The sequence below is a fragment of the Microcoleus sp. MOSTC5 genome (assembly GCF_036701825.1).
In the GTDB taxonomy this organism is placed as follows: domain Bacteria; phylum Cyanobacteriota; class Cyanobacteriia; order Cyanobacteriales; family Microcoleaceae; genus Microcoleus; species Microcoleus asticus.
Genome location: NZ_JAUBRK010000036.1, coordinates 1 through 57671, shown reverse-complemented (window position 1 = coordinate 57671; position 57671 = coordinate 1). Strand labels below are relative to the sequence as shown.

45 protein-coding genes are annotated in these 57671 nt (G+C 45.9%); 24 read left to right on the top strand and 21 right to left on the bottom strand.

All coding sequences use genetic code 11. The features are described 5' to 3' along the window. Positions 1-435: 435 nt before the first annotated feature. The 4 genes from QUA54_RS20225 to QUA54_RS20210 form a co-directional block, all read right to left on the bottom strand. Entirely contained in the window at positions 436-900 is a 465-nt protein-coding gene (locus QUA54_RS20225; protein ID WP_172187066.1) for a hypothetical protein, read from the bottom strand. Between the two features lie 148 nt (positions 901-1048). Then, positions 1049-2320, bottom strand: a complete 1272-nt coding sequence (locus tag QUA54_RS20220; RefSeq protein ID WP_333416030.1) for a transposase — start codon at positions 2318-2320, stop codon at positions 1049-1051. Positions 2321-2488: 168 nt separating this feature from the next. Then, positions 2489-3049 (bottom strand): sugar O-acetyltransferase, encoded by a 561-nt coding sequence (locus tag QUA54_RS20215; RefSeq protein ID WP_172187067.1) that lies wholly within the window; start codon positions 3047-3049, stop codon positions 2489-2491. Positions 3050-3187: 138 nt separating this feature from the next. Then, the gene (locus QUA54_RS20210) at positions 3188-3862 is read right to left on the bottom strand and encodes an MBL fold metallo-hydrolase (RefSeq protein ID WP_333416029.1); all 675 of its coding nucleotides are present in this window, start codon (positions 3860-3862) and stop codon (positions 3188-3190) included. A gap of 33 nt (positions 3863-3895) precedes the next feature. Between QUA54_RS20210 and QUA54_RS20205 the strand changes: the two genes are divergently transcribed. The 5 genes from QUA54_RS20205 to QUA54_RS20185 all read left to right on the top strand — a co-directional run bounded on the left by QUA54_RS20205 (position 3896) and on the right by QUA54_RS20185 (position 11095). After that, positions 3896-5368, top strand: coding sequence for a site-2 protease family protein (locus QUA54_RS20205; protein ID WP_333416028.1), 1473 nt, complete (start codon positions 3896-3898; stop codon positions 5366-5368). 212 nt (positions 5369-5580) lie between these two features. Further along, positions 5581-6177, top strand: a complete 597-nt coding sequence (locus tag QUA54_RS20200; RefSeq protein ID WP_333416027.1) for a hypothetical protein — start codon at positions 5581-5583, stop codon at positions 6175-6177. 129 nt (positions 6178-6306) lie between these two features. Continuing rightward, positions 6307-7377, top strand: a complete 1071-nt coding sequence (locus QUA54_RS20195; RefSeq protein ID WP_333416026.1) for a DUF6745 domain-containing protein — start codon at positions 6307-6309, stop codon at positions 7375-7377. A 163-nt stretch (positions 7378-7540) separates the two neighbouring features. Beyond that, positions 7541-8722, top strand: a complete 1182-nt coding sequence (gene sat / locus QUA54_RS20190) for a sulfate adenylyltransferase (RefSeq protein ID WP_333189954.1) — start codon at positions 7541-7543, stop codon at positions 8720-8722. Positions 8723-8929: 207 nt separating this feature from the next. After that, the gene (locus tag QUA54_RS20185) at positions 8930-11095 is read left to right on the top strand and encodes a caspase family protein (RefSeq protein WP_333416025.1); all 2166 of its coding nucleotides are present in this window, start codon (positions 8930-8932) and stop codon (positions 11093-11095) included. A 249-nt stretch (positions 11096-11344) separates the two neighbouring features. On the opposite strand, the gene QUA54_RS20180 is transcribed toward QUA54_RS20185, so the two are convergent. Continuing rightward, positions 11345-12625 (bottom strand): valine--pyruvate transaminase, encoded by a 1281-nt coding sequence (locus tag QUA54_RS20180; RefSeq protein ID WP_333416024.1) that lies wholly within the window; start codon positions 12623-12625, stop codon positions 11345-11347. A gap of 579 nt (positions 12626-13204) precedes the next feature. Here QUA54_RS20180 and QUA54_RS20175 point away from each other — a divergent pair. The 3 genes from QUA54_RS20175 (at position 13205) to QUA54_RS20165 (ending at position 16098) form a co-directional block, all read left to right on the top strand. Next, the gene (locus QUA54_RS20175) at positions 13205-13747 is read left to right on the top strand and encodes a peroxidase-related enzyme (RefSeq protein ID WP_333416023.1); all 543 of its coding nucleotides are present in this window, start codon (positions 13205-13207) and stop codon (positions 13745-13747) included. A 21-nt stretch (positions 13748-13768) separates the two neighbouring features. Further along, positions 13769-14974 (top strand): adenylate/guanylate cyclase domain-containing protein, encoded by a 1206-nt coding sequence (locus QUA54_RS20170; protein WP_333416022.1) that lies wholly within the window; start codon positions 13769-13771, stop codon positions 14972-14974. A 284-nt stretch (positions 14975-15258) separates the two neighbouring features. Next, positions 15259-16098 carry a Tab2/Atab2 family RNA-binding protein gene (locus QUA54_RS20165; RefSeq protein WP_333197889.1) on the top strand — a complete coding sequence of 280 codons (840 nt, stop codon included), beginning with the start codon at positions 15259-15261 and terminating at the stop codon, positions 16096-16098. Between the two features lie 144 nt (positions 16099-16242). Here the strand turns inward: QUA54_RS20165 and QUA54_RS20160 are convergent, their stop codons facing one another. After that, the gene (locus QUA54_RS20160; protein ID WP_172187078.1) at positions 16243-16443 is read right to left on the bottom strand and encodes a hypothetical protein; all 201 of its coding nucleotides are present in this window, start codon (positions 16441-16443) and stop codon (positions 16243-16245) included. Positions 16444-16652: 209 nt separating this feature from the next. Between QUA54_RS20160 and QUA54_RS20155 the strand changes: the two genes are divergently transcribed. After that, the gene (locus tag QUA54_RS20155) at positions 16653-17525 is read left to right on the top strand and encodes an S-methyl-5'-thioadenosine phosphorylase (protein WP_333416021.1); all 873 of its coding nucleotides are present in this window, start codon (positions 16653-16655) and stop codon (positions 17523-17525) included. Between the two features lie 439 nt (positions 17526-17964). Further along, the gene (locus QUA54_RS20150) at positions 17965-19047 is read left to right on the top strand and encodes an HNH endonuclease (RefSeq protein ID WP_333416020.1); all 1083 of its coding nucleotides are present in this window, start codon (positions 17965-17967) and stop codon (positions 19045-19047) included. Between the two features lie 89 nt (positions 19048-19136). Here the strand turns inward: QUA54_RS20150 and QUA54_RS20145 are convergent, their stop codons facing one another. Beyond that, positions 19137-20360, bottom strand: coding sequence for a tetratricopeptide repeat protein (locus QUA54_RS20145; RefSeq protein WP_333416019.1), 1224 nt, complete (start codon positions 20358-20360; stop codon positions 19137-19139). A 76-nt stretch (positions 20361-20436) separates the two neighbouring features. Between QUA54_RS20145 and QUA54_RS20140 the strand changes: the two genes are divergently transcribed. Then, entirely contained in the window at positions 20437-20928 is a 492-nt protein-coding gene (locus QUA54_RS20140) for a WbuC family cupin fold metalloprotein (protein ID WP_333416018.1), read from the top strand. Positions 20929-21197: 269 nt separating this feature from the next. Here the strand turns inward: QUA54_RS20140 and QUA54_RS20135 are convergent, their stop codons facing one another. The 4 genes from QUA54_RS20135 to QUA54_RS20120 all read right to left on the bottom strand — a co-directional run bounded on the left by QUA54_RS20135 (position 21198) and on the right by QUA54_RS20120 (position 28729). Beyond that, the gene (locus tag QUA54_RS20135; protein WP_333199069.1) at positions 21198-21701 is read right to left on the bottom strand and encodes a hypothetical protein; all 504 of its coding nucleotides are present in this window, start codon (positions 21699-21701) and stop codon (positions 21198-21200) included. Positions 21702-21995: 294 nt separating this feature from the next. Next, entirely contained in the window at positions 21996-23804 is a 1809-nt protein-coding gene (locus QUA54_RS20130; RefSeq protein ID WP_333416017.1) for a PAS domain-containing sensor histidine kinase, read from the bottom strand. Between the two features lie 27 nt (positions 23805-23831). After that, entirely contained in the window at positions 23832-26876 is a 3045-nt protein-coding gene (locus QUA54_RS20125) for an MASE1 domain-containing protein (RefSeq protein ID WP_333416016.1), read from the bottom strand. Between the two features lie 221 nt (positions 26877-27097). Beyond that, positions 27098-28729 carry a serine/threonine-protein kinase gene (locus QUA54_RS20120; RefSeq protein WP_333416015.1) on the bottom strand — a complete coding sequence of 544 codons (1632 nt, stop codon included), beginning with the start codon at positions 28727-28729 and terminating at the stop codon, positions 27098-27100. Between the two features lie 673 nt (positions 28730-29402). On the opposite strand from QUA54_RS20120, the gene pheT reads away from it, so the two are divergent. Next, complete coding sequence (pheT, locus tag QUA54_RS20115) at positions 29403-31847, top strand: phenylalanine--tRNA ligase subunit beta (RefSeq protein WP_333416014.1); 2445 nt, start codon at positions 29403-29405, stop codon at positions 31845-31847. Between the two features lie 72 nt (positions 31848-31919). Here the strand turns inward: pheT and QUA54_RS20110 are convergent, their stop codons facing one another. Beyond that, a complete protein-coding gene (locus QUA54_RS20110; RefSeq protein WP_333416013.1) occupies positions 31920-32486 on the bottom strand; it encodes a Uma2 family endonuclease in 567 nt (188 codons plus the stop codon). 160 nt (positions 32487-32646) lie between these two features. Here QUA54_RS20110 and QUA54_RS20105 point away from each other — a divergent pair, with 160 nt between their 5' ends. From QUA54_RS20105 to QUA54_RS20095, 3 genes are read left to right on the top strand one after another with little or no spacing between them, the layout of a single operon-like run. Continuing rightward, complete coding sequence (locus tag QUA54_RS20105; protein WP_172187087.1) at positions 32647-32916, top strand: YciI family protein; 270 nt, start codon at positions 32647-32649, stop codon at positions 32914-32916. Between the two features lie 13 nt (positions 32917-32929). After that, positions 32930-35968, top strand: a complete 3039-nt coding sequence (locus tag QUA54_RS20100) for a hypothetical protein (RefSeq protein WP_333416012.1) — start codon at positions 32930-32932, stop codon at positions 35966-35968. Beyond that, a complete protein-coding gene (locus QUA54_RS20095; protein ID WP_333416011.1) occupies positions 35965-39633 on the top strand; it encodes a helicase-related protein in 3669 nt (1222 codons plus the stop codon). The genes QUA54_RS20100 and QUA54_RS20095 overlap by 4 nt, the downstream gene beginning before the upstream one ends. Before the next feature lie 273 nt (positions 39634-39906). Here the strand turns inward: QUA54_RS20095 and QUA54_RS20090 are convergent, their stop codons facing one another. Then, positions 39907-41139: a metal ABC transporter substrate-binding protein gene (locus QUA54_RS20090; protein ID WP_445301570.1), complete on the bottom strand. Its 1233-nt coding sequence runs from the start codon at positions 41137-41139 to the stop codon at positions 39907-39909. Positions 41140-41241: 102 nt separating this feature from the next. Here QUA54_RS20090 and QUA54_RS20085 point away from each other — a divergent pair, with 102 nt between their 5' ends. The 3 genes from QUA54_RS20085 to QUA54_RS20075 all read left to right on the top strand — a co-directional run bounded on the left by QUA54_RS20085 (position 41242) and on the right by QUA54_RS20075 (position 44329). Next, positions 41242-42051 carry a metal ABC transporter ATP-binding protein gene (locus tag QUA54_RS20085; RefSeq protein ID WP_333416010.1) on the top strand — a complete coding sequence of 270 codons (810 nt, stop codon included), beginning with the start codon at positions 41242-41244 and terminating at the stop codon, positions 42049-42051. A gap of 632 nt (positions 42052-42683) precedes the next feature. Beyond that, a complete protein-coding gene (locus tag QUA54_RS20080) occupies positions 42684-43580 on the top strand; it encodes a metal ABC transporter permease (protein WP_333416009.1) in 897 nt (298 codons plus the stop codon). Between the two features lie 290 nt (positions 43581-43870). Continuing rightward, on the top strand, positions 43871-44329 hold the full coding sequence (locus tag QUA54_RS20075; protein ID WP_333416008.1) for a peroxiredoxin: 459 nt from the start codon (positions 43871-43873) through the stop codon (positions 44327-44329). A 123-nt stretch (positions 44330-44452) separates the two neighbouring features. Here QUA54_RS20075 and QUA54_RS20070 read toward each other — a convergent pair whose 3' ends face one another. Then, on the bottom strand, positions 44453-45091 hold the full coding sequence (locus tag QUA54_RS20070) for a Uma2 family endonuclease (protein ID WP_333416007.1): 639 nt from the start codon (positions 45089-45091) through the stop codon (positions 44453-44455). Positions 45092-45266: 175 nt separating this feature from the next. After that, entirely contained in the window at positions 45267-45920 is a 654-nt protein-coding gene (gene hpf / locus QUA54_RS20065) for a ribosome hibernation-promoting factor, HPF/YfiA family (RefSeq protein ID WP_333204417.1), read from the bottom strand. 151 nt (positions 45921-46071) lie between these two features. On the opposite strand from hpf, the gene lipB reads away from it, so the two are divergent. Together lipB and QUA54_RS20055 are read left to right on the top strand one after the other, a co-directional pair. Continuing rightward, on the top strand, positions 46072-46752 hold the full coding sequence (gene lipB, locus QUA54_RS20060) for a lipoyl(octanoyl) transferase LipB (RefSeq protein ID WP_333416006.1): 681 nt from the start codon (positions 46072-46074) through the stop codon (positions 46750-46752). A gap of 419 nt (positions 46753-47171) precedes the next feature. Beyond that, positions 47172-47519, top strand: coding sequence for a hypothetical protein (locus QUA54_RS20055; protein ID WP_333416005.1), 348 nt, complete (start codon positions 47172-47174; stop codon positions 47517-47519). A 150-nt stretch (positions 47520-47669) separates the two neighbouring features. Here QUA54_RS20055 and QUA54_RS20050 read toward each other — a convergent pair whose 3' ends face one another. After that, positions 47670-48227: a single-stranded DNA-binding protein gene (locus QUA54_RS20050; protein WP_333204420.1), complete on the bottom strand. Its 558-nt coding sequence runs from the start codon at positions 48225-48227 to the stop codon at positions 47670-47672. A gap of 206 nt (positions 48228-48433) precedes the next feature. Continuing rightward, positions 48434-50977 (bottom strand): mannose-1-phosphate guanyltransferase, encoded by a 2544-nt coding sequence (locus tag QUA54_RS20045; protein ID WP_333189439.1) that lies wholly within the window; start codon positions 50975-50977, stop codon positions 48434-48436. Between the two features lie 574 nt (positions 50978-51551). Here QUA54_RS20045 and QUA54_RS20040 point away from each other — a divergent pair. Next, positions 51552-51749, top strand: a complete 198-nt coding sequence (locus QUA54_RS20040; protein WP_333189440.1) for a hypothetical protein — start codon at positions 51552-51554, stop codon at positions 51747-51749. Between the two features lie 7 nt (positions 51750-51756). Further along, complete coding sequence (locus QUA54_RS20035) at positions 51757-52494, top strand: class I SAM-dependent methyltransferase (protein ID WP_333416004.1); 738 nt, start codon at positions 51757-51759, stop codon at positions 52492-52494. Between the two features lie 226 nt (positions 52495-52720). Here the strand turns inward: QUA54_RS20035 and QUA54_RS20030 are convergent, their stop codons facing one another. Next, entirely contained in the window at positions 52721-54433 is a 1713-nt protein-coding gene (locus QUA54_RS20030) for a hypothetical protein (RefSeq protein ID WP_333416003.1), read from the bottom strand. Between the two features lie 635 nt (positions 54434-55068). Next, positions 55069-55548, bottom strand: a complete 480-nt coding sequence (locus QUA54_RS20025; RefSeq protein ID WP_172185172.1) for an NUDIX domain-containing protein — start codon at positions 55546-55548, stop codon at positions 55069-55071. 152 nt (positions 55549-55700) lie between these two features. Here QUA54_RS20025 and QUA54_RS20020 point away from each other — a divergent pair, with 152 nt between their 5' ends. Together QUA54_RS20020 and QUA54_RS20015 are read left to right on the top strand one after the other, a co-directional pair. Further along, on the top strand, positions 55701-56402 hold the full coding sequence (locus QUA54_RS20020) for an alpha/beta fold hydrolase (protein WP_333416002.1): 702 nt from the start codon (positions 55701-55703) through the stop codon (positions 56400-56402). 225 nt (positions 56403-56627) lie between these two features. Then, complete coding sequence (locus QUA54_RS20015; RefSeq protein ID WP_333416001.1) at positions 56628-56813, top strand: hypothetical protein; 186 nt, start codon at positions 56628-56630, stop codon at positions 56811-56813. A 92-nt stretch (positions 56814-56905) separates the two neighbouring features. On the opposite strand, the gene QUA54_RS20010 is transcribed toward QUA54_RS20015, so the two are convergent. Both QUA54_RS20010 and QUA54_RS20005 read right to left on the bottom strand, forming a co-directional pair. Continuing rightward, complete coding sequence (locus QUA54_RS20010; RefSeq protein ID WP_228049688.1) at positions 56906-57253, bottom strand: hypothetical protein; 348 nt, start codon at positions 57251-57253, stop codon at positions 56906-56908. A 54-nt stretch (positions 57254-57307) separates the two neighbouring features. Further along, positions 57308-57598, bottom strand: coding sequence for a hypothetical protein (locus QUA54_RS20005; RefSeq protein WP_333416000.1), 291 nt, complete (start codon positions 57596-57598; stop codon positions 57308-57310). Between the last annotated feature and the right edge of the window lie 73 nt (positions 57599-57671).

The window sequence follows — 57671 nt, the reverse complement described above, 5'->3', positions numbered from 1 at the left end:
CAGCCTGCCAATAGTCTGAAACTACTAGCATTGAATAATTGCGGGAATTTTGGAATTTTTTCCCGCCGGCGGGTTCACACTGTTAAACTACCATAAAAAATTTTACTATATTTTTTATTATTTAGAATATTTAATCGACAATTTAAGAGTTTTCTTAACACTCCTTAATAATTTATGTTAATTAGGTGATGTGCGCAGGCATGATTCTACGTTGAGATGTTCGGCGTTTGTGTTATGAGGTAAGGTACACACACAGCGGTACACGCTACTTTCAGATGTTTGGGGTTGATCTTAATATTAAAATATTAAAAGCTTTTCCCTCATTAATGAATGAAAAGCTTTTTAAATTTTTAATTCACATCTCAAAACTCAAAACTATTTTCCCTGCATCCGCTGACTGAGGCGCTGCTAAATAGCCTCAGTTGCGCGATTTGTTTAAAGAACCTTGTGAGTGTGTTCGTGCTGTTTCACATTGTCTTCAGTGCGAATAACGCGCTCGGAGTTGAGGACTCTTTTGCGTTCTAAGGAATAAGTAAAGTCGTTGCGAACGGTTCCCAAGGGAATGTGAAGTTGAGCTTGGGGGCGGATTTTGTAAGTGCGGGCAGCGGAGATCGCCCGAAAGCCAAATTCTTCGCTAAACTGAGCTGATGTCGGGAATTCTGGCAACATTTTGGGTGATTCGCCATCGAGCACTGCTCCCAAAGTCGTCCCGCAAGCCATTAAATAGGATGTGGGAATTCCCTTGACAATTGCTTCCAAAGCTGCTGAGGGAATAGCTTCGATTACTTGCACTTCAAAAACTTCGCCTTCTTCTTTGATGAAGCAGGTAGCTACACCGACTGCTATGTAGTCGTCGGTGCAGAGATCCGGAGCGTTGGGATAAACTGTTGCAGTCGTCATAAGAAAAGCTTGGTAGTGTGGAAACCGGGAACGAGAAATTAAGGGATTTGAAATTTGAGATTTTACATTTTTTCCACGGTTTTTTTCGGGGATTTTACGTGGAAAATCTCAAACTGGCTGTTCTAATAGCTGGTAAAAGTATAGTCGTTTATGACATGGCATGGGAGGCATTAAGTCCCTCCCCTTTCACTTTTACTTTGAGCGGATTGACCCGCCTAGGCTGAACTACGCAGCTCTCTATCCCATTGCTAAACGCATTTGGGATTGCTTTTCTGAGGATATTGTAAGACCCGTTGACATCGGAGTTGATTAATTGACCGATTGATGTTCTGTACAAACCTCTCTTGATTCGCTTACCGCTAAATGCGACATCATCAGTGCCAGTATGCCCGTACACAGGAATCGGATCTAGATTCAGGAAGTTCGACTTAGATGTGTAAGATTCTTCTTGCACGATCACCTTAATCCCAACCAGTCTAGCTTTGTATTCCAACATCTCAATTAATCTAGCGTGAGGAATACTAACGAAGTTTTGGTTGGTTTGCTTTCCTAAATCAATCTCGGTTTTCCATTGTGCATTCTTGCCAATTACTAGCGTCCCAATTTGTTTGGCGACCAAGATACCGATTATTAGCCGACTGGCGTGATGCAAGTAATTATCGACTTTTTGGTGGCGACAGCGAGTTAAGCGCTGAATGCGGGGCGAACTCTTGCGACTTCCTTTTAACTGAGATTGTAAGTGTGAAGAGCGTTTGTTGTAGAACTGGTTAATCGATTTTAATGGTCGCCCGTTAATCAACAGAGGAATGAAACCCGGCTGATTTGAAGTTAACGCCACTAAATTATTCAGTCCTAAATCAATACTAGCTGCCAAAATATCGTTACTGACGGTGGACTCCGGCTCATTATAAATCACCTCAATCACATACGAATCACATTTTGGAACCAGCCTAACTTGGCAAAATTGAGCGGGATTTACTTTGGTCTTTATTAAGATTTCCGTACCCGAAAGCTTGATAATTCCTTTCTTGAATTGCTTGCTGCTAATCGCCTGAATCGTATAGATAAGAATATTACGACCCTTGGCTTTATCCTTATATTTCGGTAGCTTCGGACGACCAGTGAATTTAGAGGAATCAATTTTGTAAGCTTTGACGGCTTCAAAAAACGATTTCCAATTCTTGTCCAATACCATCAAGATTTGTTGACTAACCTTGGCGGGCATGGCCTTATATGCTTGATGAGATTTCATCAAACGGTTCATCTCGTTGTAGTTGATGTAACCCCATCCATAAGTAAAACTCTGACGAATGACGTAGTTGGCGGCATTATAGAGATTCTTGGATTTAAAGGCTAATTCATCAATCTGTGCGAAACGATGTTCCGTAGATTTAATGATGTGCCTCTCTGCTAGTTGCATTTAAGGTTTCTATCCTTTAAGTCATGTGTTTTTTACTCGAATAATTATGATAATATGATACTACTATTGTTGATTGATGCTTACAAACTTAATGAAGTTTCACAATACCTAAAATTTTTGGGTTAAGCTCCGAAGAGCCGATCGCACGATTGTGTCGATCGTACCACATCAAGGTAGATGCCGGATGATTCGGCAAGGATTCCCCGCCGCCACGACGTTTGCGGGAATATCTTTGACAACCACACTGCCTGCACCGATCGTGCTATTGTCGCCAATAGTGACTCCTGGGCAAATAATACTGCCGCCGCCAATCCAAACATTATTGCCAATATTAATTTCAGCGGCGAGTTCTAGGCCAGCAACTCTAATTTCCGGGTCTGTGGGGTGAAGAGCGGTGTAAATTTGGACGTTGGGCCCGCACAGTAAATTCTCGCCGATGCTAACTCGATTGCAGTCGAGAATCACGCAGCCAAAATTCATATACAATCCGTTTCCAGCATAAATATGGCTGCCGTAGTCGCAGTAAAAAGGTGGCTCGATTTCAACTTTCGGCCCGACTGCACCGAACAATTCCGCGATAATTTCTAACCGTTTGTCTGGTTCGTCTTCGCGGGTAGAATTGTAGGTTCTGGCGAGGCGGCGGGCTCGCAGGCGCTCTGAAATCAATTGCTCGTCCGCAGCTAAATACAATTCGCCGGCGAGCATTTTTTGTTTTTCGGTTTTTTCCATAAGAATCGGCGGTTGTAACCGCCACTATACAAAGTTTCGCCCGTCTCTAAGAGACTGAAGAATAATCTAGGGTGCGTAGCGCGCACCTTATCGCTATAATTAGCGCGTCAAACCATTTTTTGATTTTGCAGCCTAGATTTAGGGGCCGGGTTTCGACTGCAAACAAACGGCTAAATCCAGGTTGGTTAATTGCTCAAAAGCTCGATCGATCGATCCTTTGGAGCGCAAAAAACCAGTATTGGCAGCGGGGCAAATATATTGCAGAGTGGAGGGCGAAAATCGATCGATAATTGACTTAACGCTGTTAATTTGCCGGGGCCAGTGAAAAGTTTTTGCCGTCAATAGCGGTACTGGGGCAGCTTCTCGGTTGGGGAGCAAGTGTCTGCCCGAAAACAGCACTCCGCCGCTGCCACTATCATAAAGGCAAGACGAACCTGGAGAATGGCCTGGAGTCCAAAATGCTTTTATTCGATCGCTCACACCAAATTCTCGCTCAAAAACCGTCACCTTCAATCCCGGCAGCAAATAAGCTTCCTGCTCTTGAATCAGGATATCGCACCCCGTGGCTTCCTGAATCTCCCGCGCCTTGCCGATAGCGCCGCGGTGGGTGAGAAACAGCAGTCGCACACCGCCGCGCGCGAGCAAAAAGGTTTGGTTAATCTCATCCCAAGCGGGACAATCCACCAGGATGTTCGATTCGTTTTCTACAATGAAATAAGCTGTTGCACCCAGGGTATCCCGGTTAGGCGGGAAAGCAAAGATATTGTCCAGCACGGGTCTGGGCTGTTTGGAGACTGAACTCTGTTGTTTCAAGGAAGTATTTCAGAAGGGAATGGGATAAATATTATGTTGTTTTTACTATGGTTGTTCGTATTGGGACTGATCTCGTACTACTTGTTGCAGAACGGCATCAGCCGCATCACCCGAACTCCGGTATGGCTGCTGTGGCTGGTAATGATGGCGCCGCCGTTGATTTGGAGCGGTTGGGTTTTAGTTAACGGTACGAGCAAAACAGTACCGCCGGAGTTAGTAATTATACCTTTTCTGGTTTGCCCTTTTTTGTATTGGTTTTTGGTACAGTTGGGGCGCAAGAAAATTACCGACGAAACTGCTGAGCAGGTAGCAGACTCTGCGAATGAACCTGCAAAGCCAAAACCGCCCGTGCGCCCGATCAACCAAGAAGAAGAAGCGAGTTTGCGCGATTGTTTTCCTTGGTCAATTTACTTTTTGCGAGATTTGGAATTTCGGCCGCAGGCTGTAATTTGTCGCGGGCAGTTGCGCACGAACCCGGAGGCGGCTTATCAGGCAATTCGGGAGAATGTGGAGAGGCTTTTTGGCGATCGCTTTTTAGTAGTATTTCAAAACAGCTTGAGCGGTCAACCTTTTTTTGCCATAGTTCCCAATCCCAGCCACCAATCAGGGGAAACTCCTGTCAAAACCGAATCTGTAACCAGGCCTTTTTTTGCATTAGCTTTGCTGCTGATCACGGTGTTTATGACTACGCTTGTCGGGGCGCGACTTGCCGGAGTTACTGAACAAGCTTTGCAGTCCAACCCGTCACTATTGCTCCAGGGTTTGCCTTACTCGCTGGCTCTGATTACAATTTTGGGAATTCACGAATCCGGCCACTATTTAGCTGCCCAATTTTACAAAATTCGCACGACTCTGCCTTATTTTATTCCGATTCCTTTTTTCTTGGGAACTTTTGGCGCGTTCATTCAAATACGGAGTCCAATTCCCAACCGCCGAGCTTTATTTGATGTTAGCATTGCCGGGCCCCTTGCGGGTTTAGTTGCGACAGTGCCATTATTAATTTGGGGTTTGGATCATTCGACAATTGTACCGCTCTCTGACAAGTCGGGAATGTTAAATTTTGAGTCTTTCAAACCCAATTTTTCGCTGCTGATGACTCTCTTGAGCAAGTTAACCTTGGGCGGTGCTTTGAATGCGGAAACTGCGATCGATTTGCATCCGGTAGCGGTGGCGGGTTATTTGGGTTTGATAGTGACGGCGTTTAATTTGATGCCCGTGGGACAACTTGATGGCGGGCACATCGTACACGCGATGTTCGGCCAGCGAGCGAGTATGGCGATCGGGCAAGTTGCTAGACTTTGTATGCTGCTGCTTTCTTTTTTAGAACAGGGTTTGCTGCTGTGGGCGATTATTTTATTCTTGACGCCACTAAACGACGAACCGGCCTTGAATGATGTCAGCGAATTGGATAATCGGCGGGATTTTTTGGGGTTGCTGGCGATCGGGCTTTTGTTAATGATTTTGTTACCGGCGCCCAGGGTACTCCTGGAGTGGTTAAATGTTTAGAAGAAACTTCGGCAACGGATTCGCAAGGCGGATTTAACGACTTTAACGGATTTAATTAACGGATTGATGTTGAAGTCCGAGGGAAGAGAGAAGAAGGAACAAAAGAAAGGTTGAAAATTTATGCAAGGGTTGCTATACAAGCGAGTTTAGCGTTTCTCTACTCGCTTTCGATCTCGAAGTAATCTTTATTTTCACCGACTTATCTGAGAACGATGTCTTACAAATCCTTTACTTTCCAACAGTTAAAAGATCGGTTTGGATTGGAGCCCTCACTGGGTTCTATTCTGAGTGCTAAGGTTATTCCTTTAGAACCCTCCGAATGGCTTTGGAGAACCCTAGAAATTAGTTCTAACACTGCTGTGACAACTGCAAAAGAACGTTCGGAACGGATTATTTCTCCTATTTTGTTAGAATCTAGAGAAAGGAACAACCGACAATTTTCTATCTTTTCCGGCTGGTCATTTGATGTAGATGTCGATCGGGGATTGAATGGAGAATGCGATTTTATACTGTCTTCCGTGCCCTTTGATTTTGAAATTAAAGTCCCCATTTTTGCCTTGAGAGAAACGAAAGGCGGAGAAATAGAATCTTGTCTCCCGCAGTGTGCCGCACAAATGGTGGCCGCTCAGCTATTTAACGAAGGCGAACACAATGCACTACCTGCCGTATTTGGCTGCGTAACTACTGGCGTTGTCTGGCGGTTTCTTAAATTAGAAGGAAATAATTTAATTATTGATGCTGATGTTTATTGTCTCGATAATGTTCCTATGATTTTAGGTGTATTGCAAAGAATTGTTAGCTCATACTAATAATTTAACTCTTATAATAAAAGAGGTTAGTATTGAGAATTTATATTTTTACTACCAACTTAACTGTATTTTATTACCGAATTCGATAGCAAAAAAATTGACCGCGAATCAAATAATATAGCTGTACCAATGATCGCAATTACTCCCGAACAAACAGCGCTAATCCCGATTTATCGCGAGAAGTGGCGGCAAATTGGAGTTTCGATAAAACCAGTCGATCGCCCGCAAGCGACAGCGGCCATCAACACCGCCTACAACATCATCGGCTTTCCTGAACCGGAAATTATTTTCTGTGACAGCCCTTACACAGCTTTGCAAGCAGTTGAACCGCTAAAAATACGCGATTCGGGTCGGGGAACTGGCAGCGAAATCAGAAACAAAATTCATAATGAATTGTACGATATATTAAGAAGTCAACTCAGCAGGGAACTGGAAAATAAAATTTACAGCACACTCTATAATCCGCTGTACGCTCAACTAATGAATCAACTGCACGCTCATGTTAAAGACGAAGTTTACGTCAAATTAGCAAGGAAGTTGGGCGAGAGATTTCAGAGATTTTTTATCGATCAGACTTATCATAATAGCAGCATAGTTTCCGAACTCTCAGCCTGTCACGGAAGTTGGGTGGATTTTTGTATTGGCGTGTTAAATTTGGAGTACGATCGCTCTTTATATTCAGCCTTTCAATCCTTAGTGGAAAAGTGCGGCTGGATTTACCCGTTTGAGAAAAAGTGCTTTGTGTGCGATCGCCCGCGACAACTTCATTTTGACAGCGAATATTTGCTCCACGCAGAAGGTCAACCAGCGGTTGAATTTGCTGATAAGTTCAGCGTATACTGTTATCGCGGCGTGCGACTGCCGGAAACAATCGGTCAAGTTCCGCCTCAGTCTTGGCAAGCTTCATGGCTGTTAACAGAACAGAATGCCGAAGTGCGGCGAGTTTTGATTCAGGCGATCGGCTATCCGAGAATTTGTCAAGAATTGCAAGCAACTGAATTGGATACTTGGCAAGAATATACTTTGTTGAAAATTGAGAATAATATTGACTTAGAGCCAATTTATTTGTTAAAGATGACTTGTCCGAGTACGGGACACGTTCACGTTTTGCGAGTACCCCCGGAAGCGCGATCGGCTAAAGAAGCGATTAGCTGGGTAAATTGGGGAATAGATCCCGAAGAATTTCAAGTGCAAACTTGACCGGAAAGTTTAGAGTGTTGAGTGCGCTAGTTGACTGTTAAAGAATTACAGCGCCACAAAAACAGCGTTCTGCACAAGTCCAGAACAATTAAAAAATGTAGATTTACAGCCCGCACTTGGTACTATGTACTCTGGCAGCTAAAACCCACAACTTCAAATCGACATGAGCCAGCATTCAGACCGCATTGCCCCTCACGGCGGCATCCTGGTCAACCGCATTGCCACACTAGACCAAAGACAAGAATTTTTCGACAAAGCAGAAGTATTGCCGCGAGTTCAGCTTTCGGATCGATCGATCTCCGACCTGCAAATGATCGCCATCGGCGCCCTGAGTCCCCTCAAAGGGTTCATGAACGAAGCTGATTATCGATCGGTCGTCAAACAAATGCGCCTCTCCAACGGCCTCCCTTGGTCGGTTCCCATCACCCTCTCGGTAACAGAAGCAGTCGCCGATACCCTGAAAGCAGGAACTTTAGTGCGCCTCGACTCGCCGGCGGGCGAATTTGTCGGGCTCTTGGAACTCGCAGAAAAATACCGCTACAGCAAAGAAGAAGAAGCCCTCAACGTCTACCGCACCGACGACCTCAAACACCCGGGCGTCCAAGTAGTAGACAAATCCGGGCCAGTTAACCTCGCAGGCGACGTTTGGCTGCTGGAACGCGAACTAGATGTCCGGTTTCCCCAATACCAAATTGACCCGGCGAAATCGAGACTGCTGTTCAAAGAAAAAGGATGGAAAACCATAGTCGGTTTCCAAACCCGAAACCCCATCCACCGGGCGCACGAATACATCCAAAAATGCGCCTTAGAAACAGTAGACGGCTTATTTCTGCACCCGCTAGTGGGGACGACAAAAGATGACGATATCCCCGCTGACGTGCGGATGCGCTGCTACGAAATTCTGCTAGAAAAATACTATCCAAAAGACCGCGTAATTTTGGCAATTAATCCGGCGGCGATGCGCTACGCCGGGCCGCGAGAAGCAATTTTTCACGCTTTAATCCGCAAAAACTACGGCTGCACTCACTTTATCGTGGGGCGCGATCACGCTGGAGTTGGCGATTATTACGGCACTTACGATGCCCAATACATTTTTGACGAATTTGAGCCGGGAGAATTGGGAATTGTGCCGATGAAATTCGAGCACGCTTTCTATTGCACGCTGACGGAACAAATGGCTACAACTAAAACAAGTCCCAGCACTCCCGAACAGCGGGTGCATTTGTCGGGAACCAAAGTGCGGGAAATGCTGCGCGCTGGAAAATTGCCGCCGCCGCAGTTTTCCCGGCCGGAAGTCGCCGCCGAATTAGCCAAGGCAATGAATATTTTCAATTACGAGATTTAAACGTTGAACCTTGGTGCGGGCGGTATTTTGAATAGTTTTTAATTTTGAGTTTTGAGTTTTAAAGTGGAAATTTTAAACTTAAAGCTCAAAAGTGAAAACTTAAAAACTCTCTTAATACTAAACATTTACAATCTAATTAATTTCCGTCAAATTATTGAGGGGAATTTAACTTAAAATTCAAAAATTAAAATTAAAAGCTATTTAAAAATGGGACTGAAGCGGCGGGAATTTTTGCAGCAAGCTGGCCGAGTGCTAGCCGCCATCGGAATCAGCGAGGCTTTGTGGCTGCGGTTGGGCGATCGCTACCTCCAAGCCTTAGCCCAGCCGACAGCGAGGAAATTGGCTTTGTTGGTTGGCGTTGACAAATATCCAGACTCGCCCCTGCACGGCTGCGTCACGGATGTGGAATTGCAGCGGGAACTGCTGATCTATCGGTTTGGGTTTGCGCCGTCGGACATTCTGACTTTGACTGACGCTCAAGCTACCAGGGAAAATATCGAGACGGCTTTTGTGACTCACTTGAGCGGACAAGCAAAACCCGGTGACGTGGTAGTTTTTCACTTTAGCGGCTGCGGTAGCCGAGTCAGTTTGGCCGAGTCTCCCGGAATAATGCAAAACAGTTTGGTGCCGGCGGATGATGTTTTGCCGCTGTTAGCAAACCGGGCGGTGAACGATATTTTAGAGGAAACGCTGTTGCTGTTGATGCGATCGCTCGCGACAGAAAATGCGATCGCCATCCTCGATACCAGCTACACCTATCCGGGTTCCCGCAAAAACGGCAACTTTCGCATTCGCTCCCGTCCCCGCCCCACCGTCGGCGAGCCAAGCCTCGCAGAATTAACGTTCGCCGAAGGCCTCAAATCCAGCCCAAATCTCCGTCCGGCGGCCGCCGTACTTGCCGCGGGCGGGAATTCCCAACTCGCCGCCGAACAAGAGTGGAACGGATTTACCGCAGGTTTGTTTACCTACGCCCTCACTCAAACTTTGTGGTGGGCAACTCCGGCTACCAGCTTCAGCGTCAGTTTCAGCCGCGCTGCGGGTACAGTCGAGCAAATGACGGGGTTATCGCAGCAACCGCAAATTCTGAATCACGATTTAACAGCGCCGCTGGCGGTGAATTTTTCAAGTTTAATGTTGAATTCCCCTGCTGCTGACGGCGCTGTGATGGCGGTGGAAGAAGGCGGCAAAACTGTGCAGTTGTGGCTGGGCGGGTTGTCGCCGGGGGTTTTGGAGTGCTGCGCGGGTTCTGTGTTTGCTGTGGATTCCTCAGCGGGCGCGAGGCTTTTGCTGCGGGGACGCACCGGCCTCTCTGCTAAAGCCCAAGTTTTAGACGGGTTCGATCGAACAGACGGGCAATTAACAGCCGGCGAACTGGTGAGGGAAGAAATTCGGGTATTGCCGCGAAATATCGGTTTGACAGTAGCTTTGGACTCGGGTTTGGAACGCATCGAGCGCGTGGACGCCACCAGTGCTTTCTCGACTTTGCCGCAACTTGCGGCGGTAGGCAGCGAGCAACCGGCTGACTGTCGGTTCGGCAGAGTCCCGGAAACGAGTTTAGCCGAAACAGTCTCGCCTCACGAGCCTGGTTTGATACAAAGCCGTTACGGTTTGTTTTCTTTGGCTCAAATTTTGATTCCCGATACTCAGGGCGATGGGGGAGAAGCCGTCAAGGTGGCGGTGCAGCGCTTGACTCCGCAGTTAAAAGCACTGCAGGCGGGGAAGTTGCTGCGGCTGACAGTCAATGAGGGATCTTCGCGCCTGAAGGTGCGGGCGGTTCTGGCAACTCTCGCACCGCAAGCGCGGACTGTGGCGCAGCGAGAGCCGGTGCGGGCCGGCGGTGATTATCTGCTGGAACCGCTGAGCGGGGAAAGTGAGAAATCGGCCAGAAATTATATACCAAGTGTGGAAAAAGGCAGCCAGCTTCAGTACGGTTTGTATAACGACAGCGATCGCCCGGTTTACTTTGCGGTGTTTTGCTCGGACAGCGCGGGACGGCTGTCCGTACTCGGCGCTGAGGGGGAAATGTCGCGGGCGATCGCTCCTGGGGAGAATTTGACTGTGCCGGCGGCTGGGGCGATCGGGTGGGCGGTGTCTGGGCCGATCGGACTTGCGGAAATTATGATTATATTTAGTGAGAATCCCTTCGCTCAAACTCTGGCTGCAATAGAAGCCGAAATGCAGCAAACGAGGGATGCCCAGTCAATTCGAGTATTGTTGAATCCTTTAAATGTGGCGCGGGCGGTGCTCGAAGATTTGCACGCGGCTAGCATTCCGGGGGTACAGAAAGTGGGGATATCGACGGATGATTTGGCTTTGGATGTGAATGTTTGGGCAACTCTGAGTTTTGTTTATCGGGTAATTGGGAATGGGTAATTGGGCATTGGGGAATGGGGCATTGGTAATTGGGAATTGGGCATTGGTAATGACAACAGTCAACCGTCAACAGTTAACAGTCAACTGATATCAATTCCGGCTGCGCCGGAATGATATAGAGGACACGGCAGTGCCGTTTCCCTACCGTGATTTATTGTAGGGACACGGCACTGCAGTGTCCTGATTTCGGGTTATATTAATTCCGGTGCAACCGGACTTGATATAACAACTAACAACCAACCAATAACACTAACTACTTAATGCTGGCTGATAAACCTTTTCCACCATTTGCGCCAAGCGTTTCATTGCAGTTTCAATCTCATCATTTGTCGCCGTCAAACTGATACGCAAACACTCGTGCTTGTGCTGCCAATCTTCCCGCAAACCGGGGAAGAAAGAACTTCCAGGCACGACAATTACGCCGACTTTCTTCAACTCTTGATACAGTTCCCAATCAGTCATTGGCAAATCTTTCAGCCACAACCACGCGAAAATTGCTCCTTCGCCCCGGTGCAAAAACCACGGCAAATCCTTCGGCATTGCTTGTTCTAGAGTGCTTTCTACGATCGCAAATTTGCTTTGATAGTACGGCCGAATTACGTTGATGGAGATGTCGGCAAGAGCGCCGGAAGCAATAGCCCGAGTTGCGATCGCCTGTCCGTATCTCGGCGAATGAATGCACATATTGGTCTGAAAACATTCTAATAGTTGAATGATTTTTTCATCACCGATCGCAATTCCGATTCTTTCACCCGGCAATCCGGCTTTCGACAAGCTCATGCAGTGCACGATATTGCCGCCAAAAATCGGCGTCATTTCAGTAAAATTCAAAGACGGGAAGGGAGGGCCGTAGGCGGAATCAACCAACACCGGCACGTCGAAAGCGGCCGCTAAATCGGCAATTTTCTTAACTTCGTCGTCGGTGAGAACGTTGCCCGTGGGGTTGCAGGGACGCGAAAAAATGACGCAACCGGTGGTTTGGTCGATCGACAGTTGGCTGAAATCCGGGCGGTATTTGAACCTGTGGGCGGCTGCATCAATATCGAGGGTGGGTTTGCAGGCGACTACCGCTTCGGGAATCAAGCTAACGCCGCCGTAACCCGTGTAGTCTGGGCTCAGCGGTAAAACAATTTTTTTAAGCTCTTTGCTGGTAGTGTACCCGCCGAAAGCGTTGGCTGCGTAGAAGTATATCGATTGACTACCGGGAGTAATTAGGATATTGCGATCCGTCAAATTCAGTCCGTAACGCTGGTTAAAATCCGCTAATACCGCATTGATAAACGGCTGATAACCTTGACTGGAACCGTACCGACAAACCACCTCGCCGTATTCCGGGCTCGCCAAAAGTTCCGCAGTGCAGTCGCGCCACAACTGCTCGACTTCCGGCAAAATCACTGGATTTCCGGCGCTCAAATTGATAAACTCCTGCCCGCTGCCGGCTCTGAGAGTTTCAATAATATCTTTCATAATTGCCCGAACTCCCGTGAGGTGGGACATCTGAGCGCCAAATTGAGTAAGGGCAGGGTTCATAGCAAATACAGCGACAAATATAGAAGTTTACAGTTTACCCATGATAACTCCAGTCGCAGGCGTTAGCCTAGCTTGTCTGGGGCATGGGTTGTCGATCGAGCGTCTGACAAATTCAATAAACTCGATCGCACAGCATTTGTTTTTTCCCCTGTGCGCGTCCCCGAGCCTAAGATTCGGAGCATTGGTGGATTCCTATCGATCGAACAGTGTTTTTTGCCTGAAAATTGGCGAACAGGCAGTATTATCAAATTCAAGAGTTTTGGTGGGATTTCGCGCCGCGCCAGATGAATTTCCAATACTTGACAGCAACCATTGGGGAATCTAAGATTAGCACTAGAAGCCGATCGCAACATAATTTTATTGGTTCCGGTTACTGCTATAATTGCAGGTTCAATCCAGCCTCAAAACTCAGATTTGTTGCTAGCTCATGTTCGTGATTCGCGGTTTTTAGACAGCAGTGCATTTCATCATAAATCCAGCTAAAGCCCAGATAGCTCGTAACCTCGCCCTTTGAGTGGCGTTACACAACAAATACATAAATTCCAACGCAAATTAACAGCAAGAAAATTCAACATAACAATGACACACTTTCCACTTACAGAATACGAGCAACTTACAGATCCTAAAGCCCAAGCAGTGTACGAAGAAATATTGACAGACTTGGGGTTTGGTATCGTCCCCAACCTGTTTAAGTCAATGGCAATCAACCCTGACTTATTAGAAGCAAATTGGAAAAAATTCCGGGGAACCATCCTGCAAGGAGATTTACCCCGCACCCTTAAAGAAATGGTCGGCGTCGCTATTTCTCAATCAAATAATAGCGAGTACGCTCTCCAAGTTCACCTGCACGGATTGTCAGCGTTGGGGATGAGCGAAGAAATCCTGCGAACCCTAGTTTCTGACTTTGCCAACTGCCCTTTGCCAAAACGCGATAAAGCCGTAATTACCTTTGGCTTGCTGGCTGCTACAAAACCTTTGGAAGTGACAGAAACTGATTACCAAAACCTGCGGGATTTAGGGCTAGATGATTCTGAAATATTTGAGATTATTGCAACAGCCGACCTGTTTAGCTTTGTCAACCGATATACCGATTCGATTGCCCTCGAAATAGATGCTTTGTAATCTATATTTTATACCCCTATTATGGGCGAGCGGCTAGAAGATCTAGATCGAGAAGAACTTCTGTTGACAGCCCGCCGTTTATTAGCAGAAGCTCAAGCGCTTTCTATACGCATTTCGGCTGTCAATGAAGTTGCCACAGCGATTAACCGCACCCTAGATCTCAACCAGATTTTGCGGGTAGTAGGCAAGCAAGCCAAATGGCTGCTCGACTTTGAACACTGTAGCGTTTGCCTGCACAGCACAAACGCTTGCACGACCTTATTTGGCCCGCATATCCCTGTAGATATTGCAGCCCTCCCAGAGGGCAGCCCTATTAACAAGGCTCTCAAAACACGTCAACCTCAATTAATTCAAGAAGCGGGTGCTACTGCTATTTTGTCCCCCTACGCTTCGCAAATTATAATTCCCTTGGAAAGCGAAGGTAAGGTTTTAGGGACAATTAATTTTGCCACAACCAAGCCGCGATCTTACACTCTAGAAGACTTGCGGATTGGCTATCTTTTGGCTTTGCAACTATCCTCAGCCATCCGCAATGCTGAGCGCTTTAAAGAGATAAATAGCCTGTATGCCGATCTCGATACCGAAAAGCACAAATCTGACCAGCTACTGTTGAACGTGCTGCCGGTTGAAATTGCCGAGGAACTCAAAAATAACGGCAAAGTGGAACCACTTTATTATGATTGCGTATCTGTTTTATTTACTGACTTTCAAGACTTTACTAACTTATCTGAACACATGACGCCGCGAGAGTTAGTTGACGAACTAGACTACTGTTTTTCTTATTTCGATCGCGTGATGGATAAATACTCTATGGAAAAACTGAAGACTATTGGCGACAGCTATATGTGTGCGGCGGGAATTCCTACGCCTCGCCCCACACACGCCTTTGACGCTGTACTTGCGGCCATAGAAATTCGACAGTTCATGGATTTGCGAAAAATGCAGAAAGTTCAACAAAATATTACTTATTGGGATATCCGCATTGGCATTCATTCAGGTCCAATACTTGCTGGGGTAATTGGCAATAAAAAGTTTGCCTATGATGTCTGGGGAGATACAGTTAATACTGCATCTCGGATGGAATCTTCCGGCGTAGCTGGAAATATCAATATCTCTAAAGACACGTTTGAATTAGTTAGAGATTTTTTTGAATGCGAATATCGAGGAAAAATTCATGCTAAAAATAAGGGCAACTTGGATATGTATTTGGTTCGCCATCTTAAATGATTTTGGGAATGGCTAATTACTAAGGGAGGATGGCTAACCGAGCTTTGATACCATGTTAAATTTTAGATTTTAGATTAGAAAATTGGGCATGACCGCTCACTATCACGGTTGGGATCGCGGACTTACAGTTGCATTCTCTTTAACTGGTGTTAGTAGAAATAAAACTCAACTATGAACGTAAAATATATTGCTCGCAGTTTTTTCTCAGGAGAGCGGTATTTTATCGCAGTGCCCCCAGGCTATATTAAAATGATCGAGTTGTAGATTTTAATTTTTAATTAATTATGCGTATTTGGCAAGCCGATTTCTACCGCCGTCCTGTCCAAGACGAAACTGGTAAACCACTGTGGGAACTCTTAATTTGCGACTCGGAAGGCAGTTTTCAATTTAGCGCTATTTGCCGCCAGGGCGCCGCAAATTCTAATTGGCTAGCCTCGCAGTTGCAGCAGCAAGCTCAAGCCCAAAATTTGCCCGACTTGATTCAAGTATTTAGACCTCAGTCTCTCAGCTTAATCGAAGCTGCGGGCAAAGTTTTGGGTGTCAAGGTAGAAGCGACTCGGCGCACTGCGGCTCTGAAATTGCTGCTGCAACAACGCGCAAAAGAATATTCGAGTATGCCTAATTATACAGGTGAAACTTACAGTGCGATCGCCCTCGACTCGCCGCCGCCCGTACCCTTACCGGAAAACCTCTGGGGCGATGGCTGGCGTTTTGCTTCCCTACCCGCCGGCGACATTGAAGATGCTTTCCAAGGGCGTCCCCTGCCAATTTTGGAAATGCCAGAATTGCTGTTACCGCTGAATTTGGGCTTGGCTTCCACAGTACCCGTACCGGGAGTTGTGATTGACGGCGGACGCCAGTCTATGCGGTTGGCTAGATGGCTTCAGGATGCCAAACCTTTTGCTTTGAATTATATCGCTGGAGAACCCGACGGATTGATATTGGAAGCTGGGTTAGTAGATAGGTGGATTGTGGCTACTTTTGAAGATAGCGAGGTGAAAGCAGCGGCCAAAATTTACCAACAGCGCAAGCAATTAAGTAAAGGATTACATTTTTTGTTAGTGCAGCCCGATGATAGCGGCATGACTTATACAGGCTTTTGGCTGTTGAATTTTGATCGATAAGATGTAAATAATATTATTTTTGATGTTGCTCAATCGCGCGCCGAAAAATAGTAAAATACAGCCCGAACTCAGTTCCAGGAGATACAGACTCAAACACAACTTTTAAAACAGTTTCTGGAGCTAGCAAGAGATCGTGCTGCAAATTTATTCTACAACTAAAATCAATCCGTTTTGGATACCCTGACACACTCGGTTGATGTGAACATGATCGTTTTGGTCGATCCCGTCGAGGACTGCTGACTTCAGCAATCGTCTGTCAAGGGGGGTAATTTGGCGAAAAGCAAAGATGCGCTGGACGATCGCTTCGATCGAGATTTTGGGGAGATTAGCAGAGCTGACTGTCATGGTCTTAACACGCTAAAAGTAGATAACAGAACTGTGTAGCTTTATTTTTAAAGATTTCGTGAAGTCATACTGTGATTAATATCACATACTTTATGTGACAATATAGTGTATGTCGGGTGACTTTTGTCACGAAATATTCAATTATTGTTACGCCAACTTAACGGTGGCCCGATAGAATCACTGTGGTAAAACTCAAGCAGAAAGTAAAAATGGCACAAGCAAAAATCGGAATTATCGGCGGCAGCGGTTTGTATAAAATGGAGGCCCTCAAAGATATTGAAGAGGTCAAAATTGATACACCTTTTGGAGCGCCATCGGATGCCGCAATTGTGGGAACTTTGGACGGTACGCCGGTAGCATTTCTGGCTAGACACGGCCGCAACCACACTTTTTTGCCCTCAGAAGTGCCTTACCGGGCAAATATTTATGCTATGAAGAGTTTGGGAGTGGAGTATTTAATCTCAGCGTCGGCGGTTGGTTCCCTGAAAGCTGAGGCGAAACCTTTAGATATGGTAGTGCCGGATCAGTTTATCGATCGCACAAAAAATCGAGTTTCTACCTTTTTTGGAGAAGGAATTGTTGCTCACATCACATTCGGCGATCCGGTTTGCGGCGAATTGGCTAAAGTATTGGCAAGTGCGATCGAATCCTTGAACCTTCCCGAGGTTTCCCTGCACCGGGGCGGCACCTACGTCTGCATGGAAGGCCCCGCATTTTCCACAAAAGCAGAATCCCACCTGTACCGCAGTTGGGGGGCGACAGTCATCGGAATGACAAATTTGCCGGAAGCAAAATTAGCCAGAGAAGCAGAAATTGCCTACGCAACTTTAGCATTAGTCACCGATTACGACTGCTGGCACGAGGATCACGACAGCGTAACCGTAGAAATGGTAATAGCAAATTTGCACCGCAATGCAGAGAATGCTCAAAAAGTCATTCAAGAAACAGTACGGAGGTTAACAGAAAATCCCCCCGTTTCCGAGTCCCATTCTGCTTTAAAATATGCAATTCTGACTCGGCTGGATCAAGTGCCGACCTCAACTAAGGAGAAAATGGGCTTGTTGTTGCAGAAATATTTGTAATTAGTCATCGGTTTCGCGCCAGTAAATGCCACACTCTTGAGCGATCGCATACTATCCGTCGGGGTCATGTCAACTATCTAATCGTGAAACTAATTTTACGAGCAGTTGATGACCCCGCTCAATGATTAATAATTGCTATAACTTCCTCTCGTGTGAGAACAGTTGGGATAGAACGACTTCTTTTTGCTCGTACTGTATCAACTTGTAAATCTAATTCTAAGTTGCGGATTTTTGTGACTTAGGAGTTGACTATACGAAAAATTTCGGTATAATAATAAATATTTGGCTTGCTTAGTCTAAGTAAACAGCCATCTCTATAAATTTTACGTAATAAGGAAAAGTCACATTGGATTTCACACCACAAGTTAGGAATACAGCCAACTAGCCAGATATCGATCGGTGTGATTGAATAGCTCGTGAAATACATGGAGTCAGAAACGTGCCAGATAGTCACAATATTAATGAAGTAATTTTTGAAGAGAGAGATACTGAAATTTTCAATATCCCTGACACTAAAACCAAGCTTTCAACACTGCAAAATTATTTCTTCCCTCGGCTAGAGACGTTACTGCGTTATACACTTGATGTTGTGGCGCTAGTCTACGATGTGAATCCATACGAGAGAAGGACTTTTGCCTACTGTCCAAGTCATCGAGATAAAGCAAAGGAGAACAAAGACTATGGGTTTGTTCATATTGGAATTATTGCAAAACGGGGTGACAAACCGCTCAAAATTCTCAAGAGAAATGGACAGCCATTTTTTCATCATCCCACTTATCTGACGTTTAAAGTATTTCCTAGTGGAACAATTCATGCTGAGCTAATGCCATTTCGTCAAGGCGTAGATGATGCTTACGTGGCAAGAATTTCCCAACTTGTCGCTAAGTATAGCGAGGTTTTAATGCCACTATTATCGGTAGCACGTATTTCACATACGACGTATAATCCTGAATTTGAAGTTCTGCCTCTTCATCAGGCAATTGTGCCTGATGAAGTAGGATCAGATGCTATAAGGTTGATATCACCAAAATACTACTTTCCTGTCAAGCGAGGGCGAGGATTGTATGAAATAGTTATTGCCTTCATCCTCTTATACGCTTTAGCAGAATCATTTATTTGTATTGGTGAAGGACGAGAACCTCAGCTTGACAATAGGCTTGAGCAATTCAAAGAATTTTATTTAAATATTAGAAATACCGAAAATGACATAGAAACAGAAGAAAGCGAGGAGGAAGATTTCGATTCTTCAGAAATGCCTGAACTAGACAGTTATTCTTTTGTGAGAGCAGGTAAATGGTGGGCTGTACTTGCTAGAGATAAATGGAAATGTCTTAGCTGTGGTAGATCGTCAAAAGAAGATGGAGTTTTATTGGAAGTTGACCACATTATCCCCCGTTCAAAAGGTGGTTCTGACCATATGAGTAATCTACAAACTCTTTGCAAAAAGTGTAATATTGGCAAAAGTAATCGAGACAGCACAAGACTTGGTATGACTTCGGATGAATTGATAGATCGAATGTAGATAGCGTAATTTTTCGGCGCGTGACTTTTATTAGTGACCAGTGATAAATTTGAAATGATTTGTGGTCACGCCGCCTACAATTACAGCTATTAACTTATCAACTGCTTGAACGCATCGTATTCGCGAATTTTCTCCAAATCAGCTTCACTTTTTGCCAACTCTTTACATACATTCGGATTGAGATTCAGGGCGCGCTTTAAGTTTTCAAGGGCTAATTCTATTTTACCTTGTAGTGCATAACATCGGGCTTTATTGTACCAAATTCTGTAAAAATCAGGTCGGATTTTAGCAGCATTGTCGTAGGAATCAATCGCCGCTTCGTATTTTTGCAATTTGGAGAGTGCAACGCCTCTATTGTTCCAAGCGTCAGTATAATCATTTTTAATTTGTAGGGCTTGATTGTAAGAAATTACTGCTTGTTCGTACTCCTGCATTTTGGAAAACGCAACGCCTCGGTTGTTCCAAGCATCGGCATAATCGGGTTTGGCTTGAATTGCCTGTTCGTAACAGCCGATCGCCTCCTGGTACTTTTGCAACTCTAACAATACCACGCCTCGATTGTTCCAAGCGTCGGGATAATTGGGGCGAATTGTAGTAGCTTGTTCGTAAGAGGCGATCGCCTCTGGATACCGCTGCATTCTCGTCAGCACTACTCCCCGGTTATTCCAAGTATCGGCTAAATCCGGCTGAATTTGCAGGGCAAGATTGTAAGCAGCGATCGCATCTTCATAACGGTTTTCAAAGAAACAAGCATCTCCCTGTTTAGCATAGTCGCCTGCCGTCACTAGCTGTTGGTAATTGCCGTAGTTAACCGGAGCAAATTCTTGAATTTGGGCATCGGGCAATAACAAGTCTGTTTCTGCATCCGCCGCGTGACTTTGGTGTTGAATTTCGCCTAAGATACTTTCAGCGTCCGAAATTAATAGTTTTAATTGAGAGATTGTATCGTAATGGAGACTTTCAATTTCTTGGCGAGCAACTGTTGTCTGCTTGGACAATTTGCTCAACAGAAACCAAACCCCGACTCCGGCTGCTGTCGGAAACAAAGTTAAGGCAATTATCAGCCCGTTAAGCAGTACCGCCGTGCGCCCAAAAGCAATGTCAACTTCTTCTTGAACCCGATCGCGAATTTCGTCTTTCAGTTGCTGCTGTGGGAATTGCTGCTGAACCAAAAGTGCGACCCTCGGTTCAGACGCAGAAACGCTACTGGCGCAGACTAGAATAGTCAAAAGGGCGATCGGGCTAATACTTTTTCTAAAGATACTTGACAAACGCATTGCCTTAGTGATACGCACCTGAGTTGCGATTTCCATGTGTCAAGAGATGCTGATAACGATGATCCCAGACTAGCCCATTTGTTCAAGAACTATTAAATACAGGATATCTGTTGTGCAGTCCCCCCCGATCAAATTGCTGACGCAAGAATTGCTAGACGAAGTTGCCGCTTCCTCCCGCCGCAGTCCCCGCCAGCGACAAAACTACAATTTCCATGATTTGTCTGAAAAAGTGCAGCGGTTTGTCAACGTGCTGCAACCAGGCACTTACGTCCGCCCTCACCAACACCTGCGCCCGCCTGCAATTAACGGTTTTGAGTTTTTCGCCGTGATTCAAGGAGAAGTGGGTATTGTTATTTTGAATGAAAACGGTCAAATCCTCCGCTGCTTGCGAGTCAGCGCTGCGGGCCCGACTCGCGCTGTCGAACTGCCAGAGGGCACTATTCACACGTTAGTAGCTTTGGCACCGGATACTGTGATTTTGGAGTTTAAGGAAGGGCCTTACGACGTGGGGGCGGATAAAGACTTTTTGGCAAGTTTTCCTGCTGAGGGAACTGCGGCGGCGCGGGAATTAGTCCTGATTTGGGAAGCGGAATTTAACAGTTGATATCAATTCCGGTTACACCGGAATGATTGTTAACTGTTGACTGTTAAATGTTGGCTGTTAAATGTTGACTGTTGACTGTTGACTGTTGACTGTTGACTGTTAAATGTTGACTGTTGACTGTTAAAAATCTAAAATCTAAAATCTAAAATCGGTTGACTGTTGACTGTTAAAAATCTAAAATCTAAAATCTAAAATCTAAAATCGGTTGACTGTTGACTGTTAAAAATCTAAAATCTAAAATCTAAAATCTAAAATCGATGGGCTGATTACTACTGACTGATGAATCTAATTGTCGTCATCCGATTGTATAAATCCGGGGCGGTGCGAACAATTTTTCTCAGAAGTTCATCCGTCACCCAAAAGACGACGGGAAAGGAAAATGTTTTGCTGAATTCGCTGCATAGCAGGTTGGTAGAAACGAGCAATCGATCGATCGCCTGCACTGATTCCAAACCGAGGATCATTAAAGCTGTAGGCTGTTCCCCGTCTAGTTCTGCTGCTATTGTCCTGTAGAGAGTTGTTGCCGATTCGGGCAAAAACAGTTGTCGCGGTTTGACGGCACAAGTTGCTTGCAGCCGATCGACTATTTGCTGCCGCAAAGCCAGCGAGTTGCAGTGGACTAAAACGAAAGAAAAGTAACCTTGGGAAAGACGGAGTGCCCGCATTAAAGTTGAGAACGACCGCTCGTTATATTTAGCTGAGTCGTACTTAGCTGCATCGTCTTTAGCTGTATTTTCTGAGCTTTTGTGGACCATAAATTGCAGGTCTTTCATCTAGTTTTAGAGATTTTCTAGATTAAATGCTATTTCTAAATAAAATGTGAAAATGTTTTTTTTTATTAAAAACATTTTGGTTACTATAGCACGGTTTTAAATTAATATCAATAGTTCGATCGACTAATTTGGCCCCGGCCGCTCAAAAAGCCACCTGCGACAGTACAACCAAAGTAGAACAGAAGACAGGAGGCAGAAAGCAGAAGCAATATTTCGCAACGGTTTCAGCAATTAAGAATGTTCTAAATGTCGGGCGCTGTTGTTAGATTAAATGTAATTAAACATACAAAAAAATTACCGGTAATTCTCAGCCAGCGGCAAAGTAAACCAAAAAGTTGCCCCTGCACCGGGACTGCTAATTACCCCAATTTCCCCGCCGTGAGCGCCAATAATTTGTCGGCAAAGATATAGACCCAAACCCAAACCAAGGGAGTGTCGGGATTGATAACCCCTAACGTAGAGGTCAAAAAGATGTTCGCACTGTTCCGGCAATATTCCCACCCCGTCATCTTCAACGGTACAGTAAATCATGCTACTTGGAGAATTAGGGATTGGGGATTGATAATTGGGGATTGGGAATTGTGGATTGGTAATCGGTAATTTGTGGATGTCTTGTTTTGCTTTTATTTGATTTATAATTAATTTTTCCGCCTTGATTACTTGAGCGGAAACCGTTAAATTCAGTCCGGGCAGATTGTGTTTTAAAGCATTAGCAATTAAATTAGAAAACACGCGCCTTAACTGAGTAGTGTCAGCATTCACGTCGGGAAAATCATCTGGTACCAAATTTTTAAAATTAGCTTGAGCCTCATTCATTAAAGGCTCCAAATCTGCCGCAGCCGCTTCAACTACCGCCCTCAAATCAACCCGATCGCAGTGCAAAACAAAACCGCGCAATTCCCCGGCGTGAACTTCCAAAAGCGAATTTATCAACCGCAACTGCTGCTCGCTACCTTGAATCATCCGCTCCAAAACAGAACGGGGAATTGCGATCGAATCCCCGGTTTTCGTCTGCCAATTTTTCAGCACCATTAACATTCCCGCTACCGGGTTTCGCAAGTCGTGAGAAAGAGCGTGGATAAACAGCCGCAGCGATTCTTGTGCCTGTTTGCGCTGCGTGATATCCTCAATTAAACCCTCGTAATAAAGCAGGGAGCCGCTGCTGTCCCTTACCGCCCGCGCCTTCTCGGAAATCCAGACAATACTGCCATCTGAGCGGTAAATTTTAGATTCAAAATCGGATACTATCCCGCTTTCCTCGATCGATCGCAAAAACTCATTTCTGCGAGCCGGATCGACGTACAACTGCCGCTCAATATCAGTAAACTTTGCCGTCACTTCTTCCGGGGAATCGCAGCCGTAAATCCTCGCCAAAGCTGGATTTGCAGTAATATAGCGACCATCGGGAGTGCTTTGAAAAATCCCCTCGCCCGCATTCTCAAAAATGCTGCGGTACTTCGCCTCCGCCTCTTCCAACTGCTGGTAAGCAGATTCCAACTCGCGCCTGGTACTAAACTCTTTCCGTTGCAGACATTCGTACCAATAAACCGACAAATCGCAAATCAAACAAAACCAAAACAAATATAAGTACAACCCGGTCAACTTAAAAGGAGTATACTTAGCAAAACTTAGATTTAAAACCAAATTTATCCCGACGTGGCAACACAAAACGCCGAGTTGAGAGATCAGGTGGAGGCGCCAGCGGACGGGCATCAGCGTAGCTTGGATCAGAAACGCTAAAATCCAGGTAAAAATTGGTAATTCCCCGGCTTGTGCGACAGCTAGCCCAACCTGTACAACTACCGTCAGCGACCACGAAAAACCCAAAAATAGCAAACCGGGATAGCGCTGTCCGAAGGAGGTTTTTTGCAACACAAAACAGGTCAACAAACCCAATTCTACAGCAGCGCTAGTGTACAAATAAACACTTTTAAACTCCTGGCTAGCGAAGAATCTTTCGCCCAGAAAGTAGACCGTTATTGTGAAAGCAAAAAAGATGGCAATTCCGACAGCAGGGCGCAGCCGCTCTCGAAGAAAGCGATCGCGCCACACCTCGTAAACCGTTAATGCCTGAACTGATTTTGCATTGCCCAAATAGCTCATACCATTTTAGATTTTAGATTTTAGATTTTAGATTGAGAAAGAGGGCTCTTCCGAGTTGACAACTGGTAGCGAAAACCAGAAAGTCGAACCACCGCCGGGAGTGCTTTCGACGCCGATGAAGCCGCCGTGAGCTTTGATAATTTGCTTGGACAGGTACAATCCCAAACCCAGCCCTGTTAATTGTCGGCTATTAGGGTCTTGAACGTAAAGTTCAAACAGAGATTCCCGTTGTTTGGCGCTGATTCCCACTCCATTATCTGTTACAGTACAGCGAACCATTTTTACGGTGACTCCAGGCAATTTGCTGCCGATATTGCCAATTTGACCTTGATAGCGGGGCATTTTGCAACTGCCGTCGAGGTTGAATTTGGCCAGGGTTTCCTGATTTTTCTGGGTGGTCTCGCCCATCCCAGGACGATCGCCCGCAGCAGATATCCCGTTAGCGATACAGCGGGCAAGCGGATTATTGGGCGATGTTAAAGCCTGGGAATTTTCTTCATAACTTAGCGCTGTTTCAACTGCAATTACCTCGGCTTTAAAAGTTATATTGACTCCCGGAGGATTGTGTTTAATAGCATTAGTCAACAGATTTTCTAGCACCCGCTGCAAGTGTTGGCGATCGGCATTGACTTGTGGCAAATCCGCCGGAATATCCTGAGTCAAAGTTGCTTGATTTTTGGCCAGCATCGGTTCTAAATCGGCAACAATGGTTGAAGCTAAAGACGGCAAATGCAGCGGTACAGTATTGAGAACAATACCTTTCACCTCGCTAGCGTGAGCGTCGAGCAGGGCATTAACCATAGTCAACTGGTGTTCGCTAGCCTGAACGATGCGCTGCAAAATCGATCGAGAAACCGGAACATCCTGTAGAGAGTCTGAGGGCGATTTGTTGAGCAAATTTTTCAGCAGTATTAACATTCCCATAACTGGAGTGCGGAGATTGTGAGAAACTGCGTGCAAAAATAGGTCTTTCAGGCGGTTGCTTTCTTGCAGTTCGTGCATTTTTTGCTGTAGTTGGCGGGTGCGTTCCTCCACTTGAGATTCCAAGTTGGCATTGAGATCTTTAACCTGCTGCAAAAGTTGGGCTTGCTGGAGAGCGATCGCCACTTGGGTAGCGAGTTTTTCCAACAAATCAATTTCAAATTCCTGCCACTGGCGGGGCCCCGAGCACTGGTTGACGGCCAAGATCCCGAACAATTGATCCCCCAGGAAGATCGGCACATTTAACGTCGCGCGAATTTGATAGTCGCTGTACAATTGGGCAATTGGAACGCTGAGTGGAACGCTAGCAGTATCGGAGATAGCTCGGACGCGGTTGTTAGCATAAAAAGTTCTCTGGTTTTCGAGGTGATTCTCGTCAGCGAGTGCCCACCCCAAAAGAGAACGGCATTGGGCATCCACAGACTCGGCCACAACCTTACCGTACACCGGGCTAGGAAGATGTACCCCCTCCACGTCCATAATACCGATGAAAGCGCGGTCTGCCTTGAAAAATTGCCGGACTTCGGCAACAGTAGTGTTGAGAATTTCTTCGATGTTGAGGGAGTTGCGAATTCGCAGGGCGATTTCTGAGAGCAAGCGATCGCGATCGGAGGACGCCCGCAAAGCGGTTTCCGCGCGGTGGCGTTCGGTAACGTCTTGGACTGTGGCGGCGATCGCCCCTGACTCAATTGCCGACTGTTCGCAGACAGTGCGTTCGGAGCCATCTGCCAGCACAATTCGGTAGTTAATGCAATAGGCTTGGCGCTCAAACATAGCTTGGCGCTGCGATCGCGCCACCAATTCTCGGTCTTCTGGATGTACGGCCTGCAAAAAAACTTCTGGTGTCGGTTTGACAGTTCCAGGAGCAAAACCCAAGAGGCGGTAAAGTTCGTTTGACCACCGCAATTCGATATTGGATATATCATGTTCTGCGGATTCTTCGCAGTTGTCAGTTGCTGTGAGGGCGGCGCAATTTAAATCCCAATTTCCCAAGTGAGCGATGCGCTGAGCGTTGGCTAAACTAGCTTCGCGATCGCGCAGCATGGCGGCTGTGCGGCGCACCTCCACCAGCGCTTGCTGGCGTTCTGCTACGGCGGCGGCCAACATCAGAGCCACAAGGGCGATCGTACCGGTAAAAGCTTGTAAAAACAAAACCGCCTGTTTGAGATTATCACTTTTGGCCAAAAACGGGCCGCCTCCCTGTACTGCTCCCCAAATCGCGATGCAAGAGACGATCGAATAAGCAAAAATAGCTCCCGCCGGTTGAAACCGCAGGGCTGCCCAAACTATTAGAGGAAAAGGCAGATACTCCAGCGGATACTGAGCGATCGCCGCCTGTGTTTTTGAGCAAAAAAACAGCCAGCTCACGCTCAGCAATAGAGTCAGCCACAGCGCTATTTCTGAATAATTAACAATAAAAAATATTAGATTATAACGGTTCTCAGTTCCAGAAAATGTGTGTCTGCGACTACTAATTGGTAGTTGATTATTCTGTCTGTTAAAAAATGCGATAAAAGTTGAAATAATGCGGGATTTTATTGGAAATTTAAAACTGTTAACGGCGTGGTTTAAAGTCAGCAGCACGGGCGTCACAATCAAAATTCCCATCCCGTCTCCGAGCCACGTAGTCCACCAGTTCTGAGAGAAATTGCTCCACCGATCCCAACCAAAAATGCACGTTCCCAAGTTGCCGAGGGTAGAGCCGAGGAAAGTAGACCCGATGACAGCGCCGGCCACCAAACCCAGAACATCTCGCAATCGATCGAGTTTGGTAGAAAATCCGCTCTCCCTCAGCAAAGCCTCCCCAGCCAGCGCTTGCAAGGTGACACTAAATGCCGATGTGACAATGACGGCGGACGGTATACCGGCGGTAGAGTTTAACAGCACCGAACCGAGGGCAATTCCCGGCCACATCCGCCGCCCTTGCAGTAGCAGCGCCGCTAGAGCAATACCGGCAGGCGGCCACACGGGGGAGGCTTCGGCTTTTACCAGCCCCAGCATCGACGCTGCGAGTTTTCCGGTAACAAAGTAGGTCAGAGCCAGGATACCGGCGTAGAGAAGCGGTCGAGTGCGACGGTTGAGCAGTTTCATGTTTAGATGCGATCTAATCCTCCATTCCTAGTTTTTAATTTAGGCTGCTTTGGGGCGATCGTGCTTCCTCCTGGCGACTCACCTGACTGGGGGAGTGGGGAGTTGACTGTTGACTGTTGACTGTTGACTGTTATTCGTAGCAGCTACCCACTAACTAATGACTACTGACTACTGACTACTGACTACTGACTAATGACTGCTGACTACTGACTAATGACTTCTTAAAATCCAAAACTCCGTTTGCCATCCGGCTTAACAGTAAGCCAATTGGTCTTTGCCATTGCCAATTGTTCCTCAGAAACTGTAGCGTTGGTAAGATTCGCCCCGCACAAATTTGCTCCCCGCAAATTCGCCTTAGCCAAATAAGCCCCCGTCAAGTCAGCACCTCGGAAATCCGCGCCTTCAAAATTGGCAGTGCTGCAATAAGCCTCAGTCAAGTTAGCATCTCGCAAATTCGCCTTAATTAACCTCGCGTGACCCAAATTTGCCCCCGACAAATCCGCTGCTTGCAAATTTGCCTTCACCAACCTGGCCTGATAAAAATTCCCCCCCGCTAGCTGCAATTTTTGCAGTTGCAGGCCAGACAGTTCGCAGTCAGCAAAATCGCGCTTGCCTTTAAAATATGCCGCTCGCAAGCTGTTGGTGTCCCACTTAACAACAGCTTTCGTTACCTTTGGCCCTGCTAAATTGTCGCTGGAAGGTGCAACCGTTCCGAAAGTTCTGCCGGACTCAGCCAGAGTTCGGGAAACTCTGGGCTGCATCCCCGTGTTCCCGGATTGGCTAAAGGAAGTTCTACCAATGCGGCTTTGGTTCGATCGTAAATCTTGATTGATTTTGTTCTGAGGCGGTGACCACGAAGAACCCGCGTCATTAAATATTGTCGGTTCTTCAAGGGTACGAGAAGAGCCGTTAAATTGAGTTGCCAAGCCGTCCATCAGAGTTGGGTCTTCAAATTGGCCCGAGAGAGCTCTGAGGACATCTGCTGCCGATTGGAAGCGGTGGCCAACCATCGGCTTGAGCATTTTTTCGAGAATCCGTGCAAAATTTGGGCTTACCTGAACGTGGGGCTGCCAAACAATTTCGCCAGTTACTCCATCAAAATCTAAATCCTTGGGCGACTTTCCTGTGAGCAAGTACAAGCAAGTCATGCCCACAGCGTAGATGTCGCTGGCAAATATCGGCCGCAGCGCCATTTGTTCCGGGGGAGCGAAACTAAATGTGCCGACTGAAAATTTCGTGTTGGCGCTTTGGTCGGCGGGGTCTAATAATATTGTTTGGCTGACTTGATCTTTTACCGCTCCGAAGTCAATCAGAACTAAGTGGCTGTCTTGAACTCGGCGAATAATATTTGCGGGTTTGATGTCTCTGTGAATTACTCCTTGGCTGTGGATATATTGCACTACTGGCAGAATTTCTAATAGAAAATTTTTAACATCCGATTCGTTGAAACGGCCTGACTGCTTGACTTCTTGTTTCAAAGTCGAGCCTTTAACATACTCTTGAACTAAGTAAAATTGCTGTTCGGTTTCAAAATAGTCTAGCAGCCTCGGTACTTGCGGGTGGTCGCCCAGTTGGCCGAGGGTTTTCGCTTCTCGCTTGAATAATTCCCGCGCCATTTCTAAAACTCGCGGCGACGAACTACTGGGTCGCAGTTGCTTAACCACGCAACTCGGTTGACCGGGCAATGATATGTCTTTTGCCAGAAATGTAGCTCCAAAACCTCCTTGTCCTAAAGGTTCAGTGACTCGGTAGCGAGCGCGCAGCAATAACCGCGCACCGCAAGTCTGACACTGAAGAATAGAGTCAGCAGGGTTTTGAGGATGGGGACAGCCCGGATTTACGCAGTAGCTCATGTTAATTGAGTTTGCCTATGTTTTTCTGATTTTGCCAGCGTCGCTTGACTGCACAAATTGCCTGTTCCTGCTTCTGGTAGAAATACTGATCTATCAGTTGTCGGATGGCCGTGCGTCCGGTTGCGAATTGGAATTGCACCTAAGTCTTTTAGGCAGATATCTTTTCCCTATTTTGATTATCTAGCTGCTGTGAGTTTTTTCTGTGGATTATCCTTGAAAATAGTTTAAAGACTTGCTAAATTTGTCCTTTTTTGTGTAAAGTCTTCCTACACTTAGGTGAGCTTTCAAGAGTCCGGACAGTTTTTAGTTAGTAATCTGACACCCTCGATTTTCCGTTGGTAGCGAACTTGCCGAATCGCCTCGAAACCCTTATTCTAAGGTTGGCAATCAAAAACTGTCCGAAATATAGATCTTTGCACTGTGAGATATTTCTAGCATACCTCATTATCTGAATGAGAATGTTACTAATCCCCCAATCCCCCCAGCAGCCATCAACATAAGTGACCGATCGCTCGTTTTTGCTTATGTATACCACAAAACTATTGACAAAATTAAATTATTATGGTAATAAAGGCTTTGCCGAATCAATTCTGTGACTGCACAGTCGAAGCCTGCCGGCGCAGACTAATGACTAATAACTACCGAGCACTGACAACTAACTACTGAGTAAATTATGCGTATTTCTCTAAACTGGCTGCGGGAATTGGTGGATGTGTCGATATCCCCGGAAGAATTAGCCGAAACCCTGACAATGGCCGGGTTTGAAGTCGAAGATATCGAAGACCGCCGCCCTTGGGCAAGCGGTGTAGTTTTGGGCAAAATCATCGCCTGCGAACAGCATCCGAATGCAGACAAATTGAGAGTTTGTCAAGTGGATGTCGGCTCTTCACAAGCTTTGAATATTGTTTGCGGCGCACCCAACGCTAGGGCAGACATTTACGTGCCTGTCGCTGTTGTCGGAACTTTTCTGCCGACTATTGATTTAAAGATTAAACCTGCTAAATTGCGGGGCGTTCCTTCCGAAGGAATGATTTGTTCTCTGGCAGAATTGGGACTGGCTAAAGAGTCAGCCGGCATTCACATTTTCGAGTTAGAAAATCCCAAATTGGGCAGCGATATTCGCCCGCTTTTGGGTTTAGACGACGTGATTTTAGACTTGACAGCAACTGCCAACCGGGCAGACGCTTTGAGCATGGTGGGTGTAGCGCGGGAAGTGGCGGCGCTGACTGGGGCGAGTTTGAGAATTCCCGAAGCGAATGGTGTGGCGATTGAGGGCAAAGAAAGTCCTGCTTTGGCAGTAGAAATATCGGAACCGCAAGGCTGCCCGATTTACATCGGCACGGCAATTGAAGGTGTGAAAATTGCTGCTTCTCCAGCTTGGTTGCAGCAGCGGTTGCAGGCGGCGGGAGTGCGGCCGATTAATAATGTGGTTGACGTAACTAATTACATTTTGCTGGAATGGGGCCAGCCGCTGCACGCTTTCGATCGCGATCGCCTGCAATCTTTCACCGGTACTCAAGATATCAGCATCGGCGTCCGCTTTGCTTCATCAGGGGAATCCTTCAAAACTTTGGACGGACAAAACCGCATTTTGCAAGCTCAAAATCTGTTAATTACTGCTAGCGACAAACCTGTTGCCTTAGCTGGGGTAATGGGCGGCGAAGATACGGAAGTTCACGAAGGAACGCAAAATTTAGTCTTGGAAGCCGCGATTTTTGACCAGGCAACGATTCGCCGTTCTGCGCGCGCTCAAGGCTTGCGGAGCGAGGCATCGATCCGCTACGAACGGGGGGTGAATCAGGCGGCTTTGACGACGGCTTGCAACCGCGCTGTAGCTCTAATTTTGGAGTTGGCTGGAGGCGCTGCGACGGTGCAGAAAACGGCGAGTTCCGGCGATGATTTGAGTTTTTCGCGATCGCTCGAATTGCGTTTAGACCGAGTAAATCTGGTTTTGGGACAGTTGAAAAGAGGACAAACGGGCGGTTCTAAATATCTGGAACCGGAAGAGGTAAAAAACATTCTGACAGCTTTGGGCTGCGAAGTTGTGCCGACGGAAAAAGAACGGGTGTTTGCGATAACTGTTCCTCCTTACCGCTACCGCGATTTAGAAAGGGAAATAGATTTAATTGAAGAAGTTGCCAGACTCCACGGTTATGACAATTTCTGCGATACTTTGCCCAGCAAAACGGAACCCGGTTATCTGTCACCAGAATATGCGGCAATTCGGAATGTGCGATCGGCTTTTCGGGCTGCCGGTTTGACGGAACTGATGCACTATTCTTTGGTGAAAACTGAGGGAGACAATCAGGTGGTGCTGGCGAATCCGCTGTTTGTGGAGTATTCGGCTTTGCGGACTGAGATGCTGTCGGGTTTGATTGATGCTTTCGGGTACAATTTGGAACAGGGAAATGGGGCGCTAAACGGTTTTGAAGTCGGCCGCATTTTCTGGAAAGATGGGGATGCAATGAAGGAAGCCGATGCAGTAGCGGGGATTATCGGCGGCGATCCGACTGTGTGGAAATGGCAGCAGGGAGGGCGCGATCGACCTTTGAGTTGGTTTGAGGCAAAAGGTATTTTGGAAAGCGCATTTCAAGAGTTGGGTTTGTCGGTGGAATATCAAAGCGATTCCTCGAATACACGCTTGCATCCGGGCCGCACCGCTGCGTTATCGTTAAACGGGAAACATTTAGGAGTTTTTGGACAGTTGCACCCGCAATTGCAGCAGGAAAAGGATTTGCCTGAGCAGGTTTACGTGTTTCAATTAGATTTAGCGGTGCTGTTAACTGAATTAGGGCGATCGAGCATTTCGACTCGCAAGTTTGCGGGTTATTCGAGTTTCCCCGCTTCTGACAGAGATATTGCGTTTTTCGCGCCTGTAGAGGTTGCGGTTGTTGAGATGCAAAGTGCGATGAAAAAGGCGGCGGGTAGTTTGCTGGATTCGGTGGAACTGTTCGACGAATATCGGGGCGACAACGTACCGGCGGGCCAGCGGAGTTTGGCTTTTCGGTTAGTTTACCGCGCGGGCGATCGAACTTTGAGCGAAACCGATGTCGAACCGGCACAACAAAAAGTACGCGATGTTTTAGTTGAGAAATTCGGCGTTAGTTTGAGAAGCTAAAATAGGCTCCTACTCACTAATAAACCGCCAGGGAAGGAATTCCCTGGCGGACTCATGGAAAAAGCGTTAAATTTACACCAATGGCCGCAACATATCCCGCACAGCGAAGGAAATATCAGGAAATCGCAAAGGACAAATACTCCCATCATCCGCCAGAATCACTTGACTTAGATAACCATCCTGACTCGGTTCTCTAAAAACGTGAAGTTGCCGATTATTAACATCCAAAACCCAATAATCTGCAATTCCAGATTGAGCATAAAGATTTGCTTTTATCCCCAAATCTGTTCTCAGCGTAGTATCGGCTACTTCAATAATCAGATAAACTTCAGAAGGAGTTGGATGATGGTCTTCATAGTAAAGTGGATCGGGTACAACTACAGCAATATCGGGTTCAGGTTCCGAGTAATCATTTAACCCAACGGGATCTTGCAGCCGCACCAAAACTCGATTTCCCAAACGATTTTCCAGTAACTTCTCTGTGCGTTTCACCGCTGCACCATGTGCAGTTCCTTTTGCTGCCATCTTTACTATTTGTCCTGCCAATAATTCTACTCGTTCATCTTCCTCAAAAATACCAACTTCTGCCATGCGGTGATACTCTTGAACCGTCAACAAACGAAGGTCTAATAAAGTCATAGCAATCTTCTCCTATCTAAGAATCATCTCTGTTTACCCTCTTCCTCTGCGCCCTCTGCGACCTCTGCGGCTCATTAATCTTATTCTTAAAATTTTCGTTAAATCCTCTTACTCTTATTGTACAATAACTTTTAAACAAATTTATCTGAGGCTCAAAATCGTGACCAAATATGTGATGTGGGGAAGTTACTGCGAAGACGTTATCGAAAAACGCGCTCCGTTTCGAGACGCTCATTTAGCCGGATTGGCTAAGCAGAAGGAATCGGGTGTGTTAAGTACGATCGGGCCCACGAAAGATTTAACTAAAGTTTTTGCAATTTACGAAGCGGAAGATGAGGCGGCCGTGCGACAATTGGTGGAAGCCGATCCTTATTGGGTAAATGGGGTTTGGACTGAATACGATGTGAAAGAGTGGATTCAAGCTTTTTGAAGGGGTTAAAAGGGTGAACATCTTAAGATTTGATGAAAGCGATTTAGTTCCAGTGGACTATGGCGATTTGCTGGACAAGATTTTAGAAGTTTTGCAGGGAAACAATCCGTTTAATATATCAGATGACCGCCGCCGTCTGCTAATAGATATTGATGCGATCGCTGCTGATGTTGCAAAAATGCAAGTGCTGACACCCTTGGGTTCCTATGAACGTCAAGCAGATGCTGCTACGGTTAATTTTCCGCCCGAAGTAGAGGAGCTTTTTGGCGATCGAGTTAGGCAGATTAAAGAGTGTTTGCGACAGCACTTAGCATCTAAATTGCTCCCACAAAATACTTCAATTGAAAAGTTTGTCGCTAGCTTAATCACTCCTTTAGATTCATCCTCTTTTCAGGGAGACGGCAAAAAGTTAGGTCTCAAATACGATTTTGGTACTCGCCACACTTCTTTAGAAAAAGAAAAGCTAACTTTGGAACGCCGAGTCTCTGGAAGTCCTGGGACTTTAAAACTGCATAAATTGACTATTGCGGTACGAAATACCGATATTTTTCAACAACAGCTAAAGGAGGGTTTAGAAAACTATATTAGGGAAAATGCCGAGAATAGCGACGATAGGCAAGAACTTAACCATCGTCTTGATGAGATGGTTAATAATGAATACTCGGATTTTCATAAATTGATCCGACTGGTAGACAAAGAAACCCTAGGAAAAATTAACAAAGAAGCCAAGATTACTTATTTGGAGTATCTGCTGGAACACATCAGCGCTAGCAGCACAGATACTGTAGGAATCATCTATTTAAAAGATTTGATTCGTCGTCTCAGATTGATAGAAGATTACATCAACGACAGCAGTAAAGCCGATGGCGAGTATGCTGCCAATTATGCTGGTGTTAGAGTTAATTACAGAGAGATTTTTGCGCGATCGGAATTTTTAGATGCGCTACCCATTATTCCCCTTGTAGAAGGTTATTTGGGGGAAAGCACGGACAATCATCGGAACGAACGTAAATTTATCTTTGGTCTCAAAATCAAATTTAACAACCCAGTTCAAGCGCGTGGCGGAAAAGAAGCATTTGAATATTATCTGAATCTACTAAATCCCGATAGTGAAGAACACAAAGCAGAACTGACCGAAGATGCTAATACCGAAACCTTCGTCCGCAAAGTGTTAAAAATAGCATTTTTGTATCACTGTGTGTTTGCATCTCCCCACACTCCAGGGTCGCCCAATTACAACCCAGAATTGGAACTTGAATTTAATCCTATTCCGGCTTTTGAGCAACTCATGAAAGATGTATTAAATCGTGATAATGAGGTAATCAAAAAAAGACTTTTCCGAAATTTTGTTACACGCTTTAAGGAGGTTAATGTTAAACATAAAATTAACCATCTTAAAAGAATGCTGAAAGGCTTTCTCGAACGGCAGACAATTTTGCCAAGCCGTACAGAAACGCGACACGTAAACCTCAAAATAGGTCTGTTAGAAGACATTGACAATATTTTGAATAATGGTAAATTTTTCAATGAAGTTCTGGATCGAAATTACAAGCAGACACTCCATTATATTGTCGTCGAACAGCCTAGTGTTGATGAAACAGCAATCTGTCAGCTACCGATAAATATTACTATCGAAGATGTCCGCTATTTTCCTACTGATGAACGCCAAAATTTCAGCATGGAATACAATATCAAAGGTGTCGATATTTTGCCGATGCTTTCAGCACCTAAAGCCGATCGTTCTAGAAAAATATACAAGCAGCATTTTTTAACAACAAAATTAGTATTGTTTCCTTATGACGACAAACGACTAGACAGCGGTGATAAAGGTTTACAACCGGCGGCGGCTTTTGTGTATAAATTTACGATGTTGCTGCTGTCTTATATCTGCCTGAGAGTTTTACTCGAAAATACTGCAAAAAACTTATTTATTCCGATGGTTAGGCTCCATGAAGGTGACGACAAAAACCCTTCGCCCTCAGGAAAATTTATGGCTAACCTTTCCAAAACATTATCTCACATTTTGAGTGAAAAACAACGCTCAACTTCTCAGGGATTTCGTATTAAAGAAGATCCAAATAGTTACAAACTTCATAACGGTTTGAGTTCAATGTATTCAATTCTGCCGAAAAAGTTTAAATTTAGCAATGTGCAGTTATCTCCAGAGTTGGATAATTTAGCAATCATTGTTGTTTCCAGTCGCGACAGTGATGCTAAAAAAAGTAATAAAAACCGCTTCCAAAGAACAGCTAGTTTAATCGGAGAAGCTATCGGGATTAATCGCCTCGAAGACGATGCAATTCAAGTTCAGGTGCTGAAAACTTTTTCCGAAAATTACAGTGTCAGCCGCCTTTATACTGAGCCGTTAATCCTTGAAGATGCAATGAGTCAGCTTTATCAGCAAGGATATCGGAATTTCGCATATATTTCGCAAGCACCTTACATGAGTACGCTGCATATTACAAAGACTGAGGAAGACGAGGAATTGTCTTTTATGTCAAAAAAATTGCTCCGAACTTTGAAGGGAGAGCGACGAGATATCAAAATTTATCCGATGTTTTTTGATAAATACTATGTCCGCAGTTTCCTAGGTGATAAGGGAAAACCTTTTTACATTCAGGATGCTATGGAGCTTTCGAGCTTGTTTGCAGATACCAGTCAACAAGCTGTGATGTTTTTTAACTTGTTTAACGGACTTAAAGTAAAGGAGGATAAAAACTTTTATAACGGGGTGATTTCCTACTCTACTTTGTTGCATATATACGACGGTATTCTGGATGATCAAGACCTTCACCAAGGGTTAATTTACGACGGTGAAATTAAAGATACTTTGCTACATTATTTAACAATCTTTCACTTTTATCGCTATGAAGCTCGCAAAAAAGATATGAGTTTTAAACTTGACCCCTACGCTCATATTATCGGCGATGAATCCGTTGGTGCTTTATCTGTGTTTAGTCATCCGCGCGGGAATGCTGAGTTTAACTCCCTGGCTTTTTTGAATAAGGTAAGAGAAGTATTAAATGTCACTAAGGGAAGTACACAATTATGATCGGTGAAGATTTTGGGCGGCTGTTTGAAGTAGGATTCAATATCGGGATTCTGGCATATATTCAGCGGGAAAATTTAAGTTACAATTTTGGTGATTCCTACCGTCTGGATTTGCAGAGGCTCAAATTGCCAAAGATGACGGCGGAAATCGTTAGGGAAGCCAATCTGCTGGCTAGTTTAGATGCTGAAATAGTTGAAAAATGGAGTTTGTTCTTTGTCCAAAAAGGCTTTTTGGGTGGGTTGAATTTTTTTCGGGAGTACGTCAACTCTACTGGCTGGAATTTGCAGCGGTTGAAAATTGTGTATTGTCAGTTCAGTTTTAGTGATGCTAACAGTATCAGAACCTCTAACAAGGGTGATAAAGAAGCGTTTAAAGAGCTATTGTCTCAGTTAAAAACTCCCCAACTTAGTTTATCAGATGATGAGATTAACTCGTACATCCGCCGCTACTCGAAAAAGGGTGAGTTTTTGCAGGCTGATACGCTGATGCTGTTACAGTATGGCAATGATTTTAGAATTCTCTGCGTTGATTTGTCTGTGTTTTCTCCGACGCTAGCTCCAAAAACGGAGGATATCAATGAAATAGAGGTGATACGCAAATATTTGATGAGAGAAATTAGCTATTTGCGATCGAAAAGTGTGTTTTCTAATCTGCGGATGGATACCAGCACTTTAGGTGTTGATTTCTCAGAGGATTTAAAACGCTTTTTTACAGCTTTTAAGTATAAGGATAAGGAAAGCACTAAGTTAATTCAGGCTGGTAGCTATGCTCACAGTTTTTATGGATTTCTGCAACAAACAGGTATCCTTGGACAAGATGCTGAAGTTTTGTTTAATGTGGTGGGTTATGGCGATCGCAATATCAGTGCGATTTCCCTACGCAAGGACAAAATTAAGTTGTTAGCAACTTGTGCCCAGATTTACCAGAATGAACCGAAAGGTAAAGAGATTAGCGATGCTCGCAGCGAAGTTTTAGATGTTATTCAACTCAACGCGTCTCGCAGTTTTAAAGAAGGCAAAAACTTTGTTGATGCTCTGTTAGGAATTGGTAAAAATGTCACTGAACCTGTACCTCATACAGAGCGGATTGATAATTTTGCTAATTCCATAGATATTATATCAGATAAACTGGCAGATGATTTGCAAATCGATCGCGGATTACATCTGAGAAATGCTCACGCTCAATTGATTGTGAAAGCGCTTCAATCTGATGAAACTTATATCTTTTTGACGGGGAATCCGGGAATTGGGAAAACAACTGCGATAGCCAAATTCCTAAGCAGCCATATCGACGACGGTTTCTTATTTCTGTACGTCAGTCCCCGCAAGCAAGTAAACTTGGATATTATCGAAAAATTCAAATATAAAAATACTGGTTTGCTCTGCAACGATCGATTATTTTGTATCAACACTAACGCCGATATCATCAAAAGCAATTCAGGACACTGTACCGTCAAGTACGCATCGAATAGCTATCGCGAAGATTTCACCAAAAAAACTGTTCGCTTCCTGAAGGATGATTCAGAAATTCAGCGGAAGGACTATCATCAATCAGAACTTGAAAAAAAGGGAGAAACAGTAATTAAACCCATTAATCCTAAAGGAAATGGAGTGCTCAAGAGCATTTGCGAAGGTATATACGCGCTGATCAATTGCCAGGTATCTAGTAATATCGTAGCTACCGTTTCTATTCAATCGGTGAAGATGAAAGAAAACCGACAAAATACCCTAGAGCATTTAGAAAAAATTTTTCAAGATACTTACAATAAACGGGACAAACGGGTCATTCCGGCTAAAATGCAAGAAATATCCAGTCGCATCAAACATATTTTCATTATGATCGATGAAATTACTGGAGATGATGGTGGGGTTGAGTTTTTAGCCGGAATTGGCAAGATTGTCAAAAAACATGATTTGCACAAGCGGGAACACGGCTTTAATACTAAAATTATTGTCGCAGATGCTTCGATAGTTGACCCTGATGTCATCAAACAACACCTTGATAACACGTCACCGGAACCAGACAAAATCTATTTTAAAAAGTTAGCGAAAGATTCGGAACAAATTCAACCTTTACAAGTTATTCCTTTTAAATTCAACAATCTAGCTGCCAAGGTGATTAATGCTAATTCCTACCCTGCGCGCAGTCTAGAGATTACTTATAAGGTATTTGTAGAAACTGTGAAATACAGTGAAAATGCGCCTTTAAAACAGAATAGTGATTTAGTAAAGCGGGTACAATCTGAAATAGTTGAGGATATCAATCAGCGATTAGCCATCCCAGGTGTAGAACAAATTATAGTATACATTCAGAACAAGCAAAGATTAACTGAATTAATTAATAAAATTAGAGTTTGTCGCAAAAAGTTTGAGCAGTTTACCGATTATCTGGAAATTCACGCGAATATCTCGGAAGAGGAGAAAGAAAAAATACAGGAATACAAAAATACAGCTAAAGTAATCTTTATGACTGCAGCGGGAAGTCGTGGACTTTCTTTCCCGAAAGCCAAACATATTTTAGTTGATATTCCCCACTTTCAGATTGAGAAAAATCTGATGGAAATCATACAGGTTATTTATCGGGGACGCGGAGAATATGACAACGGTAAAACCCTTGATGGTGAAGATAAGAAGTTGGTTTTTTACTTATCTGATACCGCAGTTTATTACGCTGATGATGCGGAACTTTCCCTGCAAGAAAGCAAATTGAGTTTGTTGAATTTATTGCTAATTCTCAAGACGGCGGTGATGACGCGAATTTCGGGATACGGTTATTTAGGTAGGGAAAAGTTTTTGATGATTCCCATCGGCGGTAAGTCGGTTTCCGCAGTAGGGGATACTTTTAGCAGCAAAATGGCTGCTCTAATTAAGACATTAAAGAGCGAGAGCCGCCGAGGAAATATGTTGTTTAAGGAGGTTTATATGAGCCTGGAACAGCTTTTGGGTCGTGGGGAGTTTGTTTTGACAAATGATGACAAGTCCCGTCAAAAGAGCGAGTCTTACCTGGAAATGCGGGACGATTTTAATCGTAAGTTTTTGGAAAAGTGCAATCCTCTTGATGGTTTGTTGAGCTATGATAATTTAGAACTCGGTCATGTTTGCGGTGGTTTGTTGATCGTACCTCTAGCCGATCGCACTTTGGTAGAAACCTACCAGATGTCGCTGCACCGGGAAATCAAGGAATGTCTAGAGAAGAAGTTGCTGCACAAAATGCGTCTAATTAGGGATAGCGATTCGTCCCCGGAGAATGTAATATCGGCAATTAGAGGAGGTGCGATCGAGTTATTGCAATTTCTTAACAGCGAAGTTGAGAAAACTCAGTATATCGAGCAGCAAAGTCAGCAGTTCGATCGCTATTATGCTATACCGCTGTTTGCTTTTGTCAGCGGGGAGGAAATGCAGGAGTATTTTGCTGACAGTAAGCTGGAAGAACCGGAAGATACGCGGTTTCGGGATATTTTGTCGGCTTATGTGCGATCGATCTACCCTGTAGATAGTGTAATGCCGATCGGACACAAGTATCAAGATTTTCCATTTATCGTGTTTAGAAGCTACAGTTTAGAGCAAAGTAGAGAAAAGATTTTTACCGATAAATATCTTTTAAGTTCCAACGAGTTGAACGTGCTTAATTTAATTTTATCGAAGCAGGTAAACAGAAAGTTGTAGGTGCGTCAGACCATTTTAGATTTTAGATTTTAGATTTTAGATTGGGAATGAATGAAAACTATCGGGGTTTGGAGTTTACCTACAGTTGCATTCTTGTTGGAAACTGGTATCAGTTGGCTATCATATCGTTTCCGGTGGCACCGGAATTATAGAGGAGACGGCAGTGCCGTGTCCCTACCCGAATTAATTGTAGGGACACGGCACTGCCGTCTCCAAGTCTGTGGGTAATATTAATTCCCATGCTACCGGATTTGATATTACGCTCCCTAATTGCTACTTGCTAACTTCAAACGGCGTGTATTTTCCCCCCAAAGCTTCGACGATGGCGCGAGTATTAGCCGACATCATTTTCACATAAGAATCGCCCTCGCTTCCCGCCGCCCCGATCGAATCAGAATAAAGTTGCTGCGCTGCCAATTTCACCCCCGCTTCCTCCGCCACTGTTCTAATCAGTTGTGGGTTAATTGTAGTCTCGGCAAAAATAGCAGGAACTCCTGCCGCTTTCACTGATTCTACTAACTTTTGCACCGTTTGAGCGCTCGGCTGTTCCTCGGTACTAATCCCGATTAAACTGCCCGCACTTCCCAATCCGTAGGCGCGGCTGTAATATTGAAAAGCATCGTGAGTTGTTACTAATTCGCGCTTATTTTCGGGGATTGTTTTAATCTCTTGTTCGATCCAAATATCCAAACGTTTTAACTCTTGAGTAAGTTTCACAGCATTCTGCGTAAACTTCTCCCGATCTTCCGGCGACAAGTCGATTAGCGCATCCCGAATTGCTTCCACCATTTGAACTACATTTTCCACATTTCCCCAAACGTGTGGATCGGGTACGGTATTGCCTTCTTTATTCAGTAGCAAAGGCTTGACTACTTCCCCCACTGCTAATTTCCGCGCCTTAATTCCGGCGGCATTCATCATCCTAATTAATCCCGGTTCCAAATTGTAACCGTTATACAAAATTAAGTTAGCTTTTTCTAAAGCTTGAGAATCTTTTGGCACCGGTTCGTAAACGTGAGGATCGGTTCCCGGCTGCAAAATTCCTGTTAACTGAACTTCGCCACCCGCTACTCGATCGGTCAAATCCTCAATAATTGTGCTGGTAGCAACTACCTTGGGTTTAGCATCTGCCTCTGGAGAGAGGCGATCGCTCTGGGTTTGAGCGCAACTAAATAAACCCACAGTCAAAATGCCACAGGCAATACTTCTAATCAAAAATACCTTGGACTTGTCCAATCCAAGGCCGGCGGTTTCAATCCCCGACTCACGGCTAAACTCTCCTTTATAAAGTTGCTTCACAATTGCCGTCGGTTTTAACTCACATCTTGCACCATTCTCAACAACCCTTCTCTGGGCGGGCAGGATGCCCACCCCACAAGAAAACTCACTCTTCGCTTCACAGGCATCTTGCCTGTTATTGAAAATGGTGGATATCAGTTTTAACCTACTTGAGATTTTCGCCGCCAAACCTATGGTTTGAGGGGTTTCGAGCTTGCACTGCCGCATTATCTACCTCTCCTGCGTTCCAGATTATTCCTATTTACCGAGGATTTCATATTCTTTTCATTTTTACAGTAAACTTAACAAAAAGGAGATATAGTCACCGCCATGAATACCGCCGCCTTCCCCAACGAGACTCCTTGGTCTCAAATGGTTTGCCACCTCCCAGACACGGCTAGCGACACAGAAATTATCGCTGTTAAGCACTTAGCAGTAAACTACCGCACGGTAGAGGCACTCAGAGATATCAATCTTTCCGTCAAACCGGGAAGGCTGACGGGTATTATTGGCCCCAACGGTGCTGGCAAAAGCACGCTGATCAAAGCAATGTTGGGCTTAATTCCCGCAGATCGCGGCACTGTTACCTGTGGCGAAGAAGCGATCGCCGATCGACTCGAAACAGTAGCCTACGTGCCGCAGCGATCGCAAATTGACTGGAACTATCCCGCCACCGTTTGGGATGTCGTGATGATGGGAAGAGTCAGAAAAGCCGGATGGTTTCGTCGCTTCTCGGCAGCTAGCCGCCGCACCGCTGCCGATGCCTTAGAAAGAGTAGGCATGAGTGCTTACAAAGACAGACCGATCGGACAACTTTCCGGCGGACAGCAACAGCGAGTATTTCTAGCTAGAGCATTAGCCCAAGAAGCCGCTATTTTCTGCTTTGACGAGCCGTTTGTCGGCGTTGACCAAAAAACTCAAAATATCATTTTCGACATCTTCCACCAGCTAGCAAATGCCGGAAAAACCGTCTTAGTAGTCAACCACGACTTAGGCGAATCAATCACCAATTTTGACGATTTAATTTTGCTAAATACAGAATTGATTGCCGCTGGTCCCCGCCAAGAAGTGCTAACGCAAGAAAACCTTTACCGCGCCTACGGCGGACAAGTAATGTTCTTTGCCGGACAAGCAGCTTAATTAGCCAGCAATCATTAAAAAATTGGGTAGAAACCCCGTCCTTTTAGGACGGCTTTATGTTACAATATAATTGGTCAATGACCCACCCGCGACGATGGAGACATAAACCCTAACACCAAAGCTTGCAATGACTGCAACGGGGAAGAAAAATCGGTAGACCGGGAAAAGAGGACAGGGCAATGGGCAGTCCACCCCTAGAATCAAACAACAAAGATTTTTGTTGCTATTCGACACATAAAACCGCAGGGCTTGCGGGGTTAGTCTGTGGAGCGAACGTAAGACCAAATCTCCTTGTGGGTAGAGGCAGTTGCTAAGAAGCAGAAACCTAAGCTGTGAGGCTTAGGAATCACCGCACCTTCAGGTCGGTGAGTATGTCAATAATCTAGGAGTTACGCTCTTGAACCCGGTTTTTTTGATAATCTTGAGTTGGGCAACGATAAATCTCGGCTCAAACTTACATTTTGCACCATTCTCAAGAACAGGCAAGATGCCTGTTCCACAAAGAGTGAATTTTCTTGTGGAACAGGCATCTTGGCTGTTCATAAAAAGCTTATTGAGAATGGTGCAACATCTCGGATCAAACCGGGTTGCTTTGGTTTTTAGTCATTAGTTAGCTGTGATTTTATAATTTTATGATACAAACCTTAATTGAGCCGTTGCAGTACGGATTCATGCAGCGATCGCTCGTAATTGCCATTCTCGTCGGCATCGTCTGCGCGATCGTCGGCAGCTACCTAATGGTACAGCGGCTGGCCTTGCTCGGAGACGCCATCAGCCACTCGGTTTTGCCCGGATTGGCGATCGCATTTATCCTCGGAGCAAATATCTTTATCGGCGCTTTCATTGCCGGAGTTTTGAGTACAGTAATCATAGCTTGGATCAAAGCTCGATCGACAATCAAAGAAGACGCGGCAATGGGCATCGTATTTTCGGCATTCTTCGCCCTCGGCATCACCCTAATTACGATCGTCCAAAAAGACAACAAGATCGACCTCAACCACTTTCTTTTCGGCAACATCCTGGGAGTTACTGCCGAAGATGCGATCGACACAGCCGTCATTGTCGCCGTAGTCTTATTAGTTGTAGTATTGTTTTACAAAGAATTGCTATTTTACACATTCGATCCATTAGGAGCGCAAGCCACAGGTTTGCCAGTAAACCTGCTCAATTTCGGACTGATGGTACTCATCGCCCTCACAATAGTTGCCAGCCTCAAAGCCGTTGGCGTAGTGCTAGTCTTGTCCCTATTAATTACACCTGCAAGTACCGCATATCTCCTAGTCACTCGCCTGCACCAAGTAATGATTTTAGGCGCAATAATCGGAGTTATTTCCAGCATTAGCGGAATGTATCTCAGCTACTTTTATAACTTACCATCTGGGCCCGCAATCGTTTTAGTTGCATCGGGATTATTTGTGCTATCATTGCTGTTCAGTCCCACTCAAGGAATCCTCACCCAGCCGCGCACACACTCCGGCCAAATTCCTCCAATATGGCGAGAATTAAAAAATTTAACCAAAGGCCGATAGCAAGTAAGTTTGTAGTAACGCTTCAGCGCCGCCCCTCCCATTCTTAATAAGAATATTCGTGAATCCCCGTGGATGTGCGGTTCAAAAAAGCCTCTCGAATTAATCCGCGTAACTGCGAATCGGCGACAGCATCTCGATTTGGTAAAAAGGTTTTTTTTTAGGAGTGCCAGAAAGCAAGAATGGGATGATACCGAATCGGGCGATCGCAACTGCGAACTATTGCTCACAAAAAACTGTACAATAACAAAAGTTAAATTTTCACGCAAACAGATCTACTAAGTTAAAAAAACATGACAGTTAAAGTAGGAGACACCGCCCCCGATTTTACCTTACCATCTCAAACTGGCACATCAGTCAGCCTCAAAGATTTTAAAGGTAAAAAAAACGTCATAGTCTACTTTTACCCCAAAGACAACTCACCCGGATGCACAACCCAAGCTTGCGCTTTTCGAGATAGTTACGAAGTCTTCAAAGACGCAGGTGCAGAAGTAATAGGAATTAGCGAAGATTCGCCACAATCGCACCAGGAATTTGCCACAAAAAATCAGCTACCATTTACACTGCTGAGCGATACTGGCAACAAAGTGCGGCAATTATACGGAGTTCCAGCTACACTGTGGATTATGCCGGGTAGAGTAACTTATGTCATTGACCAAGAAGGCGTTGTCAAGCATATTTTTGACTCGATGTTAGACTTCAAAGCACACGTTGCAGAAGCACTCAAAACTTTAGAAACCATCAAAAGTTAGATAGATTTGCTTAAATATATTGTTTGTAGTGAGGACGAAAGTCCTCATTGTCTAAACAACCAAGAAAAAACTAAATTCGTGACTGCGAAGTAACGGTTTGTAGTGAAAACGGGAGTTCTGAGACTAGAGATTTTCCCGTACCCAATTTTTAAAAGCTTGAATAGCGGGGGTTCTGCCAGAAACTTGACTCTGCTGAGTGTACTGATTCACCAGTTCGACAATCGGGATATTGGGGAAAGTGGGACTCACATCAGACTCAATATATTGTTCGGCTTGCAAGACGTTGATTTTTAGCCCTCGCCGTGCGTATCGCCAAAGTTCCGGCACTCCTAGAATTTGATAATTATCCAACTGCGTGCGAGAGGTGAGATCGATTTCTATCGCTAAGTCTGGGGGCGGATCGATACTCATATCGAGGCGATTTTTACCGATAACGGCTGCTTGATTTTGAATGTAAAAACAGGTATCCGGTTCGACAGCCTGACTCATGCGTTCATTTTTCAGCGTTGTCGAACCCAACGACTCAAATGCTATTTGTCGTACTTCCAACAAAATTTTTACCATGTCGCCAATAATTTCCTTGGCTTTTTCATGTTCGGGCAGAGGAACCATAATTTCTAACCGTCCGTTACTATAGGAAAGTCGGGAAGCACGACGTTCTCCTAATTCCGCCAAAATACTTTCAAATTGTTGCCAGTTCACATCCTCAACCAGTAATTGCTGACCCGGTTGAATCTTCAATTGTCTTAACTCCAATAGCATAATTGTTCATCCATTTTCTCTAGGAAATATCAGCCAAGTCCTTACTACGAACCATTATCTTAAAACAACAAGAAAAAACTAAAGTCCTTACTACGAACCAGGAGTTTGTAGTGAGGACTTTAGTCCTTTTTTGCTAATGACTTGCAGCCATTAACTATTAGCACTCAGCAATTATCTAGCTTTTCGCAACACTCGATTTTTCAGATGTAGCGCTTTCGGCAGTTTTGCCATTTTTGCTATTACCGTTACCGTTGCTGTGGCGGGGTTGGATAACTCCATAGCCACCGTGAGTCTTTCGTTCGTAGAGTACGTTAATTTCGCCTGTTTCCGCATTACGGAACATATAGAAATCGTGATCGATAATCTGCAATTGTTCCAAAGCTTCTTGCACAGTCATTGGAGGCATAGCAAAATACTTAGTCCGCACCACCTCAGCAGGAAGTTCGGGAGTTCGATCGCCAATCAGATCCGCTACTACAGGATGTTCATCAACTACCGTAACCGTTTTGGGACTACTCTGGGTCTTATTGTCGTGGCGTTTTTCCTTAAATTTCCGCAGTTGACGAGCTATCTTGTCGGCAACCAAATCGATGCTGGCATACAGGCTTTCCGTGCTTTCCTCAGCCCGAATCACGCTGCCGTTAGCATAAATAGTTACCTCAGCAGTCTGCTTAGGATTGATCCTGGGGTTACGAGCCACCGATAAATGTATGTCCACTTCAGTAGTCAAAGTTTGAAAATGGCTAACTGCCTTTTCAACCTTTTGATTGACGTACTCGCGAATCGCATCGGTGATTTCTATATTCTTACCCTGGATAACAAGCTTCATAGAGCTCCCTCCCTTCTGTAACGTGGGTATATTTTATACAGTAGCACTATGTATTCTCGAAAACACTTATCTTCCAAATCTTTTATTATATGTTGACAATTCTTGATTTAAACTGCGCCAATATTCCGTCAAAACACTATTGATTTTTTGCATGATTTCCCCTCTCACCCCTCAACAGCTAAATGCACAACCCTGCTTGCTCCTCGATTGGGGAGTTGTTCCCTACTCCCAAGCTTGGGAAATCCAGCAAAAACTCGTGCAAGAACGCCGCGACAAACCAGATTTGCCAGATGTCCTGATTTTGCTTGAACATCCGCCGGTTTACACTTTGGGACTGGGAGCAAAGCTGGAATTTCTGAAATTTGACCCAAGTCAAACAGGACCGGAACTGCACCGAGTTGAGCGGGGCGGCGAGGTGACTTACCACTGTCCGGGCCAATTGGTGGGCTATCCGATTTTAAATTTGCGGCGCCACCAGCAAGATTTGCACTGGTATTTGCGACAGTTGGAGGAAGTGCTGCTGAGGGTGCTGGAAGTTTGCGGGTTGAAGGGTTCGCGGGTTTCCGGTATGACTGGAGTTTGGGTGGATGGGTACAAGGTAGGCGCGATCGGCATTAAAGTCAGCCGCTGGATTACGATGCACGGTTTTGCTTTAAATGTTTGTCCGGATCTCGCCGGTTTTGGGCAAATTGTACCTTGCGGGATTCCCGATCGACCTGTTGGGAGTTTAGAGCAGTTTATCCCCGGAATTGAGGTCGATCAAGTTAGGGCGATCGTGGCGGCTGAATTTGCAGAAGTTTTTGGAGTGGAAATAGTGCGATCGAATGTGTAGGGTGCGTCCCCCATCGCAGGTGAAGTAATGCGGATTTTAACCAGTTACTGGAAATAATAATTTTTCAGGGCATCGCCCTTTCTTGAGTGAAGTGCGATCGCTCTTAAATTATCAAAAACATCAGGCTTAATTCTCCACCCAATCACTTAAAAACTCCCGACTAAGGATGCTAAATATCGAATCGAATTAACGCGGCGGTGTTTGCGAGACTTGGGGGTATTATAGAGATAATTTTAACGGTCTGTACTTACTGACTCAAGAATTGAGAGAATTGGTGGTATAATGCGCGGTTGCGGGCTTCTCTAACCTTAGAGAGAAGCAAGACCGATGCAGAAATACGCCCTAAGAGTTTTGCGATCGCCCGTAGCGTCAGGTATGATTCTTGTTGATTATTGCGCTCCGCTCAAGAGAAAAAATTTATGTCTGATATGTCCGGTCAAGACCCCTCGGAAATTAAAATGGCGACGGTTGATGAACAAGAAAAAGGCGCAACGTTTAGCGGTACGGTCATCCTTGCTATCGATGCCGAGGAGGGTGGGGAAGTCCTTTTCTTCAGAGACTTTTTGATTGAAGATTATAAAGGCGAACTTACCGCTTATCTGGCAACAGATGGCAATATAACGAAAAGCATTGATTTAGGCGAACTTAAGCATAAAAGCAGCAGCTTTAAGCTGCCAATTCCGCTGGGGACGGATACATCACCCTACAATACAGTCGTGCTGCGCGACGAAAAAAGCAAGAAAAAAATTGTGACTATCGAGCTGTAAAATTTGCAATTTAGCTCGTAGTTGAGCCAAATTCGTTAGCGCAGCCCTCGAAGAGGATCGCCCTTTTTTTCCTGAAGTGCGATCGCTCTTAAATTAAGGTGCGTCACTTTCGATCGAACATTCCAGTTGTAAAGTGATGCACCTTAATTTTTAAAATGGAATCGGATCGTAATCGGGATTGTCAGCTTCGTTAGACGAACCCGACTGGCTATCGGACTCAGAATTTGAAGGCTGATGCGAGTTCCAATCCGAACTAGACGTGCGGTTAGCGCCACCTGGAGCGCTGTTAGGACTGCGACCTCGCGAACTCATAGGAACCACGTTGCTCGGCACATTAGCAGGCGCGCTGTCGCGAATTTGAGCCGCTTCGGGGGCGCTTCTAGTTGGGGGAGCAGCAGTCATTGCATCGGCGCCGACACTGTAAATCCTTTGAGCTGTCAGTTCAGCGCGCTTTTCTTTAATACCGTCTCTTTCGATCGTATTCATGCTCAGCCGTCCCTCAATAATCACGCGATCGCCCTCGTGATATTTCTCGTGAATTTCTTGAGCAAAATTTCCCCATCCTATCACTTTCAAATGTTCTGGCGGATCTTCCGGTTTTGGGCCTGGAAACTGCACCAACATCTCAGCGATTTGAAGTTGATTGTCAGGAGTATAACGGAGTTGCGGTTGTTGAATTATTTCCGCCATCAAAATGCAGCTATTCATCTGTTATCTGTGCGTAATTGGGAATTGGATAAAGAAGGAAGAGAGAAGAAGGAAGAAATAGCTATTCGTGTACCGATGACTTGCGTGTCTTGCTTGTGGTAATTGCAAATTGGTAATTGCAAATTGCAAATTGGTAATTACTGATTTTTTGGCGCTATTCGCTATTAGTTGTCACCGATTACCGATTACCGATTTGCAATTACCAATTATCCGTTACCAAATTTATCTTGGCGAACCGCCGCCTCAGCTTGACTGACAAAATCGTGAACGAGGGCGCGGTACTCCTTCAAAGTTTCAGATACCCAATCTCGATCCTCGCTGTTGGCGAAGATATGAACGGTCGGTTCACTAGCATCGGGCAAAACTAATACCCAATTGTCGTCGCTGTAGTTAAAAATCTTCACTCCATCTACTAATTCTAAACGATCGGGCGAATGAGTTTCTACTAAATGCCGCATCAGCGAACCCTTGACCGTCCAAGGACAGCGGACGCTGTAACTGCGGTGGGTGACGCGGGGAAGTTCGGCCTTGATCTGTCCGAGCGATCGCTCCTGAATCGTCATCATTTCTATCACTTTAGCAATGCAGAACATCCCGTCAAATCCGGGATGCAATTGCGGGAAAATAAAACCCATAAGACCGCTGCCGCCCAAAACCACATTCGGGTTCCTGTTAGCGGCTTCCATCAAAGCAGTTGGGTTCGCCTTTGTGCGGATTACCTTGCTTTGATAGCGGCGGGCGATCGCCTCCACCGCAGAAGAGGCATTCACCGGCACTACTACTGTACCTTTGGGATCAGAAGTCAGCATCAAATTTACCATCAACGCCGTCAGCATTTCCCCGCGAATGGCTATCCCAGACTCATCTACCAAAATGAGCTGTTCGCCGTTAGCCGACACCTGCACTCCAAAATTAGCGCTGAGTGCTTTCACCACCCGGCCGAGTTGGTCGAGCAAATATTCCCGTTCGCCGTTACTCAGAGAAGTCTGCTTGAGACTCGCATTGAGCACCACCGCATCGCAGCCGAACTTAGCAAGCATTTGCGGCAGAATTGCTCCGGAAACTGCGTAAACGTAATCGATTACCACCTTAGTATTGCTGTAGCGTATTGCCTCAACATTCATCTGCCGCTCAAAAATGCGGTTGTAAACGTCGAGAGCTTGGTTAAAGTACGACATCTCTCCAATTTCGGGAATTAGAGCCCGCCGCAAATCTTCCTTAAAATAAGCGCCCTCGATTTTTTTCTCAGCAGCTTTAGTAATATTGATGCCTTTGATATCGAAGAATTCAATTAAAATGTGGTCGGATCGATCGGGCGAAATGCGAACGTGAATGCCGCCAGCAACCGATAGCGTAGACGAAACCGTGCGCGCGATCGGAATTGCCGTCGATTCCAAATTGACCACATTAATTCCTACCGACATCAAACCTGCGATCAAAGACCTCGAAACCATCCGCGAAATGCTCCGCTGGTCGCGAGATACCGATACCGAAGTCCCGGGTTTCAAAGTCGAGCCGTAAGCTGCGCCCAATTTCACCGCGAATTCCGGGGTAATATCCACATTTGCCAGCCCTTGAACGCCGCGCTGACCGAACAAATTCCGCTTAGCTTGTTCTCCCCAAATTAAATTTTGATTTAACAGAGCGCCGGATTCAATATTTTTGCTCGGCCAGATGCGCACGCTTGGCCCCACTTGCGCTTCTTCTCCTACGATCGACATAGAACCGACGATCGCACCTTCCAATACATGAGCGCGCCTGTCTACGCGGGTACTCCGGCAAATCACGCAGGCCCTAAGGTGAGCGTCTTCGCCGACAATTGCTCCGTTCCAGACGATGGGACGTTTGAGGTTGGCATCGGCCCCGACTGTCACGTTATCTCCGATCACCGTACCGGCATCGATTTTAACTCGGGCTCCAATCCGACAATTGCTGCCGATCATCGCCGGTGCTTCGACGATCGCGCTATCGTCAATAAAAGTATTCTGACCGACCCAAACTCCCGATCGAACTTGGTTGTAGTAGGTCAAATCCAGTTTGACTTTTCCCCGCAGCGCGTCGTACTGAGCTTCCCGGTAAACATCAAGCTGGCCGACATCGCACCAGTAACCCTCGGCGATGTAACCGTACATCGGCTCGTTTTTTTCCAGCAGCAAGGGAAACAAGTCTTTCGAGAAGTCGCACTCTTTATTTGCAGGCAGGTAGTCCAATACTTCCGGTTCTAAAATGTAGGTGCCGGTATTGACGGTATCGGAGAAAATTTCACTGCTAGAAGGCTTTTCCAGAAAGCGGTTGATGCGGTAATTTTCCTCGGTAATCACGACCCCGAATTCCATCGGATTGGGAACGCGAGTTAAAATTAACGTGGCTTTGGATTGCTTGCTGCGGTGAAATTCGATCGCTTCCGTTAAGTCGAAGTCTGTGATGCTGTCACCACTGATGACCAGAAAAGTTCGATCGAGCAATTCAGCAATATTTTTGACGCAACCAGCCGTACCCAGCGGTTGGTCTTCCTCCACAGCGTAAGTCATTTGAACGCCAAACTCTGCCCCGTCAGTAAAATATTCGCGCATGACATCGGGAAGGTAGTGCAGCGTAGCAATAATTTCCGTAATCTGATGCCTTTTTAGCAAATTGATAATGTGTTCTGCGATCGGGCGATTGAGAATCGGCACCATCGGTTTGGGCAAATCGCACGTCAGGGGTCTGAGCCTCGTTCCCGACCCCCCAGCCATCAGCACTGCACGCATAAAATCCTCCTTGCTTAGAAAGCTCTCTACCGTCATTGTCCGCTAGAAAAAGTTTGCCTGCTGTAATTCGTGGGCCGCCGGCTATCAGTTCTTAGTTAAATATCTTCTAGTAGTTACACGTCTGGGAAATCCCGATCGACCAAGCCGTCCCCAACAGCAACCGATTTCAACCGCATTAGAACTTGCGGCGCCGCACCAATCCCCCGGTCGAGTTCGGATTTGTAGGGGATGTTGGATAATACCAGTTTAAAAAAATAATGCAACTGTAGGTCAGCTCCAAACCCTTATCTCATCAGTCATTCCCAATTCTTTAATTCTTCAATTCTTCAATCTAAAATGGTATAAGTCCTCAGAATCATCGACTTTTGGCAGAAGTCCCTTCTTGCTTGCTCGGTGAAAGCTATTTTGGGGGTGTTATTTTTAAGTTTGTGACCGGCGGGGATTTTGAAGTCTCTTTCTGAAGGTGGAATTGCTACAGGTATCGGTGCGGCTTGGCGTCTGATAAATGATAGATTAAGAGTAGCGCTTTGACTAGCTGACCCAAAATCCTATCCATTGCTTAGGGGTTTTTTAAATGAGTACGTTAATTAGCTTGGCATTGCTAGTCGCTTACGGCGGCGGTATTTGGAAATTTTGGAATGGTTTCGATCGCACTAACTTCGACAGAAGTTTTACAAATCGCCTGAAGCTGTCTCTGCTGTGGCCCGCGTTAATTTTTAATAAGCCTTACCGCCAAAACTTTACAAAAGCTCTCAAAGCCACTAAAAGGTAATTCAAGAATGTCTAAAAAGTCGGATCGCCCAGTGGCGGGTCAGGAGCAGACTTGGTTTGCTAAAGGAAAATCAGATAGCTGGCAAGTTTTACTGTCGCAAGTGGCCTCTCGGTTCGATCGCGAATACCGAGGAGAAGCTTTCGCTTTACCCGAAGAAGTCGAATCAATGCCGATTTTCTTGGAATCAGTCGCAGGAACTCTCCAAGCAAAAACAGTTTCTCCCTTCTGGAAAATTGCCAAACCTCAAAAAAATCAGCGCTGTTTAGACATTGGCTGCGGAGTCAGCTTTCTCATCTACCCTTGGCGGGATTGGGAAGCATATTTTTACGGTCAAGAAATCAGCAGCGCGGCGCGAGACGCCTTAAACGCTCGCGGCCCTCAGCTCAATTCTAAGCTGTTCAAAGGCGTAGAATGGGCCCCCGCTCACCAGTTAAATTACGAAGAGGCTCAGTTCGATTTATGCCTCGCTACAGGCTTTAGCTGTTACTATCCCATAGACTATTGGAGTATTGTTATGGGAGAAGTAAAGCGGGTACTAAAACCGGGCGGTCATTTTGTTTTTGATGTCCTCAATCCCAATTCTCCTCTAGCAGAAGATTGGGCAATTTTGGAGACTTATCGAGCCGGAGAAGTATTTTTAGAGACAATAGAAAATTGGGAAAAAATGATGAAAGCTGCTGGCGCTAAGGTAGTAAAAAAGCAAAGTGGCGACTTATTTCAAATGTATAAAGTTCAATACATTTGAGAGGTTAAGGTAATAGGTCATTAGGTTTGCAGTCAGGACGACCGCCCTCAAAAGTCCGGGTCTGGCAGACGAAAAACAATTTGATTATCAGTTAAGAAAGTAGGGTGCGTCAGCAAGTAGAAATTTGTTTGAGAACTAACAAATATCGAAGCTGACGCACCCTACTAACTACTAACTCACAATAGTGAAGCAAGCAGATTGGATATTACCAATTGCCCATTCCCAATTAATTTTCGGTAGTGGCGGGAGAGGGTGTAGCTTCCGGCGACGGTGACACTTCGGCGGGAGATGGCGCAGCTTCCGGCGACGGCGACACTTCGGCGGCAGGAGATGGCGCAGCTTCCGGCGACGGCTGCGGGGACACTTCGGCAGGAGATGGCGCAGCTTCCGGCGACGGCGACACTTCGGGGGCAGGAGATGGCGCAGCTTCCGGCGGGGACTGTTCGGCGGGCTGCGGTTGAGGAGAAGGTGACTGTTCGGCGGCTGGTTTCGGTTGAGGTGAGGGCGACGGTTGGGCGGCGGGCTTTTGTACCGGCGGCGAGGTTTGATCCCCAGGCTTCGGTTTGTTTGACGGGGCCGGCGGCTTCTCAAACTGCGGTTTCACTTCAGCAGGCGCTGGGGAGGGCTGCTGGTTTGTGGGTTTGGGATCTGTCGGGGTTACCGTTGGCCGCTGCTGGCCTGCTGGGTTGGGCCTGGTTGGGGCGGTGGATGGGGTGACAGGAATGCCGCTGCAAACTTTTTCGTCGTATTTAAACGGAATAGCTACTTGGTAAAGCTTGTGCGTGCTGGCTGCAGAAAATGTTAGAGAAGGGTTAATAATCGCAGTTTTAGCAGCATTGTCGAGAATGCCGTAACCCGTCGGGACGATCGCTTGAGGCTCGGCCTTGAGCAAACCTTGAGGGCTGACAACTGCTCCGAAAACTGCTACTCCTTCAAGTTTTTGCGAGCAAGCTGCTAGGGGATAAGGGATATTCACAGGAGTCGGCCCCGTCATTTCCAAGTCAGGATAAGCCTTTTTGAATCTCTCAAACAAAGCAACATAGGTATTTGCAGCCGCAAGCTGTGTCTCTCTGTCGGTGGGTAAGTTTGAACTCGGTTGGTCGGACTGTCCTAGCTGTCGCTGTCCCTCTTCAAATTGTTGCCTCTTGATTCTTTCTTCGGGAGTTTCTGCGATGAGATTCCTTTTATTGGGATCTTTTTGAGTCAACTTTGGTACTCCATCGGGTCCCACATTCCTGCCAGCAATTGGGAATTCTGGGGTAAAGACTGGAGCTCCGTCTGGAAATAGTGGGAGTCCGCCTCTACTGGCTATGATCTTTTTGAGCGTCTCTGCTTCATCTTCCGAGGCGCTGCCGGGAAGCTGGGGCACTTCTGTCAAAGATGGCGGCGGCGGGATATTGCGATCGAAATTACCGGGCAAGGGCGGGAAAATCAAACCGCTGGGAGGTACTGGCGGGACGAAAGTGGGTGTTGGCTGGGAGGGGGCTCTGAATGTTGGGGATGGAGTTTTCGGAGGCGGCGGAGCTGCTGTTGGGGCGGGAGAGGACGGGAGAGGGGAATAAGGGAGGGGGGAAAAGAATCCAGGAGGGGGCATTCCCGGCGGTAGGGCGGGCAAGTTGATAGCTGGAGGTGCGGGGGGCAAGGGCGCCGCTAACTTGGGCGAGGCGGGCAAGGGAACTGGTGCAATCAAAAACGGCTTACTGGACGGGCGCGGGGGTATGGCTTGTGGCAGGCGGCCGGCCTCTGTGGGAGTTAGTTCTACCAAGCCGACAGAACCGGGGATATTTTTTGAGGAATTTCCACCATAAAGTATGCTTGAGAGCGTCGGGGCGGTTGCTCCGAGCACTCCGTGAAGGCCCACAGAAGCTAAAGCTGCCCACCAATAAGGCTGGCGCAGCGGTTCGGAAAGGGTGTTGGCTAGGGAGGAAGAGTCAGTCATTTAAATTTTAGATTTTAGATTTTAGATTTTAGATTGGGGGATTGGGAGATGGTTAGATTTTAGATTGGGGGATTGCGGGATTGGGGGATTGAGTGATTGGGGGATTGGTAATTTATATTGTTGTGGTTGTGATTGAGTGTGAATTCGTTTTAATGAGGAGAGGTTGGGAATTCAAAGGTATAATTTTAGCACGGTCGGTATCGAAATTGCCCGATCGACTTTTATTTAGATTCCACGACCCTCAACTCAAGCACTCAAGCGTAGAAAGCTGGTTTCTTGAGGGATTCAACCTGAGAACCGAGATTTTTCTTCGCTGTTGTAGCAACTGCCAATAGGGTTAGGACGTTCTTAATTGCTGAAAGCATTGTTTTTCTTTCCGAATGCCTTTTGCCGAACCCTATACTCGGTTTCTCAGCTATTGTTGAGAATGGTGAGCGGGGCGTCAGACGGGCCGGACTGGGGCGAGCAAAAAACAGACTGCGCCGCTGCTATACCGTCTTTTTCCTGGATCTGGAGCGCCACTAATTCATTAAACACGATCGATCCGTTCGATCTACTCCTGTTTCCAATTCGGTTACACAACCGGATTCATCCGTGGAAGTAATTATTCAATCCAAAATCCAAAATCGATGGATTCACCAGCGATAGCGGTAATTTTTAAAAGGAGCTCCCTCGATGGTGAGCAAGTCGATGGGATAAATGGGAGCGCCGCTTGCCATATATTGAAACATTTCCCGAACTTCCTCTCCCCGTAGAGACAACTGGTCTAATTCCTTGAGAGAATACCAGCCAGCGCACAAAGTATGCTCATCCGGCTTGCTCTTGGGCGGCGTCTTATCTTCTGGACGAGCCACAAAAATGACTCGGAGGCGCACGTTACCCCTAGGCATCACTGTGTGCTCTACCCTGAGAATTCCCTCAACGATGACGGAAATGCCCGCTTCCTCGATGGTATTGCGCATAGCAGCTTCGAGCAAAGTCTCCCCTTTTTCCACTCGCCCTGCTGGGAGATACCACTGCTGCTCGTACTTGCGCTCTTGTACCAGTAGAAAACGGTCTTCTAAGTGAACGACAACTAGGGTAAAATACCATGTTTGAATCGGCTCGCGAGCCATAGAAGTAGATATTCCCTAAGCAAAAGGTTTAACGAGCGGCAGATGTTAGCAATCCAAAGAATGCTTCGGCAAGTGTCTTTGAACTTGAAAAACAGATCGTAGCACTCCGGCCGCAAAATCTAAAATCTAAAATCTAAAATCTAAAATTGACAATGCCATTACCAACCGTGATTTTACCAGGATATTTTGCTGCTGCTTCCGACTATCGCGAATTAGAAAAATCTCTGGTCGATCGAGGTTTCCCAACAGTAACAGTGCCTCTGGGCAAGGGAGATTGGTTGCCGACTTTTGGCGGGCGGTCGATGGTGCCAATTTTGCGACAGCTCGATCGCACGGTCAAACAAATGTTACAGCAATACGGCGTTCCCCAGATCAATCTCGTCGGTCATTCCGCCGGCGGCTGGATTTCTCGCATTTATTTGGGCGAAAAGCCTTACACGATTCACGGCGACGTGCTTGAGGACGCGGGTTTGTGGGAAGCTCACCCTTACGTGAATACTTTAATTACTTTAGGCACGCCGCACGTCTCTCAAGAGCGCTGGACCCGCAAAAATCTAGATTTTGTCAAAATTCACTATCCGGGGGCTTTTCACCCGCAGGTGCGCTACGTGTGCGCTGCTGGAAAGGCTGTTTTTGGCAAGCGGGGTTTAGGGACTTGGCTGGCTTATAAAAGTTACGAGTTGACTGTGGGGAAGGGCGAAACTTGGGGAGATGGAATTACGCCGGTGGAAGCTGCTGTTTTGGACGGGGCCGAAAATCTGGTGTTGGAAGGGGTTTGGCATTCGCCTCGTTCTCCGGGGAAGTGGTACGGTTCGCCGGAGGTTTTGCCGGCTTGGATTGAGTATTTGCGTTAGAAACGAACCGCGAAGAGGCGAAGGACGCGAAGGAAGAAGCAGAAGGTTTAAGGGGTGGATTTAGTTATAATTTAATATTAGGAGCGAGTTGAGTGTGGCAAAACTCGCCCCCGCGATGCTATGTTTGCTTATTTTTTTATCGCTAACTGAATAGGTAAAAAAAAATTATGTTGCATCATCGGTAAGATTCAGAAGTCGCGGCGAACAACACAATCAAATTATACGTTGGCTGGGGTGGAATTGGGCGAAAATGCTACTGTGCGCTTGGACGCAGATAACGAATTTCAGCCGGATGGTTTGTGGAGAATTGATGCGGGAGGTCGATCGCAAATTAGGGATGATGATTATGTGCGATCAGTATCCGTGCAATCAGCGCACTTTGAAATGGTGGAAATGGATAAGATAGTATAAGTAGACAAAGAGGTTGGCTGACACCAGCGTCAACCCAACCTACAAAAAAAGGCGATCGCACTAATGGAGAGCAGCAATCACACTTATTCCTTTTATACTAGGCGGACATATTCACGTAGTTGGGAACGTAGACCTTGAGTAATCATTGGAAAATTATTGATTTCTTGAATGATAGAACTCTCAGATCTGCCACTCTTCTTGAGTTCCTGAACTACAGCCTTTGCTAAAGTCTCAACCCCAACCTTTGCAATCATGCTTGAAACGCCTGCAATCAAGGTGAGAGCAACTGCGCCACCAATCATGCCAAAAGGACCACCTAAAAAAGCTAACGAAGTTGTAATTGCTACGGCTCCTGCATAAGAAGAGGTTGCAACAAGCCCAACTAAGACTAAACCAGCAACTCCTAGACCAGCTAACTTATTGACTATCTCATCCATCATAATTAAGTGTTCCGCTAAACTTCAGATTAATTAGACTTTCAAAGCCAAACTGAACTAACTATCTTTCCCTTTACCTCCAAACAGTTTATATATTCCGTATCCAATAGCAGCCGCCGCCGCAACAGGTGCAGCAGCAACTATGGCAGTACCAGCGATCGCACCTCCCCCGACAACGCCACCGATACCAGCAAGGGTGCCCATAATTGCAGCACCAGAAGCACCGCCAGCTACGGTGGCAAGACCGGCACCAGCCACACCAGCAACAGCCCCAATGTTTGTAGCTGTTCTTGCTGCTTCACGAGCATCACGCTCTTCCTTAGACAAGTCCGGTTGATCTTTGAACAATACTCCGGACAGTTTTTAAAGAAGGATGCGACGCCTACGGCAAGCAACGCTTACGCAATAAATCACAGAAGCG

What these genes read in the sequence shown, in the direction of transcription:
- QUA54_RS20225 (WP_172187066.1), bottom strand. Translation starts at nt 900, where the DNA reads ATGACGACTGCAACAGTTTATCCCAACGCTCCGGATCTCTGCACCGAC.
- QUA54_RS20220 (WP_333416030.1), bottom strand. Translation starts at nt 2,320, where the DNA reads ATGCAACTAGCAGAGAGGCACATCATTAAATCTACGGAACATCGTTTC.
- QUA54_RS20215 (WP_172187067.1), bottom strand. Translation starts at nt 3,049, where the DNA reads ATGGAAAAAACCGAAAAACAAAAAATGCTCGCCGGCGAATTGTATTTA.
- QUA54_RS20205 (WP_333416028.1), top strand. Translation starts at nt 3,896, where the DNA reads ATGTTGTTTTTACTATGGTTGTTCGTATTGGGACTGATCTCGTACTAC.
- QUA54_RS20200 (WP_333416027.1), top strand. Translation starts at nt 5,581, where the DNA reads ATGTCTTACAAATCCTTTACTTTCCAACAGTTAAAAGATCGGTTTGGA.
- QUA54_RS20195 (WP_333416026.1), top strand. Translation starts at nt 6,307, where the DNA reads ATGATCGCAATTACTCCCGAACAAACAGCGCTAATCCCGATTTATCGC.
- sat (WP_333189954.1), top strand. Translation starts at nt 7,541, where the DNA reads ATGAGCCAGCATTCAGACCGCATTGCCCCTCACGGCGGCATCCTGGTC.
- QUA54_RS20185 (WP_333416025.1), top strand. Translation starts at nt 8,930, where the DNA reads ATGGGACTGAAGCGGCGGGAATTTTTGCAGCAAGCTGGCCGAGTGCTA.
- QUA54_RS20180 (WP_333416024.1), bottom strand. Translation starts at nt 12,625, where the DNA reads ATGAACCCTGCCCTTACTCAATTTGGCGCTCAGATGTCCCACCTCACG.
- QUA54_RS20175 (WP_333416023.1), top strand. Translation starts at nt 13,205, where the DNA reads ATGACACACTTTCCACTTACAGAATACGAGCAACTTACAGATCCTAAA.
- QUA54_RS20170 (WP_333416022.1), top strand. Translation starts at nt 13,769, where the DNA reads ATGGGCGAGCGGCTAGAAGATCTAGATCGAGAAGAACTTCTGTTGACA.
- QUA54_RS20165 (WP_333197889.1), top strand. Translation starts at nt 15,259, where the DNA reads ATGCGTATTTGGCAAGCCGATTTCTACCGCCGTCCTGTCCAAGACGAA.
- QUA54_RS20160 (WP_172187078.1), bottom strand. Translation starts at nt 16,443, where the DNA reads ATGACAGTCAGCTCTGCTAATCTCCCCAAAATCTCGATCGAAGCGATC.
- QUA54_RS20155 (WP_333416021.1), top strand. Translation starts at nt 16,653, where the DNA reads ATGGCACAAGCAAAAATCGGAATTATCGGCGGCAGCGGTTTGTATAAA.
- QUA54_RS20145 (WP_333416019.1), bottom strand. Translation starts at nt 20,360, where the DNA reads ATGGAAATCGCAACTCAGGTGCGTATCACTAAGGCAATGCGTTTGTCA.
- QUA54_RS20135 (WP_333199069.1), bottom strand. Translation starts at nt 21,701, where the DNA reads ATGAAAGACCTGCAATTTATGGTCCACAAAAGCTCAGAAAATACAGCT.
- QUA54_RS20130 (WP_333416017.1), bottom strand. Translation starts at nt 23,804, where the DNA reads ATGAGCTATTTGGGCAATGCAAAATCAGTTCAGGCATTAACGGTTTAC.
- QUA54_RS20125 (WP_333416016.1), bottom strand. Translation starts at nt 26,876, where the DNA reads ATGAAACTGCTCAACCGTCGCACTCGACCGCTTCTCTACGCCGGTATC.
- QUA54_RS20120 (WP_333416015.1), bottom strand. Translation starts at nt 28,729, where the DNA reads ATGAGCTACTGCGTAAATCCGGGCTGTCCCCATCCTCAAAACCCTGCT.
- pheT (WP_333416014.1), top strand. Translation starts at nt 29,403, where the DNA reads ATGCGTATTTCTCTAAACTGGCTGCGGGAATTGGTGGATGTGTCGATA.
- QUA54_RS20110 (WP_333416013.1), bottom strand. Translation starts at nt 32,486, where the DNA reads ATGACTTTATTAGACCTTCGTTTGTTGACGGTTCAAGAGTATCACCGC.
- QUA54_RS20095 (WP_333416011.1), top strand. Translation starts at nt 35,965, where the DNA reads ATGATCGGTGAAGATTTTGGGCGGCTGTTTGAAGTAGGATTCAATATC.
- QUA54_RS20090 (WP_445301570.1), bottom strand. Translation starts at nt 41,139, where the DNA reads ATGCGGCAGTGCAAGCTCGAAACCCCTCAAACCATAGGTTTGGCGGCG.
- QUA54_RS20085 (WP_333416010.1), top strand. Translation starts at nt 41,242, where the DNA reads ATGAATACCGCCGCCTTCCCCAACGAGACTCCTTGGTCTCAAATGGTT.
- QUA54_RS20080 (WP_333416009.1), top strand. Translation starts at nt 42,684, where the DNA reads ATGATACAAACCTTAATTGAGCCGTTGCAGTACGGATTCATGCAGCGA.
- QUA54_RS20075 (WP_333416008.1), top strand. Translation starts at nt 43,871, where the DNA reads ATGACAGTTAAAGTAGGAGACACCGCCCCCGATTTTACCTTACCATCT.
- QUA54_RS20070 (WP_333416007.1), bottom strand. Translation starts at nt 45,091, where the DNA reads ATGCTATTGGAGTTAAGACAATTGAAGATTCAACCGGGTCAGCAATTA.
- hpf (WP_333204417.1), bottom strand. Translation starts at nt 45,920, where the DNA reads ATGAAGCTTGTTATCCAGGGTAAGAATATAGAAATCACCGATGCGATT.
- lipB (WP_333416006.1), top strand. Translation starts at nt 46,072, where the DNA reads ATGATTTCCCCTCTCACCCCTCAACAGCTAAATGCACAACCCTGCTTG.
- QUA54_RS20055 (WP_333416005.1), top strand. Translation starts at nt 47,172, where the DNA reads ATGTCTGATATGTCCGGTCAAGACCCCTCGGAAATTAAAATGGCGACG.
- QUA54_RS20050 (WP_333204420.1), bottom strand. Translation starts at nt 48,227, where the DNA reads ATGAATAGCTGCATTTTGATGGCGGAAATAATTCAACAACCGCAACTC.
- QUA54_RS20045 (WP_333189439.1), bottom strand. Translation starts at nt 50,977, where the DNA reads ATGCGTGCAGTGCTGATGGCTGGGGGGTCGGGAACGAGGCTCAGACCC.
- QUA54_RS20040 (WP_333189440.1), top strand. Translation starts at nt 51,552, where the DNA reads ATGAGTACGTTAATTAGCTTGGCATTGCTAGTCGCTTACGGCGGCGGT.
- QUA54_RS20035 (WP_333416004.1), top strand. Translation starts at nt 51,757, where the DNA reads ATGTCTAAAAAGTCGGATCGCCCAGTGGCGGGTCAGGAGCAGACTTGG.
- QUA54_RS20030 (WP_333416003.1), bottom strand. Translation starts at nt 54,433, where the DNA reads ATGACTGACTCTTCCTCCCTAGCCAACACCCTTTCCGAACCGCTGCGC.
- QUA54_RS20025 (WP_172185172.1), bottom strand. Translation starts at nt 55,548, where the DNA reads ATGGCTCGCGAGCCGATTCAAACATGGTATTTTACCCTAGTTGTCGTT.
- QUA54_RS20020 (WP_333416002.1), top strand. Translation starts at nt 55,701, where the DNA reads ATGCCATTACCAACCGTGATTTTACCAGGATATTTTGCTGCTGCTTCC.
- QUA54_RS20010 (WP_228049688.1), bottom strand. Translation starts at nt 57,253, where the DNA reads ATGATGGATGAGATAGTCAATAAGTTAGCTGGTCTAGGAGTTGCTGGT.